General features: G+C 69.9%; 48 protein-coding genes (1 of these 48 cut by a window edge). 23 read left to right on the top strand and 25 right to left on the bottom strand.

The window, feature by feature from the left end:
* On the top strand, nt 1-171 hold the end of the coding sequence (locus ACJQWL_RS09930) for an alanine/glycine:cation symporter family protein (protein WP_330968283.1). It extends 1338 nt beyond the left edge of the window; the window shows 171 of its 1509 coding nt (coding positions 1339-1509); its start codon lies off the left edge, out of view; its stop codon occupies nt 169-171.
* On the opposite strand, the gene ACJQWL_RS09935 is transcribed toward ACJQWL_RS09930, so the two are convergent.
* From ACJQWL_RS09935 to ACJQWL_RS09990, 12 genes are all read right to left on the bottom strand, one after another.
* Nucleotides 116-1225: a calcium/sodium antiporter gene (locus tag ACJQWL_RS09935; RefSeq protein ID WP_330968284.1), complete on the bottom strand. Its 1110-nt coding sequence runs from the start codon at nt 1223-1225 to the stop codon at nt 116-118. The genes ACJQWL_RS09930 and ACJQWL_RS09935 overlap by 56 nt on opposite strands.
* 2 nt (nt 1226-1227) lie before the next feature.
* Nucleotides 1228-2805 (bottom strand): bifunctional phosphoribosylaminoimidazolecarboxamide formyltransferase/IMP cyclohydrolase, encoded by a 1578-nt coding sequence (gene purH / locus ACJQWL_RS09940; RefSeq protein WP_330968285.1) that lies wholly within the window; start codon nt 2803-2805, stop codon nt 1228-1230.
* A gap of 203 nt (nt 2806-3008) precedes the next feature.
* Nucleotides 3009-3284, bottom strand: coding sequence for a DNA-binding transcriptional regulator Fis (gene fis, locus ACJQWL_RS09945; protein ID WP_330968286.1), 276 nt, complete (start codon nt 3282-3284; stop codon nt 3009-3011).
* Nucleotides 3285-3414: 130 nt separating this feature from the next.
* The gene (locus ACJQWL_RS09950) at nt 3415-4275 is read right to left on the bottom strand and encodes a DUF3426 domain-containing protein (RefSeq protein ID WP_330968287.1); all 861 of its coding nucleotides are present in this window, start codon (nt 4273-4275) and stop codon (nt 3415-3417) included.
* 268 nt (nt 4276-4543) lie between these two features.
* Nucleotides 4544-5461 carry a 50S ribosomal protein L11 methyltransferase gene (gene prmA / locus ACJQWL_RS09955; RefSeq protein ID WP_330968288.1) on the bottom strand — a complete coding sequence of 306 codons (918 nt, stop codon included), beginning with the start codon at nt 5459-5461 and terminating at the stop codon, nt 4544-4546.
* A 150-nt stretch (nt 5462-5611) separates the two neighbouring features.
* Nucleotides 5612-6979 carry an acetyl-CoA carboxylase biotin carboxylase subunit gene (gene accC, locus ACJQWL_RS09960; RefSeq protein WP_330968289.1) on the bottom strand — a complete coding sequence of 456 codons (1368 nt, stop codon included), beginning with the start codon at nt 6977-6979 and terminating at the stop codon, nt 5612-5614.
* Nucleotides 6980-7153: 174 nt separating this feature from the next.
* On the bottom strand, nt 7154-7645 hold the full coding sequence (gene accB / locus ACJQWL_RS09965) for an acetyl-CoA carboxylase biotin carboxyl carrier protein (protein WP_330968290.1): 492 nt from the start codon (nt 7643-7645) through the stop codon (nt 7154-7156).
* Between the two features lie 60 nt (nt 7646-7705).
* The gene (locus tag ACJQWL_RS09970; protein ID WP_330968291.1) at nt 7706-8173 is read right to left on the bottom strand and encodes a type II 3-dehydroquinate dehydratase; all 468 of its coding nucleotides are present in this window, start codon (nt 8171-8173) and stop codon (nt 7706-7708) included.
* 150 nt (nt 8174-8323) lie between these two features.
* A complete protein-coding gene (locus ACJQWL_RS09975) occupies nt 8324-8923 on the bottom strand; it encodes a TlpA family protein disulfide reductase (RefSeq protein WP_330968292.1) in 600 nt (199 codons plus the stop codon).
* 5 nt (nt 8924-8928) lie between these two features.
* Entirely contained in the window at nt 8929-11451 is a 2523-nt protein-coding gene (locus ACJQWL_RS09980; protein ID WP_330968293.1) for a protein-disulfide reductase DsbD, read from the bottom strand.
* A gap of 8 nt (nt 11452-11459) precedes the next feature.
* A complete protein-coding gene (gene cutA, locus ACJQWL_RS09985; protein ID WP_330968294.1) occupies nt 11460-11813 on the bottom strand; it encodes a divalent-cation tolerance protein CutA in 354 nt (117 codons plus the stop codon).
* 38 nt (nt 11814-11851) lie between these two features.
* Nucleotides 11852-12265 (bottom strand): helix-turn-helix domain-containing protein, encoded by a 414-nt coding sequence (locus ACJQWL_RS09990; RefSeq protein WP_330968295.1) that lies wholly within the window; start codon nt 12263-12265, stop codon nt 11852-11854.
* Between the two features lie 614 nt (nt 12266-12879).
* Here ACJQWL_RS09990 and groES point away from each other — a divergent pair.
* The 5 genes from groES to glnE all read left to right on the top strand — a co-directional run bounded on the left by groES (nt 12880) and on the right by glnE (nt 21158).
* Nucleotides 12880-13167: a co-chaperone GroES gene (groES, locus tag ACJQWL_RS09995; protein ID WP_330968296.1), complete on the top strand. Its 288-nt coding sequence runs from the start codon at nt 12880-12882 to the stop codon at nt 13165-13167.
* A 73-nt stretch (nt 13168-13240) separates the two neighbouring features.
* Nucleotides 13241-14884 (top strand): chaperonin GroEL, encoded by a 1644-nt coding sequence (gene groL / locus ACJQWL_RS10000; RefSeq protein ID WP_330968297.1) that lies wholly within the window; start codon nt 13241-13243, stop codon nt 14882-14884.
* 634 nt (nt 14885-15518) lie between these two features.
* Nucleotides 15519-16883: a S8 family peptidase gene (locus ACJQWL_RS10005; protein ID WP_330968298.1), complete on the top strand. Its 1365-nt coding sequence runs from the start codon at nt 15519-15521 to the stop codon at nt 16881-16883.
* A 291-nt stretch (nt 16884-17174) separates the two neighbouring features.
* Nucleotides 17175-18116 (top strand): S8 family serine peptidase, encoded by a 942-nt coding sequence (locus ACJQWL_RS10010; protein ID WP_330968299.1) that lies wholly within the window; start codon nt 17175-17177, stop codon nt 18114-18116.
* A 192-nt stretch (nt 18117-18308) separates the two neighbouring features.
* Entirely contained in the window at nt 18309-21158 is a 2850-nt protein-coding gene (gene glnE, locus ACJQWL_RS10015; RefSeq protein ID WP_330968300.1) for a bifunctional [glutamate--ammonia ligase]-adenylyl-L-tyrosine phosphorylase/[glutamate--ammonia-ligase] adenylyltransferase, read from the top strand.
* A gap of 169 nt (nt 21159-21327) precedes the next feature.
* On the opposite strand, the gene ACJQWL_RS10020 is transcribed toward glnE, so the two are convergent.
* Nucleotides 21328-22281: a mitochondrial fission ELM1 family protein gene (locus ACJQWL_RS10020; RefSeq protein ID WP_330968301.1), complete on the bottom strand. Its 954-nt coding sequence runs from the start codon at nt 22279-22281 to the stop codon at nt 21328-21330.
* A gap of 136 nt (nt 22282-22417) precedes the next feature.
* On the opposite strand from ACJQWL_RS10020, the gene ACJQWL_RS10025 reads away from it, so the two are divergent.
* From ACJQWL_RS10025 to ACJQWL_RS10050, 6 genes are all read left to right on the top strand, one after another.
* Nucleotides 22418-23005: a malonic semialdehyde reductase gene (locus tag ACJQWL_RS10025; protein WP_330968302.1), complete on the top strand. Its 588-nt coding sequence runs from the start codon at nt 22418-22420 to the stop codon at nt 23003-23005.
* Between the two features lie 37 nt (nt 23006-23042).
* Nucleotides 23043-23630 carry a YceI family protein gene (locus ACJQWL_RS10030; protein ID WP_330968303.1) on the top strand — a complete coding sequence of 196 codons (588 nt, stop codon included), beginning with the start codon at nt 23043-23045 and terminating at the stop codon, nt 23628-23630.
* A 13-nt stretch (nt 23631-23643) separates the two neighbouring features.
* Nucleotides 23644-24348 carry a pirin family protein gene (locus tag ACJQWL_RS10035; RefSeq protein ID WP_330968304.1) on the top strand — a complete coding sequence of 235 codons (705 nt, stop codon included), beginning with the start codon at nt 23644-23646 and terminating at the stop codon, nt 24346-24348.
* A 64-nt stretch (nt 24349-24412) separates the two neighbouring features.
* The gene (locus ACJQWL_RS10040; protein ID WP_330968305.1) at nt 24413-24610 is read left to right on the top strand and encodes a zinc-finger domain-containing protein; all 198 of its coding nucleotides are present in this window, start codon (nt 24413-24415) and stop codon (nt 24608-24610) included.
* A 24-nt stretch (nt 24611-24634) separates the two neighbouring features.
* Nucleotides 24635-25801 carry a glycosyltransferase gene (locus ACJQWL_RS10045; protein ID WP_330968306.1) on the top strand — a complete coding sequence of 389 codons (1167 nt, stop codon included), beginning with the start codon at nt 24635-24637 and terminating at the stop codon, nt 25799-25801.
* On the top strand, nt 25770-27128 hold the full coding sequence (locus tag ACJQWL_RS10050; protein ID WP_411300879.1) for an O-antigen ligase family protein: 1359 nt from the start codon (nt 25770-25772) through the stop codon (nt 27126-27128). The genes ACJQWL_RS10045 and ACJQWL_RS10050 overlap by 32 nt, the downstream gene beginning before the upstream one ends.
* A gap of 42 nt (nt 27129-27170) precedes the next feature.
* Here ACJQWL_RS10050 and lpxL read toward each other — a convergent pair whose 3' ends face one another.
* A complete protein-coding gene (gene lpxL, locus ACJQWL_RS10055; protein ID WP_330968308.1) occupies nt 27171-28085 on the bottom strand; it encodes an LpxL/LpxP family Kdo(2)-lipid IV(A) lauroyl/palmitoleoyl acyltransferase in 915 nt (304 codons plus the stop codon).
* Nucleotides 28086-28174: 89 nt separating this feature from the next.
* On the opposite strand from lpxL, the gene waaA reads away from it, so the two are divergent.
* Nucleotides 28175-29467, top strand: coding sequence for a lipid IV(A) 3-deoxy-D-manno-octulosonic acid transferase (gene waaA / locus ACJQWL_RS10060; protein WP_330968309.1), 1293 nt, complete (start codon nt 28175-28177; stop codon nt 29465-29467).
* Nucleotides 29468-29598: 131 nt separating this feature from the next.
* Here the strand turns inward: waaA and ACJQWL_RS10065 are convergent, their stop codons facing one another.
* The 3 genes from ACJQWL_RS10065 to ACJQWL_RS10075 all read right to left on the bottom strand — a co-directional run bounded on the left by ACJQWL_RS10065 (nt 29599) and on the right by ACJQWL_RS10075 (nt 32615).
* A complete protein-coding gene (locus ACJQWL_RS10065) occupies nt 29599-31032 on the bottom strand; it encodes a TolC family outer membrane protein (protein ID WP_411300880.1) in 1434 nt (477 codons plus the stop codon).
* Between the two features lie 122 nt (nt 31033-31154).
* Nucleotides 31155-31826, bottom strand: a complete 672-nt coding sequence (locus ACJQWL_RS10070; protein WP_330968311.1) for a protein-L-isoaspartate O-methyltransferase family protein — start codon at nt 31824-31826, stop codon at nt 31155-31157.
* Nucleotides 31827-31952: 126 nt separating this feature from the next.
* Nucleotides 31953-32615, bottom strand: coding sequence for a TetR/AcrR family transcriptional regulator (locus ACJQWL_RS10075; RefSeq protein ID WP_411300876.1), 663 nt, complete (start codon nt 32613-32615; stop codon nt 31953-31955).
* A 103-nt stretch (nt 32616-32718) separates the two neighbouring features.
* On the opposite strand from ACJQWL_RS10075, the gene ACJQWL_RS10080 reads away from it, so the two are divergent.
* Complete coding sequence (locus ACJQWL_RS10080; protein ID WP_330968313.1) at nt 32719-33798, top strand: efflux RND transporter periplasmic adaptor subunit; 1080 nt, start codon at nt 32719-32721, stop codon at nt 33796-33798.
* Between the two features lie 2 nt (nt 33799-33800).
* Nucleotides 33801-36992 carry an efflux RND transporter permease subunit gene (locus tag ACJQWL_RS10085; protein ID WP_330968314.1) on the top strand — a complete coding sequence of 1064 codons (3192 nt, stop codon included), beginning with the start codon at nt 33801-33803 and terminating at the stop codon, nt 36990-36992.
* Between the two features lie 186 nt (nt 36993-37178).
* Here the strand turns inward: ACJQWL_RS10085 and ACJQWL_RS10090 are convergent, their stop codons facing one another.
* Nucleotides 37179-37796, bottom strand: coding sequence for a hypothetical protein (locus ACJQWL_RS10090; protein ID WP_330968315.1), 618 nt, complete (start codon nt 37794-37796; stop codon nt 37179-37181).
* A gap of 276 nt (nt 37797-38072) precedes the next feature.
* Here ACJQWL_RS10090 and thiC point away from each other — a divergent pair, with 276 nt between their 5' ends.
* Both thiC and ACJQWL_RS10100 read left to right on the top strand, forming a co-directional pair.
* The gene (gene thiC / locus ACJQWL_RS10095) at nt 38073-39950 is read left to right on the top strand and encodes a phosphomethylpyrimidine synthase ThiC (RefSeq protein ID WP_330968316.1); all 1878 of its coding nucleotides are present in this window, start codon (nt 38073-38075) and stop codon (nt 39948-39950) included.
* A gap of 174 nt (nt 39951-40124) precedes the next feature.
* On the top strand, nt 40125-41120 hold the full coding sequence (locus tag ACJQWL_RS10100; protein WP_330968317.1) for an aspartyl/asparaginyl beta-hydroxylase domain-containing protein: 996 nt from the start codon (nt 40125-40127) through the stop codon (nt 41118-41120).
* 104 nt (nt 41121-41224) lie between these two features.
* On the opposite strand, the gene ppa is transcribed toward ACJQWL_RS10100, so the two are convergent.
* The 4 genes from ppa to ACJQWL_RS10120 form a co-directional block, all read right to left on the bottom strand.
* The gene (ppa, locus tag ACJQWL_RS10105; protein WP_330968318.1) at nt 41225-41773 is read right to left on the bottom strand and encodes an inorganic diphosphatase; all 549 of its coding nucleotides are present in this window, start codon (nt 41771-41773) and stop codon (nt 41225-41227) included.
* A gap of 210 nt (nt 41774-41983) precedes the next feature.
* Entirely contained in the window at nt 41984-43126 is a 1143-nt protein-coding gene (locus ACJQWL_RS10110) for a hypothetical protein (RefSeq protein WP_411300877.1), read from the bottom strand.
* A 206-nt stretch (nt 43127-43332) separates the two neighbouring features.
* Nucleotides 43333-44967, bottom strand: a complete 1635-nt coding sequence (locus ACJQWL_RS10115; RefSeq protein ID WP_330968319.1) for a mechanosensitive ion channel — start codon at nt 44965-44967, stop codon at nt 43333-43335.
* A gap of 195 nt (nt 44968-45162) precedes the next feature.
* Entirely contained in the window at nt 45163-47190 is a 2028-nt protein-coding gene (locus tag ACJQWL_RS10120; protein ID WP_330968320.1) for a sodium-translocating pyrophosphatase, read from the bottom strand.
* 324 nt (nt 47191-47514) lie between these two features.
* Between ACJQWL_RS10120 and ACJQWL_RS10125 the strand changes: the two genes are divergently transcribed.
* Nucleotides 47515-48036, top strand: coding sequence for a hypothetical protein (locus ACJQWL_RS10125; RefSeq protein ID WP_330968321.1), 522 nt, complete (start codon nt 47515-47517; stop codon nt 48034-48036).
* A 61-nt stretch (nt 48037-48097) separates the two neighbouring features.
* Here ACJQWL_RS10125 and ACJQWL_RS10130 read toward each other — a convergent pair whose 3' ends face one another.
* A complete protein-coding gene (locus tag ACJQWL_RS10130) occupies nt 48098-49354 on the bottom strand; it encodes a 6-phosphofructokinase (RefSeq protein ID WP_330968322.1) in 1257 nt (418 codons plus the stop codon).
* 132 nt (nt 49355-49486) lie between these two features.
* On the opposite strand from ACJQWL_RS10130, the gene ACJQWL_RS10135 reads away from it, so the two are divergent.
* The 3 genes from ACJQWL_RS10135 to ACJQWL_RS10145 all read left to right on the top strand — a co-directional run bounded on the left by ACJQWL_RS10135 (nt 49487) and on the right by ACJQWL_RS10145 (nt 52171).
* A complete protein-coding gene (locus tag ACJQWL_RS10135; protein WP_330968323.1) occupies nt 49487-50065 on the top strand; it encodes an adenylate kinase in 579 nt (192 codons plus the stop codon).
* A gap of 102 nt (nt 50066-50167) precedes the next feature.
* Entirely contained in the window at nt 50168-51544 is a 1377-nt protein-coding gene (gene mpl / locus ACJQWL_RS10140) for a UDP-N-acetylmuramate:L-alanyl-gamma-D-glutamyl-meso-diaminopimelate ligase (RefSeq protein ID WP_330968324.1), read from the top strand.
* A 36-nt stretch (nt 51545-51580) separates the two neighbouring features.
* The gene (locus ACJQWL_RS10145) at nt 51581-52171 is read left to right on the top strand and encodes an LON peptidase substrate-binding domain-containing protein (RefSeq protein WP_330968325.1); all 591 of its coding nucleotides are present in this window, start codon (nt 51581-51583) and stop codon (nt 52169-52171) included.
* Here ACJQWL_RS10145 and ACJQWL_RS10150 read toward each other — a convergent pair.
* Nucleotides 52160-54193 carry a bifunctional DedA family/phosphatase PAP2 family protein gene (locus ACJQWL_RS10150; protein ID WP_330968326.1) on the bottom strand — a complete coding sequence of 678 codons (2034 nt, stop codon included), beginning with the start codon at nt 54191-54193 and terminating at the stop codon, nt 52160-52162. The genes ACJQWL_RS10145 and ACJQWL_RS10150 overlap by 12 nt on opposite strands.
* Before the next feature lie 112 nt (nt 54194-54305).
* Here ACJQWL_RS10150 and ACJQWL_RS10155 point away from each other — a divergent pair, with 112 nt between their 5' ends.
* Entirely contained in the window at nt 54306-54974 is a 669-nt protein-coding gene (locus ACJQWL_RS10155) for a protein kinase family protein (protein ID WP_330968327.1), read from the top strand.
* Between the two features lie 190 nt (nt 54975-55164).
* Entirely contained in the window at nt 55165-55983 is an 819-nt protein-coding gene (locus ACJQWL_RS10160) for an SDR family oxidoreductase (protein ID WP_330968328.1), read from the top strand.
* A gap of 63 nt (nt 55984-56046) precedes the next feature.
* On the opposite strand, the gene ACJQWL_RS10165 is transcribed toward ACJQWL_RS10160, so the two are convergent.
* Nucleotides 56047-56919: an ion transporter gene (locus ACJQWL_RS10165; RefSeq protein WP_330968329.1), complete on the bottom strand. Its 873-nt coding sequence runs from the start codon at nt 56917-56919 to the stop codon at nt 56047-56049.
* Nucleotides 56920-56959: the final 40 nt, after the last annotated feature.

Below are 56959 nucleotides of genomic sequence, written 5' to 3' on the forward strand. Positions count from 1 at the left end.
CGCGACTACGAGGGCCAGCTGCGCGAGGGTCGCTCACCCGTTTTCCGCGCAGCCGACCATCCGGAGCTGGGCGACGGGGTGGACCACGCGATCTGGCGCGACCCGCCGCCCGGGGTCAGCCCGCCGGGTGGCGTGCCCGCCACGCCCGCGCCGTCACCACCACCAGGGTGATCACCGTCAACGGCACCACGAAGGCCATCATCGTCGCGCTGAAGGCGGGCAGGGCGTCGTGGTCGGCCGCGTCCAGCAACAGGTAGGCCAGGTAGGCCAGGTAGTAGCCCAGGAACAGCCCGCCTTCCCAGCGCTGGATGCAGTGGCCGGTGAAGAAGATCGGCATGCAGGCCACGGCCACGGCGGTCATCACCGGCAGGTCGAAGCGCACCGCCGCCGCGCCCACCGGTACTCCGTCCGGGGCGATCGCGGCGGTGGCGCCCAGCACGAACAGCAGGTTGAACACGTTGCTGCCGACGATGTTGCCCACCGCCATGTCGCGCTCGCCGCGGATCACCGCCAGCACGCTGGTGGCGATCTCCGGCAGCGAGGTGCCGATGGCGACCACGGTCAGGCCGATCACCAGCTCGCTGATGCCCAGGCTGGCCGCGATGCTCACCGCACCGCCCACCAGCCAGCGCGAGCCCAGCACCAGCAATCCCAGCCCGGCCAGCAGCAGCAACGCGTGGCGCCAGGCCGGGGCGTTCGCAGCGCCCGCGGCGACATCCGCCAGGTCATTCGCATCTGCGACGCCGGCAGCGGCCGCATCCTCGCCGCCGTCGCCGCGGCGTGCCAACCAGAGCAGGCCGATCACGTAGGCCGCCCCCAGCACGATGAGCGCGATGCCTTCGCCACGGACGAGTGCGCCGTCCAGCGACATCACCAGCACGCCGACCGAGACCGCCACCATCACCGGTACGTCCAGCCAGATCAGCTGGCGACGCACGACCAGTGGCGATACCAGCGCGCAGATGCCGAGGATCAGCAACACGTTGGCGATGTTGCTGCCCACGACGTTGCCCAGCGCGATGTCGGACTCGCCGCGCACCGCCGCGTCGATGCCGATGGCCAGCTCCGGCGCGCTGGTGCCGAAGGCCACCACCGTCAAACCGATCACCAGCGGCGACAGCCCCCAGCGCAACGCAAGCCGCGAGGCGCCGCTGACCAGAAGCTCGGCGCCGCCCAGCAGCAGCGCCAGGCCGGCGACGAGTTTCAGCAGGACGACCGGTTCCATAGTCAGTGGCGGAAGTGGCGCACGCCGGTGAACACCATCGCCAGCCCGTGTTCGTCGGCGGCGGCGATCACTTCCTTGTCGCGCATCGAACCGCCCGGCTGGATGACCGCCTTGATGCCGGCGGCGGCGGCGGCGTCGATGCCGTCGCGGAACGGGAAGAAGGCGTCGGACGCCATCACCGAACCCGGGACCGACAGCCCGGCCTCCTCGGCCTTGAGCGCGGCGATCTTGGCACTCACCACGCGGCTCATCTGCCCGGCACCGATACCGATGCTGCGTTGTTCCTTGGCATAGACGATCGCGTTGGACTTCACGAACTTGGCGATGCGCCATGCGAACAGCAGGTCGTCCATCTGCGTGTCGGTGGGCGCCAGCCGGCTGACCACCTTCAGTTCGTCGCGGCCCACCTCGCGCACGTCGCTGGTCTGCATCAGCAGCCCCGAGCCGACGCGCTTGACGTCGAAGTTGTTGCGGCCCTCGCCGTGCGGGATCCGCAGCACGCGGACGTTGGCCTTGCGCGTGGCGTAGTCGAGCGCGCCGGGCTCGAAGTCCGGCGCGATCAGCACCTCCACGAACTGGCGGTCCAGGATCACCTTGGCGGTGGCCGCGTCGAGCCGGGTGTTGAAGGCGATGATGCCGCCGAAGGCCGAGGTCGGGTCGGTCGCGTAGGCCAGTTCGTAGGCATCGCCGCAGGCCACGCCCACCGCCACGCCGCACGGGTTGGCGTGCTTGACGATGACGCAGGCGGGCGCCTCGAACTGGCGCACGCATTCCCACGCCGCGTCGGCATCGGCCAGGTTGTTGAAGCTCAGCTCCTTGCCCTGCAGCTGGGTGAACGTGGCCAGCGTGCCAGGCACCGGGTACAGGTCGCGGTAGAACGCGCCGTGCTGGTGCGGGTTCTCGCCGTAGCGCAGGTCCAGCACCTTGACGAAATTGCTGTTGGACTGCGCCGGGAACAGGCCGCGCCCGCCCTCGGCGGTGATCGAGGACAGGTAGTTGCTGATGCAGGCGTCGTACTGCGCGACGCGGTCGAATGCCGCCACCGACAATGCGAAGCGCGTGGTTCCGGCCAGCGCGCCGCCGTTGTTGGCCAGCTCGGCGATCAGCGCCGGGTACTGCACGGGGTCGGTGGCCACGGCCACGCGCGCGAAGTTCTTCGCCGCCGAGCGCAGCATCGCCGGACCACCGATGTCGATGTTCTCGACGATCTGGTCCATCGTGCTGTCGGGGTGGGCCGAGACCGACTCGAACGGGTACAGGTTCAGCACCAGCAGGTCGATCGGGGCGATGCCGTGCTCGGCCATGACCGCATCGTCGACATCGGCGCGACCCAGCAGGCCGCCGTGCACCACCGGGTGCAGCGTCTTGACCCGGCCATCCATCATTTCCGGGAAGCCGGTGTGCTCGCTGACGTCGGTGACCTCCAACCCCGCCTCGCGCAGCGCCTTGGCGGTGCCGCCGGTGGACAGCAGCGCCACGCCGTGGCCGGCCAGGGCCCGGGCCAGTTCCACCAGACCGGTCTTGTCGGATACCGACAGCAGGGCGCGACGGATCTTCACCGTCGGAAGGGAAGCGGTCATTCGATGATTCCGGCTGGGGGGCCGGAAATTATAGCGATGCGGCCAGGCCCGGCCCGGCGGGAGGATTCACCGCCGCCGCCGGAGACCGGGACACCCGCTGATCCGCACGTTCCCAAGCCCGTGCGAGGCCGGGCCCCATCCCCTGCCACTCAACGTCTCGTGCCGTGTCGGGTCGCGTCGCGTCGACCCGCGGGTTCGGGCACTCAGGCCAGCCCGTACTCGCGCAACTTCTTGCGCAGCGTCGCGCGGTGGATGCCCAGCATCGTCGCTGCGCGGCTCTGGTTGCCGTCGCAATGTTCCAGCACTTCGGCGAACAGCGGGATCTCCAGCTCGCGCAGGGCGATCTCGTAGAGGTTCTCGGTGTCGCAACCGTCCAGGTCGCCCAGGTAGCGGCGGATGGACGTCGCCACGTGGTCACGCAGGGGCACGCGGGGCCCCGGGCGGGCGGCGTCGTGGCGGTCGGTAGCGGCAGCGTTCAAGAGCGGTCCCCATATGAAGCATCCGTCGTCGAAAATGGCCGGTTCGCGTGCGTGCGGCGGGGCGACGGACCGGGGAGTCTAGCGCGTGGCGGTGGCACGGGACACGGCCGCGCGCATTCAGTCGATGCGTTCAACGGAAGTCGAAGGTGAATGCGACGATGGGTTGGGCGGGTTCGCGAACGTCCAGGCGCACCGCGGCGCTCTGGCCGGGTGCGAGCAGGCCGCCATCGTCCCCGTCGGAGCGGTACTGATCGGGAGTAAACGCACTGGCGGCCACTTCGCGGCCATCGACGTCGGTCAGCGCCACGCGCAGGGTGGGCCAGGGTTGCGCCCAGCGGGCGTCGTTGCGGAAGCTGGCACTGACCTGCAGCACGCCGGGCGTGCCGGGCTTGGGGCGGACGTTGCGATCCAGCATGCGGAAGGCGGCCGGTTCGTGCCATGCCGGCACCTCGCACCCCAGCGCACCGCAGACCGTCTGCACCCACGGCCTCCAACGCGCGTCCGCGCCCAGTTCGGCGCGCTGGGCGAGCAGCAGTTGCACCAGCAGCAACACCAGCAGCAGCGCGGCGGCGATGCGCAGCGGCCAGCGCAACGTGTTGGCTTCGCCGGGGAGGGTGACACGCGCAAAGCTGGGTCCGCGGCTGCGCGGGCCCCGGGGCAGGGGCGGCGCGGGCGAGGGAGTGGTTGCTGCATCGACTGTGGATGTTGCAGGAGCTTCGCCCGCGGGCGGTGTGGCATCGACCGCCGCGGCCGCGGGCGCTTCGTGATCGCCCGCTTCCGCCTCGGATGCCCCTTCGCTGCCGATGGCAGTGGATTCCCCGGTCTCCGGGGGCGTCGAAGCACCGCCTCCGTCCTGGCCGGCGGCGCCCGCTTCCAGCGACGCGGTCGGATCCTCGAGGCGCTGCTCGCAGCGCGGGCAGCGCTGTTCGTGCGCATCGCCCCGGGCGATCAGCGAGACCAGGAAACCGCAGTGGGGGCAGGGCACGAACATGGCCGCCGAGTGTAAGCGGCCAACGGGCACCCGGCGACTCGGCGGCGCGTTCGTCGTGATGCGCGTCCCGTATCGCGACGCCGGCGCGTGCGACCAAGCCGCGGGCATGCGCTCGTTGAACGTCCCTGTAGGAGCGACGTGAGTCGCGATCCGTGAATCGGCCAATGGACGCGGTCGCGACTTACGTCGCTCCTACAAGGGCGGTGCCACCCGGCGTCTCTCGGAGGGGTGATCGCGGCTGAAGCCGCTCCTACAAAAAGAGGCGGTTTCAGCGGCGGCGGCCGCTCACGCGCATCCAGTCATCAAGCCCTTGCGCCTGCAGGTGGTCGAAGTCGCGCGCATAGCGCGCGATGACCTCGTGCTCCTGCCCGGCCAGGATCCCCGACAGCGCGATGTGGCCACCCGGGGCGACACGGGCGGCGATGACGTCCGCCAAGTCGACCAGCGCCGAAGCGAGGATGTTGGCCACCACCACCGGATACACGCCGTCGGCCGCGTCCTCCGGCAGCGTTGCCGACAGCCGGTCCTGCTCGCCGTTGCGCCGGGCGTTGTCGAGGGTGGCGGTGATGGCCTGCGGATCGTTGTCGATCCCGGTTGCATCGCGCGCGCCCAGCTTGAGCGCGGCCAGTGCGAGGATCCCCGAGCCGCAGCCGAAATCCAGCACGCGCGCGCCGTCCAGCGCGCCCTCGTCGGCCAGTTCGTCCAGCCACTGCAGGCACAGCGCGGTGGTGGGGTGGGTCCCCGAGCCGAACGCCAGGCCGGGGTCCAGCCGGACCACGGCGGCATCGGCGGTATCCGCACCCGCCGGCAGGGGGTGGTTCCACGGCACGATCCAGGTGCGCCGGCCGAATTGCAGCGGCACGTACTGGTCCATCCACGCACGTTCCCAATCCTGGTCGGCGACGTCCTGGAACACCGCGCGCGACCAGTCGATGCCTTCGTCGGCGGCCTGCAGCGCGTGCAGCAGCAACCCGGCAGGCGTGCCATCGGGGAACAGCGCTGTCAGCCGCATCTCGTTCCACAACGGCGTCTGCCCCACGCCCGGCTCGAAGATCGCCTGCTCATCGGGCTCATCCGCGTGCGCGTCGGCCAAGGTCACCGACAGCGCGCCGACGCTTTCCAGCGCACGCTCGCAGCGCGGCTGCTGCACCTGGCTGCAGGGGAGGGTGAGTTCGAGGAAGGGCATGGCGTGGGGCGTGGGGTCGGGTCGCCCATTGTAGGAGCGACGTGAGTCGCGATCGTGCCGTCGGCGCGGGTCACGGGCTCGCGACTCGCGTAGCTACTGCACCGGCACCGGGGTGCGATCGCGGCTGAAGCCGCTCCTACGGAAGCGGGCTCACACGATCGACAGCGACTTTTCCTTCTGTTCCTTGAGCCGCTTCTCGAGGTAGTGGATGTTCTGCCCGCCCTGCTGGAAGCCGATGTCCGACAGGATGCGTTGCTGCAGCGGGACATTGGTCTTGATCCCGTCCACCACCATTTCGCTCAGTGCCACGCGCATGCGGCAGATGGCCTGCTCGCGGGTGGCGCCGTGCACGATCAGCTTGCCGATCATCGAGTCGTAGTTGGGCGGGACGCGGTAGCCCTCGTAGATGTGGCTGTCCACCCGCACGCCCGGGCCGCCCGGGGCGTGGAAGTGTGCGATCAGGCCGGGGCTGGGCATGAACGTGTCCGGATCCTCGGCGTTGATCCGGCACTCGATCGCATGGCCATCCAGCACCACGTCCTGCTGGCGGATCGACAACGGCTGGCCGGCGGCGATCATCAGCTGCTCGCGCACGAGGTCGATGCCGGTGACCATCTCGGTGACCGGGTGCTCGACCTGGATGCGGGTGTTCATCTCGATGAAGTAGAAGCGCCCGTTCTCGAACAGGAACTCGAACGTGCCGGCGCCGCGGTAGCCGATGCGGATGCAGGCCTCGGTGCAGACCTTGCCGATCTCCGCGCGCTGCTCGGGGGTGATGCCGGGTGCCGGGGCCTCCTCGACGACCTTCTGGTGGCGGCGCTGCATCGAGCAGTCGCGCTCGCCCAGGTGGATGGCGTTGCCCTGGCCGTCGGCCAGCACCTGGATCTCCACGTGGCGCGGGTTCTCCAGGAACTTCTCCATGTAGACCATGTCGTTGCCGAACGCGGCCTTGGCCTCTGACTTGGTGGTCTGGACGGCGCTGTGCAGGTGCGCTTCGGTGTGGACCACGCGCATCCCGCGTCCGCCGCCGCCGCCGGCCGCCTTGACGATGACCGGGTACCCGATCTCGCGCGCGATCTTGGTGTTGGCCGTCGCGTCGTCGCCCAGCGGGCCGCCGCTGCCGGGCACGCACGGGACGCCGGCTTCCTTCATCGCGCGGATCGCTTCGACCTTGTCGCCCATCAGGCGGATGGTTTCCGCCCGCGGGCCGATGAAGATGAAGCCCGACTCCTCCACCCGCTCGGCGAAATCGGCGTTCTCGCTCAGGAAGCCGTAGCCCGGGTGGATCGCCTGCGCGTCGGTGACCTCGGCGGCGGCGATGATCTGCGCCATGTTGAGGTAACTGTCGGTGGACGGCGCCGGACCGATGCAGACCGACTCGTCGGCCATGGCCACGTGCTTGAGGTTGCGGTCGACCGTGGAGTGCACGGCGACGGTGCGGATGCCCAGGGCGTGGCACGCGCGCAGGATGCGCAGCGCGATTTCGCCCCGGTTGGCGATGACGACTTTGTCGAGCATGGAGCTGACCTCAAAGACGGGCGCAGGGAGTGGGTAACAGGGGCCGGGCAGGAGCGCCGAATGCCGTGTTGCCGTCCCGGTGCCCGGGATTCACTTCGTGGAAGCGTGTGGCGACGCAGGCGATCGGTGCCGCGGCCAAGGCCGCTTCCCGGTTCCCGGTTCCCCGTGTCCGCTTCACCCAATGACGAACAGCGGCTGGTCGAACTCGACCGGCTGGCCGTTCTCGGCCATCACCTTGATGACGGTGCCGGAAACATCGGCCTCGATCGGGTTGAACATCTTCATCGCCTCGATGATCGCCAGCGTCTCGCCCGCCTTGACCGCCTGGCCCACCGCGACGAAGGCCGGCTTGTCAGGGGAGGGCGAGGTATAGAAGGTGCCGACCATCGGCGCGCGCATGACGTGGCCGTCTGGCATCGACTGCGCGTTGGCGTTGGCGTTGGCGTCGGCGCCGGGCTTGCCGCCGCCGGTGGCCGCCTCGGTGGGCGAATGCATCGGCATCGGGGCCATCGGCGCGGGGGCGTAGTGGACGGCGGGCGCGGCCGTGGTGCCGCCGCGGGGGGTGCGTGCCAGGCGGACGGACTCCTCGCCTTCCTTGATCTCGATTTCGGCGAGGTTGGACTCCTCGAGCAGGTCGATGAGCTTCTTGATCTTGCGCAGGTCCATGGCGGGCCTCTGGGTGGGCCCCGCGGTGCGGGGCGTGGATGCGGATGCGGGTTGCGGCCGTCAGGACGGCTTGCGGCGGGCGCTGGCGTGGTTGTCCAGCCAGGCCACCGCGGCGTCCAGGGCGAATCGGTAGCTGTGCTCGCCGAAGCCGGCGACCACGCCCAGGGCGAGGTCGCTGAAATAGCTGTGGCGGCGGAACGGCTCGCGGCTGTGCGGATTGGTCAGGTGCACTTCGATGAAGGGCACTTCGACGGCGGCGAGCGCGTCGCGCAGGGCGACGCTGGTATGGGTGAAGGCGGCCGGGTTGATCAGGATCAGCGCGGTGCCATCGTGGCGGGCGGCCTGGACGCGCTCCACCAGCACGTGCTCAGCGTTGGACTGCAGGCTGTCGAAGCCGTGGCCGGCCGCCTCCACGCCCGCGCACAGCGCCGCGTCGATCTGCGCCAGCGTGGTGCGCCCGTAGAGGGTCGGCTCGCGTTCGCCAAGCAGGTTGAGGTTGGGGCCGTGCAGGGCCAGCAGTTTCGCCATGGGGCCGCAGGATGACGGAAAGGCCGGAGTGTGCGCGAGCGTTGCTGAACTGTCCAGACGTTCGCCGCAGAATCGGCGAAGTTGCCGCGATTTAAGCAGGCGTTTGAGTCGGGCCCGTGCGAGTGGCGGCGGGCGGTCAGGCCTCCCGGCTCACTCCAGCCGCGCCCAGCCATCGATTTCGCCGTGCTCGAAGGGCCCGATCCGCTGCTTCACCAGGCGGCCACTCGCGTCGATCAGGGCCGTGTAGGGCAGCACGCCCTTCGGGTTGCCGAGCTGCACGCCGGCGTCGCCGGGGCCGGCCGCGTCCAGCGCGATCGGGTAGCTGACCGGGATCCTCGCCAGGAAGTCGCGCACGGCGGCGGCGTCGTCCAGGGCGATGCCGACCACGCCGGTGCCCGCCTCGCCCTGGCTGGCGGCAAAGCGTTCCAGTTCCGGCATCTCCTCGATGCACGGGCCGCACCAGCTGGCCCACAGGTTCACCAGCACGGGGCGACCCGCGAAGTCGTCGGGCAGCGCCAGGGTGCCGCCGTCCAGCAGCGCCACCCGCACCCGGGGAATGGCCTGGCCGCGTCGCGCGACCTGGACCCCCGCCGGCGGTGCGGGCGAGCTGGCTGCGGCGGCGGCATTGAGGGCCCATTGACCCGCCTCCGTCCGCAGCAGCGGGCCGGGGCCGTTGACCACCAGCCCGGCGCCCACCCCGAGCAGGCCCGCCGCCAGCGCGACCAGCAGCACTTTGGGGGTGCCGGACATCGCCATCAGGGCTCCGCCGCCGCAGGGGCCGGCGCGCGCGCGAGACGGGCACGTTCGGCGAAGGCGGGCGCCTTCTCGAAGCCGAACAATCGCAGGTCACGGCGTTCGCGGCCGTCGATGAAATACAGCGTGGCCGGCGGACCGATGATCCCCAGCCGCTGCATCAAAGCCTGGTCGATCGCGTCGTTGGCGGTGACGTCGGCCTTGACCAGCATGAAGCCGTCCAGCGCGTCGTGTACCACCGGTTCGGGGAAGGTGTACTTCTCCATTTCCTTGCACGACACGCACCAGTCGGCATAGAAATCCAGCATCAGGGGCTGGCCGGACTGGCGCGCGGAGGCGATGGCCGCGTCGAGGTCCTGGCCGGACTTGATCATCCGGAACGGCAGCTCGGCCGCCTGCGCCGAACCCGTGCCCAACCCGGCCAGTGGCTGCAACGGGTCGCGCCCACCGGCCATGGCCCCGACCAGTTGTGCGCCTCCGGTGACACCCAGCAGCAGGGCCAGGGTTGCCAGCATTGCGCGCCGGCCCGGGTGCAGGCCGGTCCTGCCCGCCACGGTCACCCCGACGGTCGCCGCCGCGCCCAGCAGCAGCACGCCCCAAAGGGCCAGGGTGGCAGGCGCCGGCAGGATCCGCGACAGCATCCACACCGCCAGGCCCAGGAATACGAATCCGAACGCGCGCTGGATCGCGACCATCCACGGTCCGTTGGTCGGCAACCCGCGTCCGGCCGCCACGCCGAATGCGATCAGCGGCGCGCCCATGCCCATTGCCAGTGCGAACAGCGCCGCGCCTCCGAAGACCGGGTCCTGGGTCTGGCCGATGTAGAGCACCGCGCCGGCAAGCGGTGGTGCCACGCACGGCCCCACGATCAGCGCCGAAAGCGCGCCCATCACCGCCACCCCCGTCCACGAGCCGCCACGTTGGCGGTCGGCGACCTCGCCAAGCCGGCTGCGCAGGCCGGCCGGAAGCTGCAGCTCGTACAGGCCGAAACTCGACAAGGCAAGCACCACGAACAGCAGCGAGAAGGCGACGATCACCCACGGTGTCTGGAAGGCGATCTGCAGGTTGGCGCCGGCCAGGCCCGCCAGTACCCCCGCGGCGGTGAACACCAGCGCGTTGGCCAGCACGTAGACCAGCGAGAGCGCGGCGGCGCGGCGCGCACCCAACCCCGGGCCGTGGCCGGCGATCAGCCCCGAAAGGATCGGGATCATCGGCAGCACGCACGGGGTGAACGCCAGGCCCAGGCCGAGTCCGAAGAACACCAGCAGGGCCCATGCGCGATGCGGCCCGGCGAGGGCGGCGGCCAGTCGACTGTCCTCGGCGAGCAGGCTGGCGCTGCCGGCATCGCCTGCACTGCCCTGGCCCGCGTCGCGGGGACGTGTCTCGGAGCCTGCGCTGCCGTCGGGCGGCGCGGCGGCAAGCGCAGCCGGATCCGCCGGTGGAGTGGGCACCGTTGCGTCCACCGCGCCGCTGTCGCCGATGCCCGTGCCGGAAGCTCCCGGAGGGACAGCTGCGGCCGGCTCGATGCCAGTGCCGCCCGTGGCGCGTCCCGGCGGCAGCTCGAGCGACACCGTGCGCGTCATCGGCGGGTAACAGATGCCGTCGGCCTGGCAGCCCTGGAACCCGGCGACCACCTCGATCCGCCCGCCCCCGGTGCCGGTGCGCAGCAGCGGCAGCGGCACGTCGACCTGGTCGAAGAACACGGTGGTGGTGCCGAAGTACCCGTCCCGGTGGCGGGTGCCGGCAGGCCATTGCGGTGCGGCCGCGCGAATGCCCTCGCGGCGCGCGGTTTCGCCCTCGATGCGCAACGTGGTCTGGTCGCGATACAGGTAATAGCCCGCGGCCGGGGTGAAGCGCAGCAGCAGCCGGTTGCCGCCATCGGCGATGGCCTCGAAGCCGAACGCCTGTTCCGGCGGCAGCGGCAGTGCGTCCGTGCCCCCGGACGTGGCGCCACCGAGCAGCGCGTTGCCGCCGCGCACGCCGCTGCCGGGGAGCAGCCCGCTGGAAGCCCGTCCGCCGGCGGGGATCGCGACGGCCAGCGTGCGCGTCTGTGGTGGGTAGCAGACGCCCGCGTCCGCGCAGCCCTGGTACTTCACGGTCAGCGTCGCCGTCGGACCCCGGGCCTGGCCCGGCAGGGTCGCGACCAGTTGGCCCCGGTAGGTCTCGACCTTGCCGAAGAACTCGTCTTGGTAAGCCTTGCCCGGCGGAAGCTGGAGGGTGCCGGCATCGAACCCGCTTGCGGCCACCGAGGTGCGGTGGCGGTAGAGGTAGTAGCCCTCGGCGATGCGCCAGCGCACCTCGATGCGGTCCGGTGCCACCGCCCGGGCCGAGAGCACGAATGCCTCGTCCACGGGGAGCAGGTCCTCCTCGTCAACCGCGAACGCCAGTGCGGGGAACAGCGCCAGCGCCAGCAGGCAGGCGAACCCGACCCACCCGCGCAGGACTCGCGCCAGGACGGGTTCAGGCGCGCGCATCGTGGCAGCGGGGGCGGGCAGGGCGGGGTCGAACACGGAAGGATCGGGCACGGCGGAATTCAACCTGGTTCGGTTTGCAGCGAAGTTTGCAGCGGATCGGGGCGGGTCTCGTCGGCGACCCAGGCCAGGTACGGCAACAGGCCACCGGCGGCTTCGACCGCGATCACCTCGGGCAGTTCATAGGGGTGCATTGCCTGCAGCCGGTCGGTGCAGGCCTGCAGGCACGCGTCGGTGGTCTTCGCCAGCAGCAGGACCTCGTCGGCCTGCTCCACCCTTCCCTGCCAGCGGTAGGTCGAGCGCATGCCCGGAAGGACGCTGGCGCAGGCGGCAAGGCGCTCGTCGACCAGTGCCCGCGCCAACCGGTCGGCGGTAGCGGCGTCGGGGCAGGCGCAATGGACGATGACCACGGACATCCGCCGATTCTACCGGCGCACCCGGTCCGGCGCCGGCATCAGCCGGTCGCCGGGCGCCGCGACTCGTGTCCCCGGCCGCGGCCGACACGCTGCTGGGCCAATTGTTCGACCACCTCCACCAGCGGCGCGCGGGCCAGCATCGGACTTTCGCGGAAGGCGGCCAGCAGCCGAAGCTCGAAGGGATCTTCCACCAGCATGGCGTCGGCGGCAGCCACCGAGTCCATCGCCACGTCCTGTGACAACGTCATGCGGCCGCGGCCGGTTGCCAGCCATTCGTACTGGACGCCGGTGGCCATCGCCGCCTCGCGCAGGTGGCTGGCGCTGGGCGACTTGCCGGGCGTCGCCTCCCAATGGCTGACCGCGCTGCGCTGTACGCCCACCGCGTTGGCCAGGGCCGCTTGCGACAGCCCGGCATGGCGGCGGGCCAGGCGGATGCGTTGCTGTGGGGTCATGGCCAACTCCGGCAGGTGTCCGAAAGTAACGACGATACCAATATTGCCATCAAGCGGCTACCAACAGTCACATTGTGTGCTGAAGCCGTTAAAAGGCAGCAGATCCACGACCGCCGTCACAACCCGATGCTACCGATAGTCTCTGAAATCCCACTCCGGGGTGCTGGTGGCCCCGCACCGGAATGCGCACTATTCCTCCCGGCCGACACGGAAGTCGGCTTGGACAAGGGGTGTCTGGTCAGGGGAGGGGCGAAGGACACGCTGCGCTTGGATGCCATCTCCATACCGTGAAAGAGCGCGTCGCTTCGGGGACGCGCTCTTTCTTTTCCTGCGTTCGCCCGGGTGCCAGGCTTTGCGCCGGCAGGCCGGCCAGGCCGCCTCACAGCGGTGCCCCCTGCATGTCCGCCGGGTCCTGACCTTGGTCCACGCCGATGGCCCACGCCGATTGGGCCTTCGCACCACCCCCCCCCCTTGAAAGCCTCCAGGGCCACCCCATTTACCCCGCAGTCCCGGCGCTTGCCGGGCGCTGTCGTCCCAGGCCTTGGCACTCGGCCGGGGCGACTGCTAAAATTCCCGTTCTTTTCCCACCCATTCAAACACTTAGGGGTTGCCCCATGAATATCAAGCCGCTCTACGACCGCGTGGTCATCAAGCGCATGGAAGAAGAAAAGATGTCCGCAGGCGGCATCGTGATCCCAGACTCGGCCACCGAGAAGCCGATCAAGGGCGAGATCGTCGCCGTTGGCGAGGGCAAGCACCTGGACAACGGCAGCGTGCGCGCGCCGAAGGTCAAGGTCGGCGACAAGGTCCTGTTCGGCAAGTACAGCGGCACCGAGGTGAAGCTCGACGGCACCGACCTGCTGGTGGTGAAGGAAGACGACATCTTCGCGATCCTCGGCTGATCGCCGGGGCGGGCTCGCCCGCCACTGCTTCCCTGTTCCCAATTCCCCATTCCCGCTTTAGAGGTTCCAAAACATGGCTGCCAAGGAAATCCGTTTCGGTGAGGACGCGCGCGCAAAGATGCTGCGCGGCGTCAATACCCTCGCCAATGCCGTCAAGGCCACGCTCGGCCCGAAGGGCCGCAACGTCGTGCTCGAGAAGAGCTTCGGCGCGCCGACGATCACCAAGGACGGCGTGTCCGTCGCCAAGGAGATCGAGCTGGCCGACAAGTTCGAGAACATGGGCGCGCAGATGGTCAAGGAAGTCGCTTCCAAGACCTCCGACATCGCCGGTGATGGCACCACCACCGCCACCGTGCTGGCCCAGGCGCTGATCCGCGAGGGCATGAAGGCGGTCGCCGCCGGCATGAACCCGATGGACCTCAAGCGCGGCATCGACAAGGCGGTCACCGCCGCGGTCGCCGAGCTCAAGAGCATTTCGCGTCCGTCGTCGACGTCCAAGGAAATCGCCCAGGTCGGCGCGATCTCGGCCAACTCCGACGCCAACATCGGTGACCTCATCGCCCAGGCGATGGACAAGGTCGGCAAGGAAGGCGTGATCACCGTCGAAGACGGTTCGGGCCTGGAGAACGAGCTCGACGTGGTCGAGGGCATGCAGTTCGACCGCGGCTACCTGAGCCCGTACTTCATCAACAACCAGCAGTCGATGCAGGCCGAGCTGGAAGACCCCTTCATCCTGCTGTACGACAAGAAGATCTCCAACGTCCGCGACCTGCTGCCCGTGCTGGAAGGTGTGGCCAAGGCCGGCAAGCCGCTGCTGATCGTCGCCGAGGAAGTCGAAGGCGAGGCACTGGCAACCCTGGTGGTCAACACCATCCGCGGCATCGTCAAGGTCTGCGCCGTGAAGGCGCCGGGCTTCGGTGACCGTCGCAAGTCGATGCTCGAGGACATGGCCGTGCTGACCGGCGGCACCGTGATCTCCGAGGAAGTCGGCCTGCAGCTGGAGAAGGCGACCATCGCCGACCTGGGCCGCGCGAAGAAGGTGCAGGTCTCCAAGGAGAACACCACCATCATCGACGGCGCCGGCGAGACCTCGGGCATCGAGGGCCGCATCAAGCAGATCAAGGCGCAGATCGAGGAGACCTCCTCGGACTACGACCGCGAGAAGCTGCAGGAGCGCGTGGCCAAGCTGGCCGGCGGCGTGGCGGTGATCAAGGTCGGCGCATCGACCGAGATCGAAATGAAGGAGAAGAAGGCCCGCGTCGAGGACGCACTGCACGCCACGCGCGCCGCGGTCGAGGAAGGCATCGTCCCGGGTGGCGGCGTCGCCCTGATCCGTGCGCTGGCGTCGATCGGCGAGCTCAAGGGTGCCAACGAAGACCAGAACCACGGCATCGCCATCGCCCTGCGCGCGATGGAAGCACCGCTGCGCGAGATCGTGACCAATGCCGGCGAAGAGCCGTCGGTCATCGTCAACAAGGTCAAGGACGGTTCGGGCGCCTACGGCTACAACGCGGCCACCGGCGAGTACGTCGACATGCTGGAAGCCGGCATCCTGGACCCGACCAAGGTGACCCGCACCGCGCTGCAGAACGCGGCGTCGATCGCCGGCCTGATGATCACCACCGAGGCGATGGTGGGCGAAGTGCCGAAGAAGGACGAGCCTGCCGGCGGCGGCATGGGTGGCGGCATGGGCGGCATGGGCGGCATGGATTTCTGATTCGCCCCCACGTCTGTCAGGAAGAGGCCCGCTTCGTGCGGGCCTTTTCTTTGGGCATTCCCTGGCATGGCTTGAGGGCGAAACTGCCGCTGCACCGCGCGGCACTGGACAGGCCGCCGGCGCTCTTTCTGAACCGCCCGGTTCTTTTTTGCACTGCAGCGTGCAATGGTCCTAACGATTCCTTCACGATCGACCTGCGTCCCGACGTGGGGGAGGGAGCAGGGCCCGCTACCGGTTCGACCGGGGCGGGCCTTTTTTATGCCTTGTCTGCAGGGCTTCCGGGCTCCGCCTCGGGAAACGGCCGGTTCGTCTTCGAGCTTCCCTCCTCTGCCGCGCTTCCCCGCTCATCAGCTGATCGCGGGCCGCCCTCGCCATTCTCCCGTTCACGGCGCCGCGGCTTCTGTCGCGCCCGGTTGACGCGTGCAGGGCATTGGCGCCAGCGCGGCGGACCCTGTAGAAGTGTGACGCGGTTGGCGAAATGCCGGCCGTTCCCCAGCGCCCGGCAGGCAGTCGGTGGGAGCGGGCGCCGGGTTCCGTAGCGGTAAACCTGTAGCAGGAAAGTTTCGGGCAGGGGCGGCCGCCCGGGGGAGTGCGTGCGTCTGCACGCTTCAATCAATCTTGACGGAGTGGATCCATGAAGAATGCGAGTGTTCTGGCCACCAGTATTGGCCTGGCCCTGATCGGACTGGGCGCGGCGGCCACCGCGCAGGCGGCGACGTACGTAGTGACGACCCACGGCAACGGCCTGGGCAATACGCAACTTGAGCGCATCCGCGCGGCCGGCGGAACGGTCACCGCGCAGCTGCCGCAGGTCGGACTGGCGATCGTGGAAGGTGGCGATGGATTCGCCTCGGCCGCCGGCGCGATCCCCGGTGTGTTGTCTGTGACCCGCGACATCCAGTTGCAGTGGGACCTGCCCGAACCCGAGGTCGCGCCGATCACGGCCGAGGCCTTCATGAATCCGCCGTTCTCCGGCGATGACGACCGCTTCTTCGACCTGCAGTGGGGGCACGCGGCGGTCGATGCCGCCGGCGCCTGGAACGCCGGCTTCCGCGGTGCGGGTGCGACGGTCGCGGTCCTGGACAGCGGCATCTACTGCACGCATGCCGACATTGCCCCGAACCTGGTCGGCGGCGCGTCGTTCGTACCGGGCGAGACCTTCTGCAACACGGCGGGCAGCTCGCACGGTACGCACGTGGCCGGCACCATCCTGGCCAGCGACAACGCCATGGGCACGATCGGCGTCGCGCCGCAGGCCAAGCTGCTGGGCGTGAAGGTCCTGAGTGCGGCCACCGGCAGTGGATCGTTCAGCGGAATCATCCAGGGCATCGTCTGGGCGGTGGACAACGGCGCCAATGTCATCAACATGAGCCTGGGCATCCGCAACGGCCTGCCGCGCGGCGGCCCGGGCGCGAACGAAGTGGCCGACCTGATCAACGCCACCAAGCGCGCCATCCAGTACGCCAATGCCAACGAAGTGCTGGTGGTGGCCTCGTCGGGCAACGATGCCCGGGACCTGGACAAGGACGCTGACGTGATCAGTTTCCCGGGCCAGTTGCCGGGCGTCCTGACCGTGTCTGCGCTGGCCCCGGAAGGTTGGGCCCTGCGACCGGACACCAACCTGGACCTGCTGGCCAGCTACAGCAACTACGGGCAATCGGCGATCCACTTCGGCGCCCCTGGCGGTGACAGCCGTTACCCCGGTAACGAAGCGTGCCAGGTGGGTCCGGTGGTCCAGGCATGCTGGGTGTTCGATCTCGTGTTCAGCACCACCCAGGTCCGCAACGGTTCGAGCTTCTACAGCTGGAATGCCGGCACCAGCATGGCCGCGCCGCACGTATCGGGCGTCGCCGCGCTGGTCTATGGAAAGCATCCGGGAATCAAGGCCTCCCAGGTGGAGTCCATCATGCGGCGCTCCGCCGACGACGTGGGCAAGCCGGGCAGGGACGCCGCCACCGGCAATGGTCGCGTCAACGCCGCGCGGGCCGTGGGATTCTGAGGCGATGACGCAAGGCGCTTGAGGGCCGACGGGGCCGCCGCGAGGTGGCCCCGTTTTCTTTGGGTGGGGCGGGTGTTGCCGGCGCCCGGGTGGCCCCGGGACAGGGGCCCTGACACTCGACGTGTCGGCGTTCCACCTGCCGGACGGCTGGCCGGTCCGGGCCCTGGATGACGGCCTTGCGCTCCGGCAGGCGCGCGCTATGGCCGCCACCGGGGGAGATAACCGCGACCCGGGTCGCGCACGTTATCCGGAGAATTACCAAAGAAGGTTCCAGTCCTCGCAACAGGCATCGTGGCGGCGTTGTTGGCCGGCGGTGCGCAGGCGGCCACCTACGTGGTCCAGGCCAAGGCCCTGGCATTCGACCAGGCGCTGTCCCGGAAGTTGGAGGCCAACGGAGGCCAGGTGCTGCGGCGCTACCCGCAGATCGGCGTGGCGATCGTGGAGGCCGACGACGGCTTCGGCGGCCGCGCGGCACGCATCCCGGGCATCCGCTCGGCGGTCAGGGACATCGCGCTGCACTTCGGGATACCCGAAGCGGTCACCCTCGGCTTCGACGAGGCCGCTGCGAACCCGCCCGACAGCGGCGACAACGACGCCCTCTACAACCTCCAATGGGGCAACGACGCGATCGATGCGGTGGAAGCCTGGAACCGTGGCTTCCGCGGCACCGGCGCGACGGTCGCGATCCTCGACTGGGGCCTGGACTGCGACTACCCGGACATGGTCCCGAACAACATCGCCGCGCTCTACGCGTCGTTCGTGGCGGGCGAGCCGGTGTGCACGCTGCCGACGGGTTTCAACCACGGCACGCACGTGGCCGGTACCGTGGCCGCGGCCGACAACGCCTTCGGCACGATCGGGGTTGCCCCGGACGCGGACTGCTTCGCGGTCAATGTGCTTTCGGCATTCACCGGCAGCGGCAGCTTCGACAGCATCCTGTCGGGCATCGTCTATGCCGCCGATGCAGGGGCCGACGTCATCAACATGAGCCTGGGCGTGCGCGGCGGGTTGCCGCTCAACCAGGACACCAACGCGCTGGTCCATGCGGTCACGTGGGCGGTGCACTACGCAGGCGGGCAGAACACCACGGACCTGGTGTTCAGCACCTCCAACAATGGCTGGTCACGGACCGGCGGCACCAGCCCGGCCGCGCCGCACGTGGCGGGCGTGGCGGCACTGTTGATAGGTGCGGCCGGCGGTGAAATGTCGCCCGCGCAGTTGAGGACGAGTTGAACCGGGATGCCGACGACATCGGTGATCGCGGCACCGACGCCTACTTCGGTCGCGGCCGCATCAACGCCGACCAGACCCTGTAGGTCCCTGCGTCGCGGCAGGTGGCCGGCCGCGGACGCAAAGCGACCGGCCGGCACAGGCGCCCGCCCGCCGGCGGGCGTCCTGTTGTCGGCTGCATGCCATCATCACCGGATGCAGGAAGCGCTCGACAAACTGGTGGCCCGTGCCTTGCAACGCCTGCAGGCGGCGGGTGCCTGGCCCGGTGGCACGCATACGGCCGATGCGGCGACCCACCTGTCGTCCCGGGGGGACGACAACGTGCGCGTGTCCCTGGAGCGCCTTGCCACCGCCAGCGATTTCGCGATCGACACATTGGTGCGACAGCCGGAGTTGCTGGCCGTGTTGCTCGATGATTCCGCCACCCCGGTCGCCGAACCGGTGCTGGAAGCGGGCGAACGCGAAAGGTGGATGACGCAGCTGCGGCGCTTCCGTGCGGCCGAGTCGACCCGCCTGGTCTGGCGTGACGTGCTCGGGCTGGACACGGTCGAGGCCACCCTGGCCGGCAGCACCCGGCTGGCCGAGTCGTGCCTGCGCCTGGCGCTGTCGGCGGTGGAAGGCGAGTCCATGGCCCGCCATGGCATGGTGCGCGATGCCGCAGGCAGCGAGCAGCGACTTGTGGTGTTCGGGCTGGGCAAGCTGGGCGGGCAGGCGCTGAACTTCAGCTCGGATATCGACCTGGTCTACGGCTTCGAGGAAGGCGGTGCCTCCGACGGCGCCCGGCCGCTGGACGCGGAGACCTACTTCACCCGCCAGGCGCAGCAACTGGGGCGGCTGCTGGACGAAATGACCGCCGACGGCTTTTGCCACCGCGTCGACCTGCGGCTCAGGCCATACGGAAATGCCGGGCGCGTGGCGTGGTCGTTCGCCGCGATGGAGCAATACTTCCAGCACGAGGGCCGCGACTGGGAGCGCTACGCATGGCAGAAGGCGCGCCCGGTCGCCGGTGACATCGACGCCGGCGAACGGTTCCTGGAAGCGCTGCGCCCGTTCGTCTACCGGCGCTACCTGGATTTCGGTGCGCTCGACGGCCTGCGTACGATGAAGGCGTCGATTGCGGCCGAGGTCGCGCGCAAGGAACTGGCCGACGACATCAAGCGCGGACCGGGCGGGATCCGCGAGATCGAATTCCTCATCCAGGCACTGCAGTTGATCCGCGGCGGACGCGAGCCGGAGCTGCGCGGGCGCGGGTCGATGCAGGCCCTGGATGCGCTGGTCGAGGCCCACCAGGTGGATCCGGCCGCGGGCGAAGCGCTCACGCTTGCGTACCGCTTCCTGCGCCGGCTGGAGAACCGCCTGCAGATGCTTCGCGACGCCCAGGTGCACGCGGTGCCCGTCGAGCCGTTGGATCGGCTGCGGATCGCGCGGGGCCTGGGACATCCTGGCTGGGCGTCGCTGGCGGCCGAGCTGGAAACGCAGCGGGCAGTAGTGTCGGAAGAATTCGATGCCTTGCTCGCGCCGCGCCGTCGGCATGCCGCGCCGGACGCCCTGGCCGGCTATTGGCACGCCTTGCCCGAGGCCGGCGAGCCCCGGGTGCTTGCCGATGCCGGCTTCGCCGATGCCAGCGCCGCCGACGCGGTCCTGCGCGACTTCGCCCGCAGCCCCGGCGTGGCGAGCCTGTCCGATGCCACGCGTCCGCGCCTGGACCGGGTGATGCCGGCGCTGCTGCACGGCGCGGCTTCCTCGGGCGAACCCATGCTGGCCCTGCGACGGCTGCTGGCGATGCTGCACAACATCCTGCGTCGCAGCGCCTACCTGGCGCTGCTCGACGAGGAGCCGGCCGCGCTGGCGCGCCTGGTGGACGTGGTCGAACACAGCGCGTTGCTGGCAGAGCGCCTGGCCGCCTACCCGCTGTTGCTGGACGAACTCCTGGACGCGCGTGTATCGGGCCCGCTGCCCGACCGCGCCGGGCTGCTGGAGGTGTGCGATGGGGTCGACCCGGAAAACGCGCTGGGCACCGACACAGAAGCCACGTTGCAGGGCCTCAACGAACTTCGACAGGCGCTCGGTTTCCGCATCGCGATGGCGCTGCGCGACGGCCGCCAGGAGGCGGCCGACAGCGCGCGCCAACTGGCGTGGCTGGCTGACGGCGTGGTGCGCCGCGTGCTCGCCCTGGCCGAACGCGAAGTGGCCATGCGCCATGGCCGCGTCCCGCAGGCGCGCTTCGCGGTGATCGGCTACGGCAGCCTGGGAGGAGAGGAGCTGGGCTTCGGTTCGGACCTCGACCTCGTCTTCCTGTATGACGCTGCCGCGGATGCGGAGTCGGACGGCCCGCGTCCGCTTGAGGCACCCCGCTGGTTCGTGCGGCTGGCGCAGAAAATCGTCGCCCTGCTGGGCGCGCCCACCGGCGCGGGCCACCTGTACGAAGTCGACGTGCGGTTGCGGCCCGACGGCGCGGGCGGCCTGCTGGTGTCGAGCCTGTCTTCGTACGCGGACTACCAGGCGCACCGGGCCTGGACGTGGGAGCACCAGGCGTTGGTGCGCGCGCGATGCGTGGGCGGGGACCCGGGGTTGTGCGCGGCGTTCGAGCAGGTGCGGCACCGGACCCTGGCCGCGCCCCGCGATCACGCGGGGCTGCGCGCGGACGTGGTGCAGATGCGGGCGCGCATGCGGGCCGAACTGGACCGCAGTGGCGCCGACGGCTTCGACCTCAAGCAGGGCGAAGGCGGCCTGGTCGATCTGGAGTTCCTGCTGCAGGCACTGGTGTTGGGAAACGCGTCGCGAGACCCGGGGCTGCTGCAACCGCGCGCGACGCCCTTGCTGGTGGACGCTGCGCAACACGCGGGCCTGTTGCAGCCGGGCGAGTCGCGCCGCCTGTCCGAAGCGCATGCCACGCTGCTGGCACGGGCGCTGGAATGCACCCTGGACCGTCGCTCGCGGCGCGTGGCCATCGATGACGGAATCCAAACCGCGCGCACGTCGATCCGGGAAGTGGCGCAGAACCACGGGCTGGATTTCTCCGCCGCACCGGTGGGCGGGCAGTGAGCCCAGCGTGGCAGTGCGCGGGCAACAGCGGGTAACCGTCGATCGCCGTTCGCATTCCTGCCGGCCCTCGAGCGCTTGCCGACGAACTGCCGGTTGATGCGCGGGAGGCGCCGGGGCAGGCGGTACTACCTGCCTTCAGGGCCGGTTCCCAACCGATTCCCGGACCGGATCAAAGCCGCAGCCGCGACCGCACTTCGTCGGCAACGCGCGCGGTCTCGCGCAGCGGGGTGACCGCCCAATCGGCCAGGGCATCGTCCAGCAGCCGCACGCGGCCGCTGCCCAGCAGGCTGTCGAGGAACCGGCGCGGCCGTCCGTGGAGTGCGTCGCCACCGGCAACGAATACCGGCACGTCGGTCGCGCAGGCCTCCGACAGCATGTTCACCGAGTCGGCGGTGCAGACGATGCGGTCGGCCCAGGCCAGCAGCCCCGCATAGGGGTTGGGACCGGGTTCGATGCCGGTCCAGACCACGCCGGGAATGCCCATGAAGCGTTCGCGCAGGTGGCTCCTGGCGGTCGCCGGGGTGCGCCTGGACGCGGTCGCCAGCACGCTGCCTCCTTCGCGCGCGACGGCCGCGCCAATGCGCGCCGCGGCCTGCCCGAGCAATCCGCTGTCGAAGCTTGAATGGCGGCTGTGCCCGCCCAGCAGCAATGCGGTGCGCGGTCGGGGGAAATCTCCCAGCGCGACGAACTCGTGTCGTGCCGCGGCCAGCCACGCGTCGTCTACCGGGTTCAGGCTGCCCAGCATGCGGATCACGTTGCCGCCCGACAGGCCGTCGTGCTCCGGGGCGATGACCAGGTCCCAGTGTCGCGGTGGGATGCGCGGGGCGAGTATCTGCACGCTTCGTGCACCCCGTGCGGCCAGCAGGCGGGTGGCGAGCGCCGCCCGGCGGCCGCATCCGATCGCCAGTGCCGGCGGTCGGGCCAGCGCGCGCTGGAAGTCCTCGCCGAAAGCGCGCGCGGCGCCGGGCAGCCGGCGTGGCGCGGCCCATTCCCACGGGGCCCGGGCCTGCAGCGCCCAGGCCCGCGCGTCCAAGCCGAGCGCGCGTACCAGCGCCTCGGCTTGGCGTACGTTGCCGGCGTTACCGTCGGTGAGCGTCCAGGTGGGAGTGGCGCGTTGTTGCATGGGTGTGTTCAATCCGTTCCGAAGGCGGCCTCTGTTGCCCTGCCGGCAAGACTCTACACTGGCCCGCCACGGTGCTGCCCTGCGCGCCGACGCGCGCCCGCCGTGCCGCCGTACCGATATGAACCAGGAGAACCGCATGTCCCGTCCGCTGCCCGATGCCTCGCTCGACCAGCTGTTCCGCACTGCCCGCACCCACAACGAGCTCGGCGGCGAAGTCAGCGACGACACCCTGCGGCAACTCTACGAGCTGGCCAAGTGGGGTCCGACGAGCGCCAACATGTCGCCGGCGCGGCTGGTGTTCGTGAAGTCGGCCGAGGCGAAGGCGAAGCTGGAGCCGGCACTGGACGAGGGCAACCGTGCCAAGACCCTGGCGGCGCCGGTCACGGTGATCGTCGCCCATGACGAGGACTTCCACGAAAAGCTGCCGTACCTGTTTCCGCACACCGATGCCAAGAGCTGGTTCGAGGGCCCGCGCGAGGGTCGCCGCGAGGCGGCGTTCCGCAACGGCAGCCTGCAGGGCGCCTACCTGATCCTGGCCGCGCGCGCGCTGGGCCTGGACACCGGGCCGATGTCGGGCTTCGACAACGCCAAGGTCGATGCCGCGTTCTTCGCCGGCACCGCGATCAAGTCCAACTTCCTCATCAACCTGGGGCACGGCGACACCGCCAATCTGTTCCCGCGCTCGCCGCGCCTGTCCTTCGCCGAGGCCGCGCGCATCGAGTGATGCCGTGCCCCTCGCCCCCACGTACCGGAGAACCGCAATGAAGCGCCTGCTGCTGACCCTCGCCCTGTCGACCGCCTTCGCCGCCCCGCTCGCCGCCGCGCCGGTGACCTACGACATCGACCCCAACCACACCGACGTGACCGCGCAGTGGAGCCACTTCGGATTTTCCAACCCCATCGCGCACTTCGGCCAGGCCGACGGCGCGATCACCTACGACCCCGACAACGTCGGCCAGTCATCGGTGCAGGTCACCCTGCCGCTGGCCGGGCTGGAAGCGCACGTGCCGGCGTTCAACGAACACCTGCGCAGCGACGATTTCTTCGATGCCGCCAACCACCCCGAAATCACCTTCGCCAGCACCCGGGTCGAGGCTGCGGGCGAGGGCAGGCTGCGCGTCGTGGGCGAACTGACCATCCGCGGCGTGACCCGCGAGGTCGTGCTCGATACCACCATCAACAGGATCGGCGAGCAGCCGATGGCCAAGCGACCGGCGGCCGGGTTCGACGCGACCACAACGATCAAGCGCAGCGACTTCGGGCTGGGCATGTATGTGCCCAACGTCAGCGACGAGGTGCAGATCCGCATCACCACCGAGGCGGTGGTGCCCAAGCCCGACGCGGGCTGAGGCGGCACCGGACATGATCGTCTTGCGTCCCGGCGCCGAGCGCGGCCAAGTGCAGCTCGACTGGCTCGACAGCCGGCACACGTTCTCCTTCGGGCACTACTACGACCCGGCGTGGATGGGCTTTGGCATGTTGCGGGTGATCAACGAAGACCGCGTCGCGCCGGGCGGCGGCTTCGAACCGCATCGGCACGCCAACATGGAGATCCTCAGCTACGTGGTGTCCGGTGGCCTTGCGCACCGCGACAGCACCGGCGGCGGGGGTGTGATCGGACCGGGCGAACTGCAGTGGATGAGCGCCGGCCACGGGGTCGAGCACAGCGAGTTCAACGCCTCCGACGTGGAGCCGGTGCACTTCCTGCAGATCTGGTTGCAGCCCGACCGGGTCAACGCCGCGCCTGCCTACGCCCACCGCGGCGCCTGCGAGGGGGGCGGTGCGTGGACGCTGATGGCCTCGCCCGACGGCGCCGACGGCAGCCTGGCGATTCGCCAGGATGCGCGGCTGTTCGAAGCGCGGCTGGACCAAGGGGAAGCGATCGGCCGCCCGCTCAAGTCCGATCGGCGCTACTGGGTGCAAGTCGTTGCGGGCGAGCTCACCGTCAACGACCGGGCCGCATCGGCCGGCGACGCCCTCGGCCTGGTCGACGAGGCCGGCGAGCTGGCGCTGGAGGCCATCGGCCGCGGGCAGGCGGTGGCGCTGGTGTTCGACCTGCCGGGCTGACCGCTTGGCATCGATCGCCGGGGCCGGCTGCTAGACTGCGGACCCCGCGAGAACACCCATCGACATGACCGCCGCCGCCCAGCATCCCACCCAGGCCAACGCCCAGCAGCGCTACACCGTGACCCGTGCGGACCTGCCGGTTAGCTGTCCGATGCCGGCCATGGCGCTGTGGAACTCCCACCCGCGGGTGTACCTGCCGGTCGAAGCCGAACGCGAATGCCAGTGCCCGTATTGCGGCGCGCATTTCGTGCTCGAGGACTGAGCCGGACCCCGCCCGGTGGCGGCCGTGACCGGCCCGCGCGCCCTTTCGGCCCCCCGGCCCGGCCCGGCCGGGCGCCGGACCATCGTGCAGCTGCTGCCCGCCCTGGAGTCGGGCGGGGTCGAGCGTTCGACCCTTGAGATCGCCGCAGCGCTGGTCGCTGCAGGCCATCGCGCCCTCGTGGTCTCCGCGGGAGGCCGGCTGGTGCCGCGGTTGCTGGCGCTGGGCGCCGAACACATCACCCTCGACATCGGACGCAAGTCGTTGCTGGCCCTGCGGCACGTACGCCCCTTGCGGGCAGTGTTGCTGGGCGAGCGCGCCGACCTGGTGCACGCGCGCTCGCGCCTGCCGGCGTGGCTGGGATGGCACGCCGTCGCGGGGATCGATCCCGGTACGCGTCCGCGCTTCGTCACCACCGTGCACGGGCTGAACTCGCCCTCGCGCTACAGCGCGGTCATGACCCGCGGCGAGCGCGTGGTCTGCGTGTCCGATACCGTGCGGCGCTACGTCCTGCGGCACTACCCAGGGATCGATGCGGCGCGGCTGCGGGTGATCCCGCGCGGGATCGACCCTGTTGATTTCCCGCGCGCAGTGCGGCCCGATGCCGGCGCGCGTGGGTGGGCGGAGTCGCTGTATCCGGCGCTGGGGGGGCGCGGCCCCCTGTTGCTGCTGCCCGGACGCGGCACGCGGCTGAAAGGCCACGCCGACGCGCTCGAGCTGCTGGCGGCGTTGCGGGCCAGCGGGCTGGATGCGCGCCTGTGGCTGCCGGGTGCGCGCGAGCCCGGGCGTGGCGCCTATGTCCGGGAGCTGGAGGCGCAGGCGGCCGCGCTGGGCCTCGACGGCGTGGTGGCGTTCTCCCCTCCGACCGACGCGATCGCGCGCGCGTACGCGGCCAGCGACCTGGTGCTGCAACTCTCGCGCAAGCCCGAAGCCTTCGGCCGCACGGTGCTGGAGGCCCTTTCGGTGGGTCGGCCGGTGCTGGGCTGGGCGCACGGCGGGGTGGGCGAACTGCTCGAGCAGCTGCAACCGTCGGGAGCGGTGGCGGCGTTCGATACCGCCTCGCTCGCGCAGACCGCCGCCGCGCTGCTTACCGAGTTACCGGCCTTGCCGCCGTCGATCCCCTACACCCTTGGCGCCATGCAGGACGCTACCCTTGCCGTCTATGCCGAACTCCTCGACCCCGCCTGCCGCTGAGGCCATGCGGCCCGGCCGCACCATCGCCACGGGCTGGCGCTGGGCACCGGCCTGGATACTCACCCACGTCGCGCTGTGGCCGGCCCCGGGCTATGCCGAGGCGGTGCTGGTACTGGGTGCGCTGGTGGCCATCTACCAGCTGGTCGCGGCGCGCTTCCGGGGCGGGGCGGAGCTGCTCAGCCACCAGGCCTGGGCCCTGAGCAGCGTGCTGTTCTTCGCCTACTGGCTGCCCGAACTGGTCTCGGCGCTCGACTCGGTCGACGTCAGGCGGGCGCTGCGCGAGGCGGCCCTCGACCTGCGTTACCTCCCGTTCCTGTGGCTGGCTGCTTCGGCGGTGGCCAGCGAGCGGGGCCGCCGCACCACCTTCGTCGGGCTGGCGGTGATCATGGCGGTATGGACCGCCGATGCGCTGGCGCAGGCGGTGTCCGGAACCAGCCCGCTGTTCTTCGGGATCGACTCGGCCAAGCAGCTCATCAGCGGTCGCGGCATGTGCACCGCGGAGGACATCGCCAGGGTCGATCGGCTCAGCGGCGTCCTCGGGCCGTGCAACCTCAAGCTGGGTCTGGTGCTGGCCAGCCTGTCGCCGTTCCTGCTGTTTGCCGCCGGGCGCCGCTTCGGCGCGACGGGCTGGCTGATGGCTGTCGCGGCGGTCGGACTGGTGGTGGTGCTGGCCGGGTCGCGCGCGTCGTGGCTGACCTTCGGCCTGGTGATCCTGGTTTCGGGCTGGGGCCTGCTGGGCTGGCGCAAGCTGCTGGGTGTCTTCGCGTTCGGGGCAATTGCATTGGCGGTGCTGACGGCCGCTTCGCCGCAGGTGCGCGAGCGCGTGATGCGTACCACGCACGTGCTGCAGGCCGACGGGGAGGGGGTCGACATGGCGCTCTCGGGCCGCTCGCGGATCTGGGGCGCGGCGGCGTGCATGGTGCGCCAGCAGCCGCTCAACGGCGTGGGAGCACGCGGCTTCCGCGAAGCATTCCCTGGCTGCGATCCCCAGCCCGGTGAGGTCGCGGCGTGGGGGGACGGGCCGGCGCTGCACGCGCACCAGATCGTCCTGGAAGTGCTGAGTGAAACCGGGTTCTTCGGCCTGCTGCTGTGGCTGGCGGGTGCCGCCATGGCCTGGCGTGCGTGGCGTTTCTCCGATGCCGTGTCGCGTGAGAAGGCGCGGCCGGCGATGCTGGCGCTGGCGGTAACCGTGTTCCCGCTGAACACGCACCTGGCGTTCTATTCGACCTTCTGGGGCGGCCTGACGCTGTTGCTGGCCGCGCTGTACGCCGGCAGCTTGCTGGCGTCGCCGGACGGCACGGATCCCACGCCCGCCGCGGCTGGCTGATCGCGCCACCCACCGCGGGAGCCGCTGGTCGCGCGGGCGCCGCTAGTACGGCTTCTCCTCGCCCTGCGGGCGCCGTTTGAACCGACGGTGGATCCACAGGTACTGGCTGGGTGCCTCGAGCACCATCGCCTCGATGGCGGCGTTGACCCGCGTGCTGTCGGCCAGCGCATCACTGGAAGGGAAGCCGTCCAGCGGCGCGCCCAGCCGCAGCACGTAATCGGCACCTTCGCGGCGGTGGAAGAACGGCACCACCGCGCAGCCGGTGAGCCGGGCGAACTGGTGGGTCGCGGTGATCGTCGCGGCAGGTACGCCGAAGAACGGTGCGAACACCGTGTCCTTGCCTCGCATGTCCTGGTCGGGCGCGTACCAGAGGATGCCGCCCTTCTTGAGGTGGCGCATGGCAGGACGCAACTCTTCGTTGCCGAACATCGCCGCCGCGTATTCCGCCCGCCCGCGCCGCACCGCCCACTCCATGACCGGGCTGCGATAGGGACGGTACATGCCTGCCAGCGGCAGCTGGTCGCACATCAACCGGCCACACATCTCCAGGGTCATGAAATGACCCGACACCAGCAGTACCCCGCGACCTTGAGCATGCAGCGCCCGTATCGGCTCGAGGCCCTCGATCCGTACCGTCCGCCGCATCGGCGTAACGTCGCCCCACCACGCGCGCGTGAACTCGAACAGGCCCACGCCCAGGTCCTTGAAACTCGCCCGCAACAGTGCCTCGCGCGTCGCTTCGTCCAGGTCGGGAAAGCACAGTCGAAGATTCGTCGACGCCGAGCGGCGTCGGCTCGGGACCAGGTGGTAGAGCACGGTGCCCAGCGCGCGTCCCAGCCCCCGCTGCACGGGCCACGGCAGTCGACCGGCCAGCACCATGGCGCCCAGTGCGAGCCAGGTGGGCCAGTGGCGCGGTCCCCTGGGCGGCGGGGAAAGGGGTTCGGGTGCGACGGGCATGGGTGGATTCTAGCGAAGCGCCCGGCCCTGCCCCGGACTCGCCGTCGAGGCGGTCCCGGGTTCGCCACCACTGCCGCTATCCTTGCGGCATGCGGACCGATCCGATCGAGCGCCTGTTGCGCGCCGTGTACTCCACAGCGCTCTACCTGCTGGTCCCGGTGACGGTCTACCACCTCATCTGGCGCGGCTTCCGCTCGCCTGCGTATTTCCAGCGTTGGCCCGAGCGCTACGCGATCTACCGACCGCCGCCGCCCCCACGGATGCTGTGGTTGCATGCGGTCTCGGTGGGCGAGGTCAATGCCGCGGTCCCGGTCGTCAACGCGTTGCGCCGCGGGCGCCCGGACCTTCGGCTGCTGGTCACCACGATCACCCCCACCGGCTCGGAGCGTGTCCGTGCTCTGTGGGGCGACGAGGTGGAGCACGTGTACCTCCCGTATGACCTGCCGGGCGCGGTGGGCAGGTTCCTCGCGCACTACCGGCCGCACGCAGCCCTGATCATGGAAACCGAACTGTGGCCGAACCTGTTGTTCGGGTGCCGGGATCGCGGGGTGCCGGTGTTCATCCTCAACGGGCGGTTGTCGGAGCGGTCGCTGCGCGGATACCGGGTGCTTGCGCCACTGGTATCGCGCGCGCTGCGAACGGTGCGTACGGTTGCGGCGCAATCGATGGGGGACGCAATGCGCTTCGTGCGGCTGGGCGCGCGTTCCGAGCAGGTCATGGACGTGGGTAACCTCAAGTACGACGTGCTCGTGCCGGTCGAGCTGGACGACTTCGTGGAGACATGCCGGCGCCATGCGGGCACGCGCCCGGTGTGGATCGCCGCCAGCACCCACGAGGACGAAGAGGCGGCGGTGATCGCCATCCACCGCCGCGTGCGAGCCCGCCACCCCGACGCATTGGTGCTGTGGGCGCCGCGCCACCCGGAGCGGTTCCGGATCGTGGCCGAACATGCGCGCGCCTCGGGCATGCAGGTGTCCACCCGGTCGCGCGCGCGCTGGCCGTCGGCGTCCGATTCGGTATTCGTGGTCGATACCCTGGGCGAGTTGATGAGCTTTTACGCCTGCGCGCAGGTGGCGTTCGTGGGCGGCAGCCTGCAGCCGGTCGGTGGGCACAACCTGCTGGAGGCCGCGGCAACCGGGACGGCAATCGTCACCGGCCCCCACCTGCACAATTTCAGTGACATCGCCAAGCGGTTGGCCGATGCCGACGCATTGCGCGTATGCCAAGACGCCGATGGCGTGGCTGTGCAGTTGCTCGCGCTGCTTGACGATGCCGACGCCCGCCATCGCATGGCCGAATCGGGGCGGGCGCTGGTGGAAACCGGGCGTGGTGCGTTGGCGCAGACGCTGGCGCTGTTGCAGCCGGTGCTCCCCGCGCGGTGAGGCCCCGAGCCTACGTGCCGGCTTCATCCCGCCCGATGGCGGCTTGGGAGTGCGGCGTGATCGGCGAGCGGATGCTAAAGCGCTCCCGGCCATGACGGACGGGAGCGCCGGGGATCATCTTGCAGTGGCGGTCAGGGGTCCAGGTCGGACTGGACCTGGGCCCGGGTATCCACCGTCAGCAGCCGGTTGACCTCCTGCACATCCTGGATGTCCAGGGTGCCGGCGGCTTGCTCGAGCAGCAGCAGGTTCTGCAGGTAGTTGTAGCGGGCCTGCGCCAGCGCCTGCTGTGCGGTGAACAGGTTCTGCTGGTTGGTCAGCACGTCCAGCACGGTGCGGGTGCCCACTTCCAGGCCTACCTGGGAGGCGTCATAGGCACTGCGAGCCGAGAACAGCGCCAGTCGGCGCGCCTCGATCTCGCTGATGCCCGCCACCAGCGCCTGGTAGGCACTGCGGGTGTTGCGCTCCAGCGCACGGCGTTGCTGCACGAGTTCGTCCTGGGCAACGTCGCGCTGGGCCACCGCCTGCCGGACCCGCGATTGCGTCGCGCCGCCGGAGAAGATCGGCACCGACAGGGTGATTCCGACGTTGGGTCCGCGGCTCTCGCTCTCGATCGGGCTGGTGACCGAGGTCGGGAGGTCGGAGCTGCTGAAGGTGCGGTCGCCGGTGGTCTTGGTATCGCCATAGCCGCCGCCCAGGTACAGCGTAGGCAAGTGGCCGGCGCGCGCGGTGCGGATGTCGGACTCGGCCGATTCGACCTGCAGCTGCTTGGCGCGCAGGGCGGGGTTGTTCTCGATCGCCGTCTGCACCCATTGCGAGGCGCCGCGGCTGGCGGGCAGTGCGGGCTGGAAGTCCTCCGGGAGACCCTTGAGGTTGCGCACCGGCTGGCCGGTGATCTCCGCCAGCGCCTGGTAGGCATCTTCGACCGCGTTGCGGGCCAGGATGGTATTGGCGCGCGCGCTGTCGAAGGTAGCGCGCGCCTCGTGCACATCGGTGATCGGCGCCAGCCCGACTTCCAGGCGCTTGGATGCGAAGTCGAACTGCTTCTGCAGCGCTGTCTCGGCGGCCTCGGCCGCGGCCAGGGTCTCCAACGCCACCAGCACGCTGAAGTACGCCGCCGAGGTGCGGGTCACCAGCGAGTCGTTGGCCGACTCCAGCTGGAAGTCGCTGGCGCGGCTGAGCGCATTACGGCTGCCCAGCGTGGTCAGGCGCGACATGTCGAACAGCATCTGGCTGCCGTTGATGCCGACGTTTCGCGTGGTCGTTTCGCTTTCGATGTCGCCGCGGAACTCCACCGGCGTGCCCGAGTTGGGATCGAACTGGGTCTGCGTCGCCGGACCTTCGCTGCGTGCGCGGCGGTAGGACGCCTCACCGTTGAGCTGCGGCAGCATGGCGGCCCGCGCCTGCACCGAGCCTTCGCGGATGGCCAGGCGGTTCGACTCGGCGGCCGACAGCTGCGGGTCGCCCTGTCGCGCCAGTTCATACGTCTGCAACAGGTCCTCGGCCGAAGCGGCCGCGGGCAGCAGCAGGGCGATCGCCAGGGCGAGGAGGGCGGGCCGGCGGGTGATGGCGCGGCGGACTGGATGCGGGCGGCGGGTCATGCGGTTTCCTTTTCTTGACATCCGCACCCTCCGGCGCGGCACTGCGGGGACTCGCGGGTTGGCTGGGTCCAGTCCGGCCGGTCGGCCGGTCAGAGAACAAAGCTGGGACGTGGCGCGGCCCCGGCGAGATACGGAAGATCGGTTTCGAACAGCGATTCGATGCGGGGAGCGTAGACGTCGCCGCCCGCCTCCGGGGCGTGCACCAATGCGGCGTCCATCGCCGGCGAGCGGCCATGCACCACGAACAGGCGACCGCCCGGGCGAAGCCAGCGCAGCAAGTCGTGCGGGACCACCGCTGTCGCGCCGGTGAGGCAGATCGCATCGAAGCGGCGCTGCGTTTCCCATCCGAACGCGTCGGCGTTGACCACCTCGACGTTGCCGATCTGCTGGCGCTGCAGGCGTGCTCGCGCGGCATCGGCCAGGTCGGCATGGATCTCCAGGCTGACGACGTCACGTGCGAGCCGGCCAAGGCACGCCGACAGGAAGCCGCTACCGGTACCGATCTCCAGCACGTCCTCGGTGGGCTCCAGTGCCAGCGACTGCAGGGTGCGGCCTTCAACCACCGGCTTCATCATCGACTCGCCATGGCCCAGCGGCAGCGCCAGGTCGGCGTAGGCCAGGTTGCGGTGCTGTTCCTGCACGAAGGCTTCGCGCGGGAGGTCGGACAGGGTGTCGAGCACGCGCATGTCCAGCACGTCCCAGGGACGCACCTGCTGCTCAACCATCAGTTCCCGGGCCTTGGCGTAGTCCATCGTCGTCATCTGCAAGCTCTTGCGGGCAAGCCGCGCATTGTACCGGCGCCATGGCGGCCGGCGTGCCTAGCATCGCTGCGCCGCGCCGGGTCGGCTGAGTGCCGGAAGTCACCGGGACCGACGGCCCCGCGCCGGCTACCGGCGGTGGACACCATAGCCCCGCAGGAACAGATCGACCGACGCCGCCAGGTGGGACTCGATACCGTCCTCGCCCATCGGGTCGCAACACCCGAACACCAGCTGCGCATGCGGCTCGCCCTTGACCAGGGTGAAGAACTGCGCGGCCGCTCGCCCCACGTCGGCAATGTCCAGTTCGCCGGCGGCGATGCGACGGCGCAGCAGGGCGGCGAACTCGTCCTGCACCCGCTGAGGGCCCGCGTCCCAGAACATCCGCGGCAAGGGTGAGTCGCTCAGCTGCGGCGAGCACAGCACCCGGTGGCCGGCAACCGCTTCGGGCTTGCTGACCATCACGTAGAAGGCGCGGGCGATCGCCAGCAGGCGCTCACGCAACGGCATCCCGGGAGCTTCCGTCTGGAACAGCGAGGATGGCAGCTGCTGCTCGCAATAGGCCCGCACGGCAGCCACGAACAAGGTGTCCTTGTCGCCGAAGTGGCTGTAGACGGTCAGCTTGGACACGCCCGCCTCGGTGGCGATCTGGTCCATGCTGGCGCCCTCGAACCCGTTGCGGGTGAACATCCGCTTGGCCGCCTCCAGGATCGCAGCACGCTTGGCCAGGTCCTTGGGACGGCCAGCGCCGGCGGGCTTGTTGGCGCGACCGCTTCTGATGGAATCAGGCATCATTCAATACTAGACCAGGCGGTTCGATAATTATACAGTACCGGGTGGTGCATTAATTAGCCCTGAGGCCGTTTCCATGCGACCCGCTCCCACTACCGCGCGAATGCCGGTTCTGCCCCCGCTATTCATGGCGGTCTTCCTGCTGGCCGGATGCGGCGGCGGCGATGATTCATCCGAGCCGGTTCGCCCGGTGCTGGTCGCCCGGCCGACGGTGGCCTCGGATTCGACCAGCGCTTTCGCCGGTGACGTGCGTGCGCGGGAAGAAAGCGCACTGTCCTTCCGCGTGGGCGGCAAGCTGGTGGAGCGCACAGTCGATGTCGGGGATCGGGTTCGCGCCGGCGACGTGCTGGCGCGGCTGGATCCGGGAGACCTGCAAGCCCAGACCCGGGCCGCCCAGGCCCAGCTCGCCGCAGCCGAATCCGAACTGCAGCGCGCCCGTGCAGACCAGGCGCGCTTCACGCAACTGGGCGAGGACCGGCTCGTCAGCCGCTCAACGATCGATGCAAGCAACGCCGCCGCGACCGCCGCGCAAGGTCAGGCCACGGCTGCGCGCGCATCCTTGGACGTGGCGCGCAACCAGGCGGGCTACACGCGGTTGGCCGCGCCGGCCGATGGCGTGATTACCGCACGCCAGGCCGAGGCCGGGCAGGTGGTGGGTGCGGGGCAACCGGTTTTCTCACTGGCCGCCGACGGGCCCCGCGAGGTGCTGTTCGCGGTGCCTGAGGGCGCGCTGGCCGGCGTTGGCGTGGGTGACCCGGTGCAGGTGTCGCTGTGGGCCGGGGACGGCCGCCGGCTGCCGGGTCGCATCCGCGAGATCGCGCCTGCGGCGGATCCGGCATCACGCACCTTCGCTGCACGCGCCACCATCGACGCCCCGGCCGGAACGGTCGAGCTGGGCCAGAGCGCGCGCGTCTACCTCGCGGGAGACGGCGGCGCCCGCCTGAGCGTGCCGCTGTCGGCGCTGCTCCGGGGTGACGGGTCGCCGGCGGTCTTTGTCGTCAAACCCGCCGATTCGACGATCGAGCTTCGCCCTGTCCGCATCGGTCCGTATGGCGCCGACCACGTCGTGGTGCTGGACGGTCTTTCCCCGGCCGAGTGGGTGGTCACCGCCGGCGGCCACCTGTTGCGCGACGGGCAGAAGGTGGCGCCGGTGGATCGCGACAACCGTCCCGTGCGTCCCTGAGCATGCGCTTCAATCTTTCCGAGTGGGCCCTGCGCCACCGCAGCCTGGTGGTGTACGCGATGCTGGTGCTGGCGATGGCCGGCACGTTGTCCTATCTCAACCTGGGGCGCAGCGAGGACCCCGCGTTCACCTTCAAGGTGATGGTGATCCAGACCCGCTGGCCCGGTGCCACCGCCGAAGAGGTCTCGCGCCAGGTGACCGAGCGGATCGAGCAGAAGCTGATGGAGACGGGGGAGTACGAGTTCATCCGCTCGTACTCGCGGCCGGGCGAGTCACAGGTGATATTCGCCGCGCGCGACTCGATGCGTTCGGCCGAGATCGCGCCGCTCTGGTACCAGGTGCGCAAGAAGGTCGGTGACCTGCGTCCGCTGCTGCCGGCGGACGTCATCGGGCCGTTCTTCAACGACGAGTTCGGTGACACCTTCGGCAACATCTACGCACTGACCGGCGAGGGCTTCGACTACGCGGTGCTGAAGGACTACGCCGAGCGCGTGCAGCTGGCGCTCCAGGATGTCCCCGACGTCGGCAAGATCGAGTTGTTCGGGGTGCAGGACGAAAAGGTCTGGGTCGAAGTGTCCAATACCCGGCTGGCGACGCTCGGGGTTCCGGCATCGGCGGTCAAGCAGGCGCTGGACCAGCAGAACGCCATGGTGCCCGCCGGCTTCTTCGAAACCGGCAGCAGCCGCGTGCCCCTGCGCGTGGATGGAAAGTTCGCTTCGGTGGACGAGATCCGCGACTTCCCGATCCGCGTCGGCGATCGCACGTTCCGGCTGGGCGACGTGGCCGAGGTCTACCGGGGCTTCGCCGACCCGCCGGGTCCGCGCATGCGGTTCATGGGAGAGGATGCGATCGGCATCGGCGTGGCGATGCGCCAGGGTGGCGACATCCTCGAGCTCGGGCAAACGCTGGAGCACGAGTTCGCGCTGCTGCAGGACACGCTTCCGGCGGGCATGGCGCTGCGCAAGGTGTCCGACCAGCCGGCCGCGGTGGCCGACTCGGTGGGCGAGTTCGTCAAGGTGCTGGCCGAGGCGGTCGGGATCGTGCTGCTGGTGAGTTTCCTGTCGCTTGGTTGGCGCACCGGGCTGGTGGTGGCGCTGTCGATCCCGCTGGTGCTGGCGATGACATTCGCGGTGATGGACTTCCTCGGCGTGGGCCTGCACAAGATCTCCCTGGGCGCGCTGGTGCTCGCGCTTGGGCTGCTGGTCGACGACGCGATCATCGCGGTGGAGATGATGGCCATCAAGATGGAGCAGGGCTTCAGCCGGCTCAAGGCCGCGGCATTCGCCTGGGAGTCCACCGCCTTCCCGATGCTGACCGGGACGCTGATCACCGCCGCGGGTTTCCTGCCGATCGCAACGGCGGCCTCGAGCACCGGCGAGTACACCCGCTCCCTGTTCCAGGTGGTGACGATCGCGCTGCTGGTGTCGTGGATCGCCGCGGTCGTGTTCATTCCCTACCTGGGCGACAAGCTGCTGCCCGATCACGGACAATCCGCGGCCCCCCGGCCGGGCTCGCTGGCCGCGCGCTGGCAGGCACGCCGCCGGGAGTGGGCGGACCGCTACCCGGCGTTTGCCGACATCATCGCGCCGCAGCTCCATGACCGCGGAGATCACGACCCGTATGCCACCCGCTTCTACACGCGGTTGCGGGGCTGGCTGGGCTGGTGCATCCGCCGCCGCTGGACGGTGATCGGCGGCACGGTGGCGCTGTTCGTCGCGTCGCTGGTGCTGTTCCGTTTCGTGCCCCAGCAGTTCTTCCCCGATTCGGTGCGGCGCGAACTCATGGTCGACATGGAGCTTGCGGAGGGCAGTTCGCTCAAGGCAACCACTCAAGCGGCCGGCCGGCTGGAAGCGATGTTGGCCGGGCGGGCCGGCCTCGAGAACTACGTGGCCTACATCGGCACCGGGTCACCGCGCTTCTACCTGCCACTTGACCAGCAGTTGCCGGCCGCCAACTTCGCCCAGTTCGTGCTGATGCCCCGGGACATCGAGGCGCGCGAGGCCTTGCGCGAGTGGGTCATCGGCGAGGTCGTGCCGCGCTTCCCGGAACTGCAGTTGCGCGTCACCCGGCTGGAGAACGGCCCACCGGTGGGCTACCCGGTGCAGTTCCGCGTGTCCGGCGAGCATATCGGGCAGGTCCGCGAGATCGCCTACCGGGTGCGCGACCAGATGCGCCTCAATCCCCACGTGGCCAACGTCAACCTCGACTGGGACGAGCCCGTCAAGGTCGTACGGCTGCACGTCGACCAGGAACGCGCGCGCGCACTCGGCGTCAGCTCCGCACAGCTGTCGCAGTTCCTGTCCAGCTCGCTCTCGGGCAGCCATATCAGCACCTACCGGGAAGGCAACGAGCTGGTCGAGATGTCGCTGCGGGGAACCGACGAGGAGCGGCTGCGGCTGGACATGCTGGGCAGCCTCATGGTGCCCACCGCGAACGGCACCAGCGTGCCGCTGACCCAGGTGGCCACCCTGGAGCACACGTTCGAGGAAGGCATCATCTGGCACCGCGACCGCCGGCCGACGATGACTGTTCGCGCCGACATCTACGACGGCACGCAGCCCGCCACGGTCGCGGCTCAGATCTCGCCGACCCTCGACGGCATCCGCGCCGGGCTGCCCTACGGGTACTCGGTGGAGGTGGGCGGCAGCGTAGAGGATGCCGCGCGCGGGCAGTCGTCCATCGCCGCTGGCATGCCGCTGTTCCTGCTGGTGGTGTTCACGCTGCTGATGGTCCAGCTGCGCAGTTTTTCACGCAGCGTGATGGTCCTGCTGACCGCACCGCTGGGATTGATCGGCGCAACCCTGTTCCTGCTGGTGTTCCGGGTGCCGTTCGGCTTCGTGGCCATGCTGGGCACCATCGCGCTGGCCGGCATGATCATGCGCAATTCGGTGATCCTGGTGGACCAGATCGAGCAGGACCGCAGCGACGGTGCAGAAGCCTGGCAAGCCATTGTCGAGGCGACCGTGCGGCGTTTCCGTCCCATCGTACTGACCGCGCTGGCGGCGATCCTGGCCATGGTTCCGCTCTCGCGCAGTGCGTTCTTCGGCCCGATGGCCGTGGCGATCATGGGCGGCCTGCTGGTGGCCACGGTGCTGACGCTGTTCTTCCTGCCGGCGCTGTATGCGGCCTGGTTCCGGGTCAAGCCACCGGAGCCGGACCGCCCGTCAGCGCCACTCCAGTCTCGCGCCTCCTGAGTAGAGATGCCGCAGTCGGGGGCGCGCGCGGTGCCCGCACCGTTGGCCACGGATGCACACGGATTGCACCGAGGTCGGGATCGGGAGAATCGCTCCCCCCAGGCAGTCCACGCCGCACCGGGGCGTGGGCCGCGGCCTTATCGGCCGTCTCAACCCTGATCCGTGGCAAGCGCCGTCCGACTCGCGTCAGTCCTCGTCGCCCCATGGCGCGGGCGGCACGGCGACCGGTGCGGTGAGGTCGAACTCGACCTTGAACAGCCGGCCACCGGGGCGCGACAGCTCATAGACGAACGTACGGCCGGGGCGCAGTTCCATCGCCCAGGTGTTGGTCACCGAGGCGTCCAGATCCTCGCGCAGGAACATCGCCTTGGAGAACTCGTCGACCGGGAACTCCTGGCGCGCGGCGGTTCCCAGGCTGGCGCTGTCACCGCCGTACATGGTGACCGCGTCGTCGCTGCCGTCCTCGTGGCGGTGGTCGTGCTTGAGTTGCAGGCCCGGCCCGGTGCGGGTGATGACCCAGGTCCGGGAGCGGTCCTCGCCGACGTGGAACGGGACGCGCAACGCGTCGTCGCCGCAGCCACGAACGTGCATCACCAGCGGCTTGCCCGCGAACGGGTCCTCACCGGTGGGCGGCGGGGTGTCGGCCACTACGCGGCCGGCGAAGGCTTGACCGCACAGCGCCTGCAGGCCCGTGTAGAAGCGGTCCGCCGGCAGCGGCGCGGTGGCGGTGGGGGAGGGAACCGTGGCGCAACCCGACAGGGCAACGGCGGCAGCGAGCAGGCTGGAGCGCAGGAGGGTGTTCATCGCGCCACCGTACCCAGACCGAGACCCGGCGGCAAACCGCGGCGCAGCACCAAACCGGCCCGGGTGAACGCCGGCCGCTGGCGTTGCCGGCCGGTCGGTGGTCCAATGCCCGGCGAAGCGGGGGTACCGCGGCCCCTGGGCCACGGTTGAGACAGACCCTTCGAACCTGACGCGGTTGAGACCGCCGTAGGGAGCTTCGCCGCCGCGCCCCACCGGGGTGCGCCGTGCGCCGCCGCTTCGTCCCGCCGCCCGTGCGGCCCTCCCAGGACGAACGCCATGAATGCAGTGCCCTCCGATCTCCTCCAGCAGGCCGACCGCCTGTCATCCGACGTGGTCCGGCCCATCCCCGGTTCGCGCAAGGTGCACGTGGAGGGGTCGCGCCCGGACATCCGGGTCCCGATGCGCGAGATCGACCTGGCCAGGACGCCGACGATCTTCGGCGGCGAGGACAACGCGCCGCTGGCGGTCTACGACTGCTCGGGTCCGTACACCGATCCGGCGGTCGAGATCGACCTGGCCCGTGGGCTGGCGCCGCTGCGCGCGCAGTGGATTGCCGAGCGCGGCGACTCCGAGGCGCTGGCCGGATTGAGTTCGGAATTCGGCCGCCGTCGCGAGTCCGACGCCAGGCTCGATGCCGTGCGCTTCGGCAACCGGCCGCAGCCGCGGCGTGCGGTCGCCGGGGCCAACGTCACCCAGATGCACTACGCCCGGCGGGGCATCGTGACCCCGGAGATGGAGTTCATCGCCATCCGCGAAAACCAGCGCATCGATGCGATCCGCGAGGCGCACCTGCTCAAACAGCACCCGGGCGAGTCGTTCGGTGCCAGCATCCAGGGCCTGATCACGCCGGAGTTCGTGCGCGACGAGGTGGCACGCGGCCGCGCGATCATCCCCAGCAACATCAACCACCCCGAGAGCGAGCCGATGATCATCGGCCGCAACTTCCTGACCAAGGTAAACGCCAACATCGGCAACAGCGCGGTGTCCTCGGGCATCGCCGAGGAAGTGGAGAAGCTGGTGTGGTCGATGCGCTGGGGCGCGGACACGGTCATGGACCTGTCCACCGGCAAGCACATCCACGAAACGCGCGAATGGATCATCCGCAACAGCCCGGTTCCGATCGGCACGGTTCCGATCTACCAGGCGCTGGAGAAGGTCGACGGCAAGGCCGAGGAGCTCAACTGGGAGATCTTCCGCGACACCCTGATCGAGCAGGCCGAGCAGGGCGTGGACTACTTCACCATCCATGCCGGCGTGCTGCTGCGTTACGTGCCGCTCACCGCGCGGCGCGTGACCGGCATCGTCTCGCGCGGCGGCTCGATCCTGGCCAAATGGTGCCTGGCGCACCACCGGGAGAATTTCCTCTACACGCACTTCGAGGAGATCTGCGAAATCATGAAGGCCTACGACGTGGCCTTCTCGCTGGGCGACGGCCTGCGCCCGGGCTCGATCGCCGATGCCAACGACGCAGCCCAGTTCGGCGAGCTGGAGACGCTGGGCGAGCTGACCCAAATCGCCTGGAAGCATGACGTGCAGACCATGGTGGAAGGTCCCGGCCACGTGCCCATGCACCTGATCAAGGAGAACATGGACAAGCAGCTGGAGACGTGTGGCGAGGCGCCGTTCTACACGCTGGGGCCGCTGACCACCGACATCGCACCGGGCTACGACCACATCACCAGCGCGATCGGCGCGGCGATGATCGGCTGGTACGGCTGCGCGATGCTCTGCTACGTGACCCCGAAGGAGCACCTGGGCCTGCCCAACAAGCAGGACGTGCGCGAAGGCCTGATGGCCTACCGCATCGCCGCCCACGCGGCCGACCTGGCCAAGGGGTACCCGGGCGCGCAGGCCCGGGACAACGCCATGAGCAAGGCGCGTTTCGAGTTCCGCTGGGAAGACCAGTTCAACCTTGGCCTGGATCCCGAGCGGGCACGCGAGTACCACGACGAGACGCTGCCCAAGGATGCGCACAAGACCGCGCACTTCTGCTCGATGTGCGGGCCGCATTTCTGCTCGATGAAGATCACCCAGGACGTGCGCGAGTACGCCGCCGAGCACGGCATGGACGAGGGCTCCGTGCTCGAGGCCGGCATGGCGGAGAAGGCTGCCGAGTTCCGGCAGGCGGGTGCCGAGGTGTACCGCAAGGCCTGAGCAGCCGGGTGCGGACCGATGGCCTGTCGCAGCATCGGCAACCGCACCCCGTCTCCGGTGGCCACGAATCCGTTGGACGCGGGAACGGGGCGTAGCTCGGCCCGTGCCTGCGCGTCTTGTGTAGTGGGGGCGTGGCGTTACGATGCATCGCACTGAACGGCCAGGCATCACCCCATGAGATTGCAGGTCCCCTTCATCCAGTTGCCGCTGCTGTTCGATGCGGCCCGGCTGGCCGACGAAGTCGGACGCATCGATGATTCGCACTGGCGGCCGCACCCCCAGGGGTTCGAGGGCAACTCGATGTTGCCGCTGGTCGCGGTGAGCGGTAACCCGGACGACGAGTCGTTCGCAGGATCGATGCAGCCCACCCCGGCGCTGGCATCCAGCCCGACCCTGCGGCAGGTGTTCGCCAGCCTGGGCGCAACCATCGGGCGCAGCCGCCTGATGCGCCTGTCGGGCCATGCGGAAGTGGCGCGCCATGCCGACCAGGGCTACTACTGGGCCGAGCGGGTCCGGGTCCACGTACCCATCGTGACCCAGCCCAGCGTGCGCTTCGAGTGCGGCGACGCAGTCATCAACATGGCCGCCGGGGAATGCTGGATATTCGATACGTGGCGGCAGCACCGCGTGCTCAACGACGCGGTCCAGTCGCGCATCCACCTGGTCGTGGACACCGTGGGTGGCGAACAGTTCTGGTCGATGCTCGCCGGCGCGCGCCCGCACACCGCGCCACGCGGGCCGGGGATCTGGGAACCCCGGCGGGTCGCGCCCACCGACGCGGAGAGTTCGTTTGCATGCGAGCGTGTGAATGTCCCGGTGGTGATGACCCCCTGGGAGCTCAACGCACACATGGGTCAGTTGATGGCCGATGCGCAGCCGCACCCGAACCTCCAACCCGTCCGCCAGGCGACGATGCGATTCGCCCGGGCCTGGCACGGTCTGTGGTCCCGGTTCGGCGATGCACCCGACGGCCATGACGCGTTCCGCGAGTTGCTGGCACGTTATCTGGCCGAAGTCGCCCGTCCCGCACAGCCCCTGGTGCTGAACAACCAGTTGCGCTGGTTCGACGCCATGCAGGTGATGGTCGCGCGCGCCGCCGTGGTGGCCGACGCAAGCCCAAGCGCAGTGGCCACCGGCGAGGACCAGCGTCGCATGGGCGACAACGCCTGACGCGCCGCGGCCGGTAGCGGGCCCGACAGGAAAAAAGGCCGCCCGGGGGGCGGCCTTTTCGATTCTGCGTGGAACACCCTGGCGCGGCCGGGGCCGGCGCGGGTTCAGAAGTTCGGCTTGACCGCCGAATCCTCGAACCGCTGGATCGCCTCGGTCAGGATCGCCTTGGCGGCGCTCGCGTCGCCCCACCCGTCGATCTTCACCCACTTGCCCTTCTCCAGGTCCTTGTAGTGCTCGAAGAAGTGGCCGATGCGTTCACACCAGTGCGGGCTGACCTGGTCGATGTCGTGGATGTGGCCGTAGCCGGCGAACACCTTGTCCACCGGCACCGCCAACAGCTTCTCGTCGCTGCCGGCCTCGTCGGACATCTTCAGGACGCCAACCGGACGGCAACGGATCACCGAGCCGGGGATCAGCGGCAGCGGCAGGATGACCATCACGTCGGCCGGGTCGCCGTCGCCGCACAGCGTGTGCGGCACGTAGCCGTAGTTGCAGGGGTAGCGCATCGGCGTGGACAGGATGCGGTCGACGAAGATCGCACCCGATGCCTTGTCCACCTCGTACTTGACGGGCTCTGCGTCCTTGGGGATTTCGATGATGACGTTGATCTCATCCGGCGGATTGTTGCCGGTGGGGACGAGGTCCAGGCCCATGTATAGCTCCAGATGCGGGGGAGGGCCGCATTGGCGCGGTCCCGAAAGGCGGGCATGTTACCCGTCTGGCTGCTGCGGTGCAGCATGCACGTCGGGCGTGCTTTGCCTGTCAGCTGGACCTGGACCCGGCCGGCAAGCCACTCCTCGTTTCGGGCGCGGGCGGGCAGCGCCCGGCCATCGGGGCATAGGCTCGCAGGCCCGCTCGCGCGGCTAGAAGCGGTGGCTCACGCGCACGTAGAGGTCGTGGTCCACCCGCGCCCGGGTACCGGCGGGGTGCTCGAGCTCGCGGCGCTCGCGCAGCCGTGCCTCCATCGACGTGGACTTGCTGAAGCGGCGCTGGTAGCGGATCTCGACCAGCTCGTCGTTGTTGCGGAAGTCCGGCGAGATCAGCCAGCCTGCGCCGGTCCTGCCGTAGGCCACTCCAAGGTGGTGCCCCGGGGCGATGTCGTACAGGCTCGCCGCCGCCTGCCATGCAAGGCCGTCGCTGTCACCCGCCTGTCCGGTGCGTACCGCCGACCCGGTGGGGGTGTTGAAGGCGTAACCGGCCTCGGCGCCCGCAACCAGGCGAAGACCGCTTTCGCGCAGCGGCCACGTGGCGGAGACGCGTGCATTGACGGTCAGGTAGTCCTCGCGTGCAGGCCTGGACAGGCCGTCCCGCGCCAGGCTGTCGGGCATCCAGGCCACGGACACCATGCGGTGGTCAACCGGACCCCAGCGGGTGGTGTTCTGCAGGCCGGTAAACATCGATATCCGACTGCCGGACTCGCTGAAATCCAGCGGGGCGCGCGCCACGCCGCCGCTGCCGCGCGCATGACGGTGCTCGGCGACCAGGTGGCCGCGCCAACCGCCGCCGACCGGCATGTCCAGGTGCACGCCGTCGGTCCAGTTTACGTCGGTGTTGGGGCTGTCATTGCGATCCAGCCCCTTGGAGGGGACGCCGGGAAGCGCGAACTGGGTCTGGAAGCGGCCGACCTTCAGGCGCAGGCCGTTGTCAGGCGCCGCGTAGCCGATATAGGCCTCGTCCAGCGTGACGTCGCCAAAGGCGGCGCCGGTCCGGGTGGGTGCGTAGCCGCGAAGGTACGCACGACTGCCGTCCTGCGCGCTGCTGAAGCGCCCGGCCACCCGCGTTCGCAATGTCCAGCGGTCGTTGAACGCCCGCTGCATCGACATGCGCAAGCGCGCGTTGAAGGCGTCGGTATCCGACCGCGACCCGTCGCGCGCCTTCTGCTGGGTGGCGAAGTAGCCACCCCGCAGGTCGCCCCCGAAGGTCCAGGCCGAATCGGCCGGCCGCGACTGGGCGGCGGCTGGTCCCGGAGCGCACAGCGCCGAAAGCAGGATCGCCGCGTAAGCCATCGGGCGCGTCCGTCGGGGGCCGCTACCGGGATATCGTGGCGGGGCGGGTCTGGCGAACATCGCAGGGTCCTGGTTGACCGGATCGGCACCCCTGTGCCGGTGCCTTGAGCGTACCGGTGCCCCCAGCGTCGGCCATGACCCAGATCAAACAACCGACCGATAGCGGAGGCGGCGGCCAGTGCCGCCGCCTCCGTGTTGCGCGCGGATCAGTTCCGCGGCGGGGGCTTGCGGTCCAGGTACTGGCTGGACCAGCGCTTGGCAACGTCCCCGGCCGCCTCGCGGCCACCCAGGCCGAAGGCCAGCGCAGCTGCCACGGCCACGGCGCCCAGTACCAGCCCGAACGCCAGGTTGACGATCTCGTCGGCGATGCCCATCGCGCGCAGGCCCATGGCGATGACCAGGCCGAGGATGGCGACGCGGGCGATCCTGGCCAGTCCTTCGGCGTTGTCGCGATTGGCGCGCTGGATGGCGGTCGCAGCCAGGTTGGCCAGCCAGTAGCCGACCACGAAGATCACCAGGCCCAGCAGGATGTCCGCACCGAAGGCGATGAAGGTTTCCAGCAGGTCGCGGACCCCGCCGAAGCCCAGCAGCGCGGCGGCCTCGACGGTTGCGAACAGCATGATGAAGAACAGCGCTACCCGGCCGCCCAGTTGCGAGAGCGAGGTGGGTAGGCCGGCCCCCGTGTCACGGACGTCCACCGTCGCCGTGTCCCGTGCTGCCGGAGGCGGCGGCGCCGCGTTGCCGGACGCCGGCGCGTAGCCCTCGGCGGCTGGCGAGCTGATGCCCGACGCCCCCGGAGTGGTCGCCACGTCGGGCGACGGGCCGGCGAATGCATGACTCATGCCCAAGCGCTCGGGCAGGGCGTCGAAACCCAGGTTGGAAAGCAGGCGAGTCACCAGGTCGGCGACCAGGCGCCCGATGAACCAGGCGATGATCAGGATGGCCGCGGCCGCGATGAGGTTGGGGATCGCCTGCAGGAACACGTCCAGCATGCGCGTCAGCGGCATCGATATCGCGTCGATCCTGAGTGCGTCCAGCGCCGCGATCAGCGTGGGGACGATCACCAGGATGAAGGCGAGCGTGCCGCCCAGCTGCGACAGGCTCAGGCCTTCGCCGGCCTGTCCCGGACGGTTGCCGATGCGATCGGCACCGGTGGCCGCCAGCAGGTTGGTGACCAGGCCGCGCACCGCCTTGGCGATGATCCAGCCGATCAGGCCGATCACCACGGCGGCGAACAGGTTCGGCAGCATCGCCAGGAAGTCGGACGTCATGCCAGACAGCGGCGCCATCAGGCCTTCGATCTGCAGAGCGCCGACGATCGCGGGCAGGAACAGCAGCAGCACCAGCCAGTAGGCAACGTTGCCCATGGTGTGGGACAGCGGCTGCATGTCGGCGGTTTCCGACAGCTTTTCGTCCATCCGCGTGGCGCCCAGGGCGCGGTTGACCACCCCACGTACCACCGAGGCCACCAGCAGCGCCAGCAGCGCCAGGCCCACCGCCAGCAGCAGCCTGGGCAGGTACAACATGACCGTGGTGGCCAGCGTCGACAACGGTCCGGAGACGCCTTCGATGCGCAGCACCCCGACCGCTCCGATCAACGCCAGCAACAGCACCGCCCAGAAGGCGATGCGCCCGGCGATGCGCTCGAAGTCCGTATCACCGGTGGTGTGTGTGTTGAGGCGCTCGTTGGTACGCAGCGCGGCAAGGCCCTTGCGGGTGCCCGCGGCGGCGACCAGCGCGACGACCCAGCCCAGCAGCAGGATCGCCAGGGCGCCCAGCATGCTGGGCAGGTAGACGCCCAGTGAGTTCTGCAGCGAATGCTGCCAGGTGACAGGTTGCATGGTCTCCCTCCCGGAATTTGCGGGGCCGGCAGCGGGGTGTGCGCCGGCGCCGCGAGTGGTTCAGGTGCCGCGGATGCAGCGCCTCGACCTTGCACAACGGGAGGTGAACAGGCCGTGTCGGCCCTTGGACGGGCGCCGGCGGCACAAAGAAAAACAGCGGCCCGAAGGCCGCTGTCGGTGGAGCGGGTACCGGCGTTACAGCAGCGGCACCATCAGCAGGGCGACGATGTTGATGATCTTGATCAGCGGGTTGATCGCCGGCCCGGCGGTGTCCTTGTAGGGGTCGCCGACGGTGTCGCCGGTGACCGCCGCCTTGTGCGCCTCGCTGCCTTTGCCGCCGAAGTGGCCATCCTCGATGTACTTCTTGGCGTTGTCCCACGCACCGCCGCCGGTGGTCATCGAAATGGCCACGAACAGGCCGGTGACGATGGTGCCGATCAGCAGGCCACCCAGTGCGATCGGTCCCAGCAGCAGCCCGACCGCGATCGGCACCGCGACCGGCAGGAGCGAGGGGATGATCATTTCCTTGATCGCCGACTTGGTCAGCATGTCGACCGCACGCGAGTAGTCGGGCTTGGCGGTGCCTTCCATGATCCCGGGGATCTCGCGGAACTGCCGGCGAACCTCCTCGACCACGCTGCCTGCGGCGCGGCCCACGGCCTCCATCGCCATCGCCCCGAACAGGTACGGGATCAGGCCACCGATGAGCAGGCCGATGATCACGTAGTGGTTCGACAGGTCGAAGGTGTACTCCACGCCGGGGTTGCTGGCCCGCAGGTTGTAGGTGTAGTCGGCGAACAGCACCAGCGCCGCCAGCGCCGCCGAGCCGATGGCATAGCCCTTGGTCACCGCCTTGGTGGTGTTGCCCACCGCGTCCAGCGGGTCGGTGATGGCACGCACCTCGGGTGGCAGCTCGGCCATCTCGGCGATGCCACCGGCGTTGTCGGTGATCGGGCCGTACGCATCCAGGGCGACGATCATGCCGGCCATCGACAGCATCGCGGTGGCGGCGATGGCAATGCCGTACAGGCCACCCAGCTCGAAGCAGCCCCAGATCGCGAGGCAGACGGCGAGCACCGGCAGGGCGGTCGACTTCATCGAGATGCCCAGGCCGGCGATGATGTTGGTCCCGTGCCCGGTGGTGGAGGCCTGCGCCACGTGCTGCACGGGCTTGAACTGGGTACCGGTGTAGTACTCGGTGATCCACACGATGGCGCCGGTCAGCACCAGGCCGATCAGCGCGCAGCCGTAGATGTTCATCGCCCCGTAGACGTTGTCGGCCATCAACGCGGTGGTGATCGGCCAGTACGCGATCGCCGCCAGCACGCCCGAAACGATGACGCCGCGGTACAGCGCGCCCATGATCGAGCCACCGGCCTTCACCTTGACGAACATCGCCCCGACGATGGAGGCGATGATTGACACCCCGCCCAGCACCAGCGGGTACAGCGCGCCGTTGGCACCGACGTCGCCGGCCATCAGGAAGCCCAGCAGCATCGTCGCGATGACGGTGACGGCGTAGGTCTCGAACAGGTCCGCGGCCATGCCCGCGCAGTCGCCGACGTTGTCCCCGACGTTGTCGGCGATGACCGCCGGGTTGCGCGGGTCGTCCTCGGGGATGCCGGCTTCGACCTTGCCTACCAGGTCGGCGCCCACGTCGGCGCCCTTGGTGAAGATGCCGCCGCCCAGTCGCGCGAAGATCGAGATCAGCGAGCTGCCGAATGCCAGGCCGACGAGGGCGTGCAACGCGTCCTCGCCGACGATGCCCATCGACGCCAGCGCCATCCAGTAGCCGGCCACGCCGAGCAGGCCCAGGCCGACGACCAGCATGCCGGTGATCGCACCGCCACGGAACGCAACGTCCATGGCCGGGCCGATGCCCTTGCGTGCGGCTTCGGCGGTGCGCACGTTGGCGCGGACCGAAACGTTCATGCCGATGTAGCCGGCCGCCCCCGACAGCACCGCGCCGATCAGGAACCCGATCGCGGTGGCCCAGTCCAGGAACAGGCCGATCAGTACCAGAAGTACTGCGCCGGCGACGGCGATGGTGGTGTATTGCCGGTTGAGGTAGGCGTGCGCGCCTTCCTGGATCGCGCCGGCGATCTCCTGCATGCGTTCGTTGCCGGCGGGCTGCGCGCTGATCCAGCGCGCCGAGATGATCCCGTAAAGGATCGCGATGACGGCGCATACGAGCGCCAAGGTCAAACCGTACTGCTCCAGCATGAACCCCTCCCCAGAGTGGACATCACGGGACAACGGATTTGATGAATCGGAATCTGATGATTCGTAGGTGTTTGAACCGGATCTGGAACGCGTGCCTGGTGCGCCGGGACACTGTCCATCCCGGGCCCGACGAAGCAGGACGAGGTCGATCAGGTCTCGGGTCGGCCGGCGCCGTGGCGCGGACAACGGCGCCGACTATGGCACAGCCCCCGGACCTGCGACAGCTCGTGAATCCGGGGTTCAGGGCCTGCGTGACAGCCTGCGGCTCCCTTCCCACGGGCGAGTGCGTGCCACGGCCGCACCCCCGACGCCGGAGCCGATGCCATGCGTTATCCCTTTCTGCTTGCCGCCATTGCCACCGCCCTTGCCATCCAGCCCGCGCGGGCTGGCGACCCGAAGCCCGAGGTCGAACGTGGCGCGGTGACTGCGCAGGCGGTGGGCGTGGCACATACGTTGCGGACGATCCCGGAGGCGTGCGCTCGCCTGGAGGGCGCCTTCACCGGCCAGGCCGGGGCGCCCTACCGTTTCGCGGTGGTCCGCACCAGCCCGAACTGCCAACCCCGCGCGCAGTTCGTGGAGGCGGCCCAGGCCAGCCCCTCCGTGCAGGCCGGATGGGTGCTCAACGACCTCATCCGCGTCCCCCAGGCCGACTGCCAGACCCGGCAGGCCGTGGTGCGGGTGTGGCGCAAGCCGCTCGCGCAGGCGCAGGCGACGCAGCGCGATGGCCAGGGACAGATGCGGCTGTACCTGGAAGACCTGCGCAACTCGGCCAAGGCCGGGAAGCTCGACGCCGTGCCGAAGTTTGCCGCGACGATGGCGGTCGAAGGACTGCCGTGCGGCGGCTGACCCTGCAGCGGCAGGCCCGCCCCCTGGCATCGGAAGAATGACCGGAAGACGGGTCGCGTAATCAGTCCTGCCAGTCCGGCAGCCGCTTGGGCACCGGCTGGTTGCGCAGGGTCACGTAGTCGGGCAGGCCGTCGCGCCCATAGGGCGGCGGAGCCTCGCCCCGGATAAGCGGCTGCAGGTAGGCCCGGGCCTTGGCGGTGATGCCATGGCCGTCGCGGCGGATGAAGGCGGCCGGCATCTTCTTTTCGTGGTTGGCGATCTTCGACAGCGGTGCCGGCTCGATCTTCCAGCGGTACGGGGCATCGGAAGTCCGCACGATCACCGGCATCACCGAGTTCCTGCCGGCCAGTGCGTATTCGACTGCGGCGGTGCCCACGGCGATCGCCTGCTCCAGGTCGGTCCGGGACGCGATGTGGCGCGCGGAGCGTTGCAGGTAGTCGGGCAGGGTCCAGTGCACCTTGAATCCAAGCATGTCCTTTACCCGGCCGGCCAGATGCGAGGCCACGCCTCCCAGCTGGGTGTGTCCGAAGGAATCCTTGCCGCCCCCGGCATCGGCGATGAAGCGACCCTCTGCGTCCTGAATGCCCTCGCTGGCCACGACCACGCAATAGCCCACGCGCTCGACCGTAGCCTTCACCCGCTTGAGGAAGTCCGCTTCGTCGAAGGGGCGCTCGGGGAACAGGATCAGGTGCGGTGCCTGGTCCGGACCCTCGCCGGCCAGCCCCGCGGCGGCCGCAAGCCAGCCGGCGTGGCGGCCCATGGCTTCGTAGACGAAGACCTTGGTGGAGGTGTCGGCCATCGCCGCGACATCCAGCGCCGCCTCGCGTACCGACACCGCGGTGTACTTCGCGGCCGAACCGAAGCCCGGGCAGCAGTCGGTCACCGCCAAGTCGTTGTCCACCGTCTTGGGCACGCCCACGCAGGTCAACGGATAGTCGAACTCCGCCGCCAGCCTGGAGACCTTGAGCGCGGTATCGGCCGAATCGTTGCCGCCGTTGTAGAGGAACCAGCGCACGTCATGCGCACGCAGCACGTCCAGCAGGCGCTCGTAGCGGGCACGGTCGTCGTCGAGCGATTTCAGCTTGACCCGGCACGAGCCGAACGCCCCGCCCGGCGTATGCGCCAGGGCGCGGATGTCGGCAATCGACTCGCGTCGCGTGTCGATCAGCTCCTCCCGCAGCGCGCCGAGGATTCCGTTGCGGGCGGCCAGCACCGGGACCTTGCGCGCCCGGGCGGCCTGGATCACCGCCGACGCGGTTGCGTTGATGACGGCGGTGACGCCGCCGGACTGGGCGTACAGCAGGGTTCCGGATGCCATGGGCGGGTCCATTGTTCGTGGGGGTGCCGGCCGGATGGGGTAAGCTGGCGGCCGTTTGCCGGCGGGGCAGGCGCTGCCGGAGTGTAGCGCCGCCCGTGCAGGCGCCAGGTCCAGACTGCGGGAGCGATGTAGATGCGATTGGTACTTCTGGGTGCGCCCGGTTCCGGCAAGGGCACGCAGGCCGCACGGCTCGAGGAGCACCTGCAGGTGCCGCACATTTCCACCGGCGACCTGCTGCGCGCCGAAGTCGCCGCCGGCAGCACGCTGGGGCGCGAGGCCAAGGAAGTCATGGCCCGGGGCGAACTGGTCAGCGACGCCATCCTGCTGGGCATGCTGGAAGACCGCTTCTCGCGGCCCGATACCGCCGGGGGGTTCATCCTCGACGGATATCCGCGCAACCTGGCACAGGCCGACGCGCTTGACGCGTTGCTCAAGCGCATCGGCCAGCCGATGGACGCCGCGGTGCAGCTGGACGTGGCGACCGACCTCCTGGTGGAGCGCATCGCCGGCCGGGCCGCGGCCGAGGGGCGGGCCGACGACACCCCCGATTCGGTGCGTACGCGACTGCAGGTGTACGACTCGCAGACGGCGCCGGTGATCGGTTTCTACCGCACCCACGGCCAGCTGACGGTGGTGGACGGCGTGGGCACGCTGGACGAGGTGTTCACCCGCATCATCGAGGCCATCGCGCCGGTGCGCGAAGTCGGCTGATCCCGCGGGTCCGGCGCCGCTGACACGATCGACTGCACTGCCGCCACGGCGATGCCGGGCGCGTCCCGCGCACCCCGGCCACGAACCACAGGTCACCCCGCCATGAAACTGCACATCCTGGGCATCGCCGGCACCTTCATGGGCGGCGTGGCGGCGCTGGCCCGCGAGCTGGGCCACGAGGTCGAAGGCAGCGACCAGGCCGTGTACCCCCCGATGTCCACCCAGCTGGAGCAGCTGGGCATCGCGCTGCGGCAGGGCTACCAACCGTCGAACATCTCGGCCGACTGCGACGGCATCGTCGTGGGCAACGCGCTTTCGCGCGGCAATCCCGCGGTCGAGGCGGTACTTGACCAGGCGCGCCCCTATACCTCCGGTGCGCAGTGGCTGGCCGAGCAGGTGCTGCCCGGGCGCGAGGTGATCGCCGTCGCCGGCACGCACGGCAAGACCACCACCTCGACCATCCTGGCCTACCTGCTGCAGGCGGCCGGCGCCGAGCCCGGCTTCCTGATCGGCGGCGTGGCCGAGGACTTCGGGGTATCGGCGCGCACCGGCCAGGGCCGTGCGTTCGTCGTTGAAGCCGACGAGTACGACACCGCCTTCTTCGACAAGCGCAGCAAGTTCGTCCACTACCGGCCGCGCATCGCCATCCTCAACAACCTGGAGTTCGACCACGCCGACATCTTCCCGGACGTGGCCGCGATCCAGCGGCAATTCCACCACCTGGTGCGCACCGTGCCCCGCAATGGCCGGCTGATCGTCAATGGCGAGGACGCGCGCCTGGGCGAGGTGCTGGCCATGGGGTGCTGGACGCCGGTGGAGACCTTCGGCCTGGCCGCCGACAAGGCCGGGGACTTTACCTGGACGGCGCGACTGCTCCACGAAGACGGCAGTGCCTTCGCGGTGCTGCACCGCGGCGTCGAGTTGGGCGAGGTGCACTGGCCCCTGCTGGGCAGGCACAACGTGATGAACGCACTGGGCGCGTTGGCAGGAGTGGGGGCGGCCGGCCACGACGTCGCCGCCGTGCTGCCTTCGCTTGCCGCGTTCCGCAGCGTCAAGCGGCGCATGGAGCTGGTTGGCACGCACGCCGGGGTCAGCGTCTACGACGACTTCGCCCACCACCCCACGGCCATCGCGACCACGTTGTCCGGGCTGCGCGCGCGCGTGGGCGGGGCACGCATCGTGGTGGCGATGGAGCCGCGCAGCAACTCGATGCGGCTGGGCGCGCATGCCGACGCGCTGGCGCCGTCGCTGGCCGGCGCCGACGCGGTGGTGTTCCTGCATCGCCCCGAACTGGCATGGGACGGCGGCAAGGTCGTTTCCGCGTTGCGCGGCGAGGGCGTGGCGGTACCCGACGTGGAAGCGCTCATCGACGCGCTGCACGCGCGCGTTTCAGCCGGCGACCACGTGGTGTTCATGTCCAACGGCGGTTTCGACGGGGCGCCGCGCCGCTTCCTGCAGGCGCTGCACGACGCCCACTGATGGCTCGCCTCCGACGCGCCAAGTAGACTGGTGCGGATGAGCAACGAACGCTCCGCGACCGAATCGCTCGGCCTGTTCCCGCTGCACACGGTGCTGGTGCCGGGGGCCTCGCTGGGCCTGCGCATCTTCGAGCCGCGCTACCTGGACCTGGTCCGCGACTGCAGCCGGGAAGGGCGCGGTTTCGGCATCTGCCTGATCATCGACGGCGAGGAGTCCGGCGCCGCCACCTCCGCCGCGGCGTATGGGACCGAGGCGGTGATCGAGGACTTCGGACGTGGCGACGACGGCCTGCTGACCTTGCGCGTGCGCGGGACGCGGCGTTTCCACGCCCGGCGGGTGCGGGTGCGCGACAACGGCCTGCAGGTGGCGGACGTGGACTGGTGCGGCGAGGACCCGATCGAGCCGGTGCGGCCCGAGCACGCGCTGCTGGCCACGCTGCTGCGCGAGGTGCTGGACAAGGTCGGCGGCGAACACGCCAAGGCGACGGCCGACCGCTTCGACGATGCCTCGTGGGTGGGCTGGCGGCTGGTCGAACTGTTGCCGGTCGCCGACGAACAACGGCAGGCCTTGCTGCAGCTCGACGACCCGCACGAGCGCCTGCAGCAGGTGCTCTCGCTACTTCCCTGACGCCGGCTCCGCCGCGGGCGTCGGCGCGGGATCGACAGGGATCCGCACGCGCATGACCGGCACGCCCGGATCAGCGGGGTGCACCGATTCCTCCGGCTCCAGCCCTGCCAGCGCCGCGCGCAGCACCTCGCGGGCGGTACGGTCTTCCGGCACCGGCAGCCACAGGGCCACCGCGTCCAGCGGTCGGCTCAGGCGCAGGGTCTGCGCGGTGCCGATCCACAGCGGCGTGCCGTCGTCCAGCTGCACTGGCGAAGGCCACAGCCGCAGCGCGAAACGCTCATCGGCAGAGCGTCCCACGCGCAGCATCAGGAGCGCTTCGGCGTGGGCGTCCAGCGTCGCCGGCAACACCGCTTGCCTACGCGCCGGCACGTCGTCGTCCAGCAGCGATACCGTGGCCTGCCAGTCCGCCTGCGGCTGTACCCGCCAGCCCCGATCCTCCAGCCGCGCCTGCAGCGGCGCCAGCGGTCCGGCCACCTGCACGCCCAGGGGCCAGCGCTGGCGGGGATTGCTCTCGTTGCGGCGTGCCGGAAGCTGCGTCCAGCCGTGTTGCCACCATGCGTCGGCGGCCACGCGCTGCAGCGCGACCGGCGAGTGGAACTTCGCCAGCAGGTCGTCGGCGGCACGGGGGGCGTGCCAGAGCGCCGCGGCAGTGAAGCTGCCATAGAACAGCCACGCCATCGGCCGCATCCAGAACGACCGCGACACGTGTCGCCGGTAGGCGATTCCCAGTACCAGCAGCCACAGGATGCCGAACAGCGTCCCGCCGATCAGGTCGCTGGGCCAGTGCGCACCCAGGTACAGCCGCGAGAAACCCACCAGCGTGGTGACCACGCCGGCCAGAAGGTACGGCCACACCCGCTTGCGGCCGGGCAGTTCGCGCGCGATCAGTACCGCGAAAAAGCCGAACGCCACCGTGGTCATGGTGACCGCCACCGACGGGAAGCCGAAGCCGGCAGGGGCGGTGGGCGGTCGTGGCATGTCGATCGCCGCCTCCAGCAGGGACGTCAGCACCAGGCCGAACACCAGCGCAGCGAGCCAGTGCGCAGCCGCCATCCAGCGCTTGCGCCACAACAGGTACGCCATCAGGACCGCCGAGGCGGTGCCCAGCACCATCGGGTCGCCCAGGCTCGCCAGCCCGGCCATCAGGCGGTCGGCCAGGGGATTGCGCAGGCTCCACATCAGGTCGTGGACGTAATGGTCCAGCGCCAGCGGCCCCCCGGAGGCGAGCAGCCCCGCGAGCAGCGTGAACCACGCCCAGCTGATCGCCAGCAGGCACGCCGCCAGCATGATCAGCGACGACGATTCCGGGCGGTTGGGGTCGATCAGCGCCCCGCTGTATCGACCCAGTCGGGGGTGCGCCCGGGTCCACGCCAGGGCACGCGCCAGGAGGCTGTCGGCGTGCTGCGCGAACCAGCGCCAGGTGTAGAGCACGCCGGCCCAGACCAGCGCGACCGCGGCCAGCAACCCCAGCAGCACCAGGGCCAGCCGGTCGGCTACCGCGGCCACCGCGTCGTAGGAGGCACCCAGCACCCAGCCGGGGGCCAGGAACGCCCCGGCCCAGGCCAGGCAGGCCACCGCGCTGGGCAGGGCATAGCGGCGTATCCGCATTCCCAGCATGCCGGCGATGGCCGGCACGAACGGTCGCACCGCGCCCACGAACCGGGCGATGTAGATGCTCTTGACCCCATGCCGGCGGAACAGCCCCTCGCCGCGGTCAAGCCATTGCGGATAGCGTGAGAACGGCCATCGCTGGCGCAATTGCGTGCCCCAGCGCCGCCCGATCCAGAAACTCAGTGCATCGCCGGCGAATGCACCCGCGGCCGCGCACACCAGCGCGTAAGGGCCGTTGATGTGGCCCAGACCCACTGCGGCACCCACGGCGAAAAGCAGCGGCAGCGCCGGCACCACGATGCCGACCACCACCAGTGCATCGCAGAAGGCGATCAGGAAGACCAGCATGCCGGCCGCGACCGGGTTCGCATTGATCCACGCGGTCGCGGTTTCGAGCCAGGCCGGTTCCATCGCCCCATTATGGCAGCGGGCCGCACGTTCCCGGCTGGTTGTCCTGCATGTTGTGGGGCCACGCCGCAGGTCATCGTGCCGCCGCATTCTCCCCATTGCGTACACTGGCGCGATGCCCCACGCCGCTGCCCACGCCGTCGAGGTCGACGCGCTCAAGTCCGACAGCTTTGGCCGGATCGCGTTGATGCGCGGGCCCGATGGACTGTTCGTCCGCCGCGACCTGGCGCACGTGCCCGCATGGTTGCGCCTGCCGGCCTGGTGGCTCGCGCGGCGCGAGGCGCGCGCGCTGTTGAAGGTCGGGGGCCTGCCCGCGACGCCGCAACTGCTGCGATGGAACGGGCGCCAGCTCGACCGCAGCTACATGGACGGCGGGGCGATGTACCAGCGCCCTCCACGGGGCGACGTGGCCTACTTCCGCGCCGCGCGGCGCCTGCTGCAGCAGTTGCACCGGCGCGGGCTGGCCCACAACGACCTGGCCAAGGAGGCGAACTGGCTGGTGTTGGCCGACGGCACGCCGGGCATTATCGACTTCCAGCTGGCCGTGCGCGGCGACCCGCGCTCGCGCTGGATGCGCCTGCTGGCCCGCGAGGACCTGCGCCACCTGCTCAAGCACAAGCGCACCTATTGCCCGGCGGCCATCACGCCGGTCGAACGCCGCGTGCTCAGGCGCCACTCCTGGGTGCGCCAGGCGTGGTTCGCGACCGGGAAGCCGGTTTACCGATTCGTGACCCGGCGGCTGCTGAAGTGGGAAGACAACGAAGGCCAGGGCCCCAAGCCCTAGCCCAGCGTGCCGGAGCGGCTTGAGCGGCGATGTCACTGCACCGCCTGCGTGGGCGACCCCACGGTAGGAGCGACGCAAGTCGCGATCACCAGTGGACGACGGGGGTCGTGACCCGGGCTCCAACGGCATCGCGTTCGCGACTCAAGCCGCTCCTACAATGAGCGCCGACGGCGACCACGGAGCAGCAGCGATGTCCACCCTTGCGGGCAAGACTCTTTTCATTACCGGCGCCTCGCGGGGCATCGGCCGGGCCATCGCACTGCGCGCCGCCCGTGACGGCGCCAACGTGGCCATCGCCGCCAAGTCGGCAGTGGCCAATCCGAAGCTGGCCGGTACGATCCACAGCGTGGCTGCGGAGGTCCATGCGGCGGGGGGGCGCGGCCTGGCCCTGAAGTGCGACATCCGTGAGGAGGACCAGGTGCACGCTGCGGTGGCCGCCACCGTCGAGCACTTCGGTGGCCTGGACATCCTCGTCAACAACGCAAGCGCTATATGGCTGCGTGGCACGCTGGACACGCCGATGAAGCGCTTCGACCTGATGCACGGTGTCAACGCGCGCGGCTCGTTCCTGTGCGCGCAGGCGTGCCTGCCGCACCTGCTGGAGGCTGCCGAGCCGCACATCCTCACGTTGGCGCCGCCGCCCAGCCTGGATCCGCGGTGGTGGGGGCCTCACACCGGTTACACGCTGGCCAAGATGGGCATGAGCTTCGTGACCCTTGGTCTGGCCGCGGAATTCGGTCCCCGCGGGGTCGCCGTCAACGCGCTGTGGCCGCGTTCGATCATCGCCACCGACGCGATCAACATGATCCCGGGCGTGGACCCGGCGCGGTGCCGCACCCCGGAGATCGTCGCCGACGCGGCACATGCCGTCCTCACCTCCACGGGCGCGCGCTACGCCGGGCGCTTCCTGATCGATGACGAGGTCCTGCACGCCGCGGGCGAGACCGACCTGGACCGTTACGCCGTGGACCCGTCGCGCCCGCTGCTCCCGGACCTGTTCCTCGACTAGTTGCTGGACCAGTTGCTGGACTGGTTGCTGGGCGAGGCGCGAGCGTGCCGTGCCACCGCCGGGTCAACCCATTGGCGGGGGCAGGCGGCTGCCGCAGCACCGGCAGAAGCTGGCCTGCGGATCGTGCCCTTCCAGCCCGCAGTCCGGGCAGCCGCGGTTGTCCAGCACCCGCGTCTTGGGGTCGGCCTGGCGCATCGTGCTGGCCAGTTCCGCGGTGTAGATGCCGGTCGGCACGGCAATGATGCTGTAGCCGATCAGGATCAGGATGCTGGCGATGAAGCGGCCCAGCGTGGTGGCGGGGGCGATGTCGCCATAGCCGACCGTGGCCATGGTGACGATGGCCCAGTACATCCCCATGGGGATGCTGTCGAAGCCGTGTTCGGGCCCCTCCACCACGTACATCACCGCGCCGAAGATGACCACGACGGTCAGCACCCCGCAGACGAAGACGAAGATCTTGCGCCGGCTGCGCCAGAGCGCGCCCACCAGCACGCCGCCTTCCTCCACGTACTGCACCAGCTTGAGGATCCGGAACAGCCGCAGGATGCGGAGGATCCGCACCACCAGCAGGCTCTGGCTGCCGGGGAACAGCAGGGACAGGTAGGTCGGCAGGATCGACAGCAGGTCGATGACCCCCCACATGCTGAAGGCGTAGCGCAGCGGCCGCTTCACCACGGCCAGGCGCAGGGCGTACTCGAGGGTGAACGCCAGGGTGAAGACCCATTCGACCGTGTACAGCGCGTTCGCGTGGCGGGCGTGGATGTAGTCCACGCTGTCGAGCATCACCACCGACACGCTGGCTAGGATCACCACGATCAGCAGCAGGTCGAAGTTGCGCGACGGCGGCGTGTCGTGGCGATAGATGATGTCGAACCAGGTGCGACGCCAGCCGGACTCGGTGGCGGGGTTCAACTGTGGCGAGAACAGCAGGCGCATGCGGGACCTCCGGCCGGCGATTGTGCCGCAGCGCGTCGTG

This window comes from Novilysobacter viscosus (genome assembly GCF_046600715.1).
Taxonomy (GTDB): Bacteria; Pseudomonadota; Gammaproteobacteria; order Xanthomonadales; family Xanthomonadaceae; genus Lysobacter_C; species Lysobacter_C viscosus.

Bases quoted from the DNA above. Each gene is read 5' to 3' on its own strand.
- ACJQWL_RS10050 (WP_411300879.1), top strand. From the start codon at position 25,770: ATGCCGAACTCCTCGACCCCGCCTGCCGCTGAGGCCATGCGGCCCGGC.
- ACJQWL_RS10070 (WP_330968311.1), bottom strand. From the start codon at position 31,826: ATGACGACGATGGACTACGCCAAGGCCCGGGAACTGATGGTTGAGCAG.
- ACJQWL_RS09975 (WP_330968292.1), bottom strand. From the start codon at position 8,923: ATGTCCGGCACCCCCAAAGTGCTGCTGGTCGCGCTGGCGGCGGGCCTG.
- thiC (WP_330968316.1), top strand. From the start codon at position 38,073: ATGAATGCAGTGCCCTCCGATCTCCTCCAGCAGGCCGACCGCCTGTCA.
- ACJQWL_RS10025 (WP_330968302.1), top strand. From the start codon at position 22,418: ATGTCCCGTCCGCTGCCCGATGCCTCGCTCGACCAGCTGTTCCGCACT.
- ACJQWL_RS10110 (WP_411300877.1), bottom strand. From the start codon at position 43,126: ATGGCTTACGCGGCGATCCTGCTTTCGGCGCTGTGCGCTCCGGGACCA.
- cutA (WP_330968294.1), bottom strand. From the start codon at position 11,813: ATGTCCGTGGTCATCGTCCATTGCGCCTGCCCCGACGCCGCTACCGCC.
- ACJQWL_RS10005 (WP_330968298.1), top strand. From the start codon at position 15,519: ATGAAGAATGCGAGTGTTCTGGCCACCAGTATTGGCCTGGCCCTGATC.
- mpl (WP_330968324.1), top strand. From the start codon at position 50,168: ATGAAACTGCACATCCTGGGCATCGCCGGCACCTTCATGGGCGGCGTG.
- ACJQWL_RS09950 (WP_330968287.1), bottom strand. From the start codon at position 4,275: ATGTTCGTGCCCTGCCCCCACTGCGGTTTCCTGGTCTCGCTGATCGCC.
- ACJQWL_RS09970 (WP_330968291.1), bottom strand. From the start codon at position 8,173: ATGGCGAAACTGCTGGCCCTGCACGGCCCCAACCTCAACCTGCTTGGC.
- purH (WP_330968285.1), bottom strand. From the start codon at position 2,805: ATGACCGCTTCCCTTCCGACGGTGAAGATCCGTCGCGCCCTGCTGTCG.
- accB (WP_330968290.1), bottom strand. From the start codon at position 7,645: ATGGACCTGCGCAAGATCAAGAAGCTCATCGACCTGCTCGAGGAGTCC.
- groL (WP_330968297.1), top strand. From the start codon at position 13,241: ATGGCTGCCAAGGAAATCCGTTTCGGTGAGGACGCGCGCGCAAAGATG.
- ACJQWL_RS10035 (WP_330968304.1), top strand. From the start codon at position 23,644: ATGATCGTCTTGCGTCCCGGCGCCGAGCGCGGCCAAGTGCAGCTCGAC.
- ACJQWL_RS10120 (WP_330968320.1), bottom strand. From the start codon at position 47,190: ATGCTGGAGCAGTACGGTTTGACCTTGGCGCTCGTATGCGCCGTCATC.
- ACJQWL_RS10150 (WP_330968326.1), bottom strand. From the start codon at position 54,193: ATGGAACCGGCCTGGCTCGAAACCGCGACCGCGTGGATCAATGCGAAC.
- ACJQWL_RS10100 (WP_330968317.1), top strand. From the start codon at position 40,125: ATGAGATTGCAGGTCCCCTTCATCCAGTTGCCGCTGCTGTTCGATGCG.
- ACJQWL_RS10155 (WP_330968327.1), top strand. From the start codon at position 54,306: ATGCCCCACGCCGCTGCCCACGCCGTCGAGGTCGACGCGCTCAAGTCC.
- ACJQWL_RS10020 (WP_330968301.1), bottom strand. From the start codon at position 22,281: ATGCAACAACGCGCCACTCCCACCTGGACGCTCACCGACGGTAACGCC.
- ACJQWL_RS10040 (WP_330968305.1), top strand. From the start codon at position 24,413: ATGACCGCCGCCGCCCAGCATCCCACCCAGGCCAACGCCCAGCAGCGC.
- accC (WP_330968289.1), bottom strand. From the start codon at position 6,979: ATGCTCGACAAAGTCGTCATCGCCAACCGGGGCGAAATCGCGCTGCGC.
- ACJQWL_RS10165 (WP_330968329.1), bottom strand. From the start codon at position 56,919: ATGCGCCTGCTGTTCTCGCCACAGTTGAACCCCGCCACCGAGTCCGGC.
- ACJQWL_RS10075 (WP_411300876.1), bottom strand. From the start codon at position 32,615: ATGCCTGATTCCATCAGAAGCGGTCGCGCCAACAAGCCCGCCGGCGCT.
- ACJQWL_RS10130 (WP_330968322.1), bottom strand. From the start codon at position 49,354: ATGGCATCCGGAACCCTGCTGTACGCCCAGTCCGGCGGCGTCACCGCC.
- ACJQWL_RS10145 (WP_330968325.1), top strand. From the start codon at position 51,581: ATGAGCAACGAACGCTCCGCGACCGAATCGCTCGGCCTGTTCCCGCTG.
- ACJQWL_RS10030 (WP_330968303.1), top strand. From the start codon at position 23,043: ATGAAGCGCCTGCTGCTGACCCTCGCCCTGTCGACCGCCTTCGCCGCC.
- groES (WP_330968296.1), top strand. From the start codon at position 12,880: ATGAATATCAAGCCGCTCTACGACCGCGTGGTCATCAAGCGCATGGAA.
- prmA (WP_330968288.1), bottom strand. From the start codon at position 5,461: ATGCCCTTCCTCGAACTCACCCTCCCCTGCAGCCAGGTGCAGCAGCCG.
- ppa (WP_330968318.1), bottom strand. From the start codon at position 41,773: ATGGGCCTGGACCTCGTCCCCACCGGCAACAATCCGCCGGATGAGATC.
- ACJQWL_RS10080 (WP_330968313.1), top strand. From the start codon at position 32,719: ATGCCGGTTCTGCCCCCGCTATTCATGGCGGTCTTCCTGCTGGCCGGA.
- ACJQWL_RS10160 (WP_330968328.1), top strand. From the start codon at position 55,165: ATGTCCACCCTTGCGGGCAAGACTCTTTTCATTACCGGCGCCTCGCGG.
- lpxL (WP_330968308.1), bottom strand. From the start codon at position 28,085: ATGCCCGTCGCACCCGAACCCCTTTCCCCGCCGCCCAGGGGACCGCGC.
- ACJQWL_RS09990 (WP_330968295.1), bottom strand. From the start codon at position 12,265: ATGACCCCACAGCAACGCATCCGCCTGGCCCGCCGCCATGCCGGGCTG.
- ACJQWL_RS10135 (WP_330968323.1), top strand. From the start codon at position 49,487: ATGCGATTGGTACTTCTGGGTGCGCCCGGTTCCGGCAAGGGCACGCAG.
- ACJQWL_RS10090 (WP_330968315.1), bottom strand. From the start codon at position 37,796: ATGAACACCCTCCTGCGCTCCAGCCTGCTCGCTGCCGCCGTTGCCCTG.
- ACJQWL_RS10115 (WP_330968319.1), bottom strand. From the start codon at position 44,967: ATGCAACCTGTCACCTGGCAGCATTCGCTGCAGAACTCACTGGGCGTC.
- ACJQWL_RS10125 (WP_330968321.1), top strand. From the start codon at position 47,515: ATGCGTTATCCCTTTCTGCTTGCCGCCATTGCCACCGCCCTTGCCATC.
- ACJQWL_RS10085 (WP_330968314.1), top strand. From the start codon at position 33,801: ATGCGCTTCAATCTTTCCGAGTGGGCCCTGCGCCACCGCAGCCTGGTG.
- glnE (WP_330968300.1), top strand. From the start codon at position 18,309: ATGCAGGAAGCGCTCGACAAACTGGTGGCCCGTGCCTTGCAACGCCTG.
- ACJQWL_RS09935 (WP_330968284.1), bottom strand. From the start codon at position 1,225: ATGGAACCGGTCGTCCTGCTGAAACTCGTCGCCGGCCTGGCGCTGCTG.
- waaA (WP_330968309.1), top strand. From the start codon at position 28,175: ATGCGGACCGATCCGATCGAGCGCCTGTTGCGCGCCGTGTACTCCACA.